The sequence below is a fragment of the Acinetobacter sp. H1(2024) genome (assembly GCF_046557555.1).
Classification (GTDB): domain Bacteria; phylum Pseudomonadota; class Gammaproteobacteria; order Pseudomonadales; family Moraxellaceae; genus Acinetobacter; species Acinetobacter seifertii.
This window is the reverse complement of record NZ_JBKGFO010000011.1, coordinates 1-55,169: the sequence shown is the minus strand read 5'-3', so window position 1 is coordinate 55,169 and position 55,169 is coordinate 1. Positions and strand designations below refer to the sequence as shown.

44 protein-coding genes, 2 tRNA genes, 3 rRNA genes and 2 pseudogenes are annotated in these 55,169 nt (G+C 39.1%); 27 read left to right on the top strand and 24 right to left on the bottom strand.

Annotated features, from left to right (window positions below; translation table 11 throughout):
* Nucleotides 1-8 precede the first annotated feature (8 nt).
* From rrf to ACLCEG_RS18925, 7 genes are all read right to left on the bottom strand, one after another.
* A 5S ribosomal RNA gene (gene rrf / locus ACLCEG_RS18955) occupies nucleotides 9-123 on the bottom strand.
* Between the two features lie 178 nt (nucleotides 124-301).
* Nucleotides 302-3,192 (bottom strand): 23S ribosomal RNA (locus tag ACLCEG_RS18950).
* A gap of 340 nt (nucleotides 3,193-3,532) precedes the next feature.
* A tRNA-Ala gene (locus ACLCEG_RS18945) sits at nucleotides 3,533-3,608 on the bottom strand.
* Between the two features lie 55 nt (nucleotides 3,609-3,663).
* Nucleotides 3,664-3,740 (bottom strand) — tRNA-Ile (locus tag ACLCEG_RS18940).
* 59 nt (nucleotides 3,741-3,799) lie between these two features.
* A 16S ribosomal RNA gene (locus ACLCEG_RS18935) occupies nucleotides 3,800-5,337 on the bottom strand.
* Together the 16S, 23S and 5S rRNA genes with 2 tRNA genes alongside form the textbook arrangement of a ribosomal RNA operon.
* Before the next feature lie 390 nt (nucleotides 5,338-5,727).
* On the bottom strand, nucleotides 5,728-6,285 hold the full coding sequence (locus ACLCEG_RS18930) for a peptidylprolyl isomerase (protein WP_191103202.1): 558 nt from the start codon (nucleotides 6,283-6,285) through the stop codon (nucleotides 5,728-5,730).
* 145 nt (nucleotides 6,286-6,430) lie between these two features.
* Nucleotides 6,431-7,501, bottom strand: coding sequence for an alpha/beta hydrolase (locus ACLCEG_RS18925; protein WP_410568787.1), 1,071 nt, complete (start codon nucleotides 7,499-7,501; stop codon nucleotides 6,431-6,433).
* 210 nt (nucleotides 7,502-7,711) lie between these two features.
* On the opposite strand from ACLCEG_RS18925, the gene ACLCEG_RS18920 reads away from it, so the two are divergent.
* Nucleotides 7,712-8,038 carry a hypothetical protein gene (locus ACLCEG_RS18920; RefSeq protein WP_019456661.1) on the top strand — a complete coding sequence of 109 codons (327 nt, stop codon included), beginning with the start codon at nucleotides 7,712-7,714 and terminating at the stop codon, nucleotides 8,036-8,038.
* A 170-nt stretch (nucleotides 8,039-8,208) separates the two neighbouring features.
* Here the strand turns inward: ACLCEG_RS18920 and ACLCEG_RS18915 are convergent, their stop codons facing one another.
* Nucleotides 8,209-8,439 carry a hypothetical protein gene (locus tag ACLCEG_RS18915; protein ID WP_004706148.1) on the bottom strand — a complete coding sequence of 77 codons (231 nt, stop codon included), beginning with the start codon at nucleotides 8,437-8,439 and terminating at the stop codon, nucleotides 8,209-8,211.
* Nucleotides 8,440-8,830: 391 nt separating this feature from the next.
* Nucleotides 8,831-9,697 (bottom strand): MBL fold metallo-hydrolase, encoded by an 867-nt coding sequence (locus ACLCEG_RS18910; RefSeq protein ID WP_004706149.1) that lies wholly within the window; start codon nucleotides 9,695-9,697, stop codon nucleotides 8,831-8,833.
* A gap of 107 nt (nucleotides 9,698-9,804) precedes the next feature.
* On the opposite strand from ACLCEG_RS18910, the pseudogene ACLCEG_RS18905 reads away from it, so the two are divergent.
* From ACLCEG_RS18905 to ACLCEG_RS18880, 6 genes and pseudogenes are all read left to right on the top strand, one after another.
* Nucleotides 9,805-10,733 (top strand): annotated as a pseudogene (locus ACLCEG_RS18905) (LysR family transcriptional regulator).
* A gap of 128 nt (nucleotides 10,734-10,861) precedes the next feature.
* On the top strand, nucleotides 10,862-11,416 hold the full coding sequence (gene grpE / locus ACLCEG_RS18900) for a nucleotide exchange factor GrpE (protein ID WP_410568785.1): 555 nt from the start codon (nucleotides 10,862-10,864) through the stop codon (nucleotides 11,414-11,416).
* A 153-nt stretch (nucleotides 11,417-11,569) separates the two neighbouring features.
* A complete protein-coding gene (dnaK, locus tag ACLCEG_RS18895) occupies nucleotides 11,570-13,510 on the top strand; it encodes a molecular chaperone DnaK (protein ID WP_019456665.1) in 1,941 nt (646 codons plus the stop codon).
* 331 nt (nucleotides 13,511-13,841) lie between these two features.
* Complete coding sequence (locus tag ACLCEG_RS18890) at nucleotides 13,842-14,759, top strand: matrixin family metalloprotease (RefSeq protein WP_410568783.1); 918 nt, start codon at nucleotides 13,842-13,844, stop codon at nucleotides 14,757-14,759.
* A gap of 82 nt (nucleotides 14,760-14,841) precedes the next feature.
* A pseudogene (locus ACLCEG_RS18885) lies at nucleotides 14,842-15,854 on the top strand (M57 family metalloprotease).
* A gap of 101 nt (nucleotides 15,855-15,955) precedes the next feature.
* Nucleotides 15,956-16,330, top strand: a complete 375-nt coding sequence (locus ACLCEG_RS18880) for a hypothetical protein (RefSeq protein WP_077164428.1) — start codon at nucleotides 15,956-15,958, stop codon at nucleotides 16,328-16,330.
* A 63-nt stretch (nucleotides 16,331-16,393) separates the two neighbouring features.
* On the opposite strand, the gene ACLCEG_RS18875 is transcribed toward ACLCEG_RS18880, so the two are convergent.
* The 4 genes from ACLCEG_RS18875 to ACLCEG_RS18860 all read right to left on the bottom strand — a co-directional run bounded on the left by ACLCEG_RS18875 (nucleotide 16,394) and on the right by ACLCEG_RS18860 (nucleotide 20,568).
* On the bottom strand, nucleotides 16,394-17,692 hold the full coding sequence (locus ACLCEG_RS18875) for a lytic murein transglycosylase (RefSeq protein WP_410568781.1): 1,299 nt from the start codon (nucleotides 17,690-17,692) through the stop codon (nucleotides 16,394-16,396).
* Nucleotides 17,693-18,378: 686 nt separating this feature from the next.
* Nucleotides 18,379-19,500 carry a 5-(carboxyamino)imidazole ribonucleotide synthase gene (locus tag ACLCEG_RS18870; RefSeq protein WP_068934774.1) on the bottom strand — a complete coding sequence of 374 codons (1,122 nt, stop codon included), beginning with the start codon at nucleotides 19,498-19,500 and terminating at the stop codon, nucleotides 18,379-18,381.
* Between the two features lie 9 nt (nucleotides 19,501-19,509).
* Nucleotides 19,510-20,022: a 5-(carboxyamino)imidazole ribonucleotide mutase gene (gene purE / locus ACLCEG_RS18865; RefSeq protein WP_000994663.1), complete on the bottom strand. Its 513-nt coding sequence runs from the start codon at nucleotides 20,020-20,022 to the stop codon at nucleotides 19,510-19,512.
* A 183-nt stretch (nucleotides 20,023-20,205) separates the two neighbouring features.
* The gene (locus ACLCEG_RS18860; RefSeq protein ID WP_004711246.1) at nucleotides 20,206-20,568 is read right to left on the bottom strand and encodes a DMT family protein; all 363 of its coding nucleotides are present in this window, start codon (nucleotides 20,566-20,568) and stop codon (nucleotides 20,206-20,208) included.
* A 241-nt stretch (nucleotides 20,569-20,809) separates the two neighbouring features.
* Between ACLCEG_RS18860 and mpl the strand changes: the two genes are divergently transcribed.
* A complete protein-coding gene (gene mpl, locus ACLCEG_RS18855) occupies nucleotides 20,810-22,183 on the top strand; it encodes a UDP-N-acetylmuramate:L-alanyl-gamma-D-glutamyl-meso-diaminopimelate ligase (protein ID WP_100191594.1) in 1,374 nt (457 codons plus the stop codon).
* 70 nt (nucleotides 22,184-22,253) lie between these two features.
* On the opposite strand, the gene ACLCEG_RS18850 is transcribed toward mpl, so the two are convergent.
* Nucleotides 22,254-23,504: a low temperature requirement protein A gene (locus ACLCEG_RS18850; RefSeq protein ID WP_410568779.1), complete on the bottom strand. Its 1,251-nt coding sequence runs from the start codon at nucleotides 23,502-23,504 to the stop codon at nucleotides 22,254-22,256.
* A 136-nt stretch (nucleotides 23,505-23,640) separates the two neighbouring features.
* On the opposite strand from ACLCEG_RS18850, the gene ACLCEG_RS18845 reads away from it, so the two are divergent.
* From ACLCEG_RS18845 to ACLCEG_RS18810, 8 genes are all read left to right on the top strand, one after another.
* Complete coding sequence (locus tag ACLCEG_RS18845; RefSeq protein ID WP_004706173.1) at nucleotides 23,641-24,237, top strand: undecaprenyl-diphosphatase; 597 nt, start codon at nucleotides 23,641-23,643, stop codon at nucleotides 24,235-24,237.
* A 318-nt stretch (nucleotides 24,238-24,555) separates the two neighbouring features.
* Complete coding sequence (locus tag ACLCEG_RS18840; RefSeq protein ID WP_410568777.1) at nucleotides 24,556-25,512, top strand: TerC family protein; 957 nt, start codon at nucleotides 24,556-24,558, stop codon at nucleotides 25,510-25,512.
* A gap of 188 nt (nucleotides 25,513-25,700) precedes the next feature.
* Nucleotides 25,701-26,066, top strand: a complete 366-nt coding sequence (locus ACLCEG_RS18835; RefSeq protein ID WP_410568775.1) for a hypothetical protein — start codon at nucleotides 25,701-25,703, stop codon at nucleotides 26,064-26,066.
* A 20-nt stretch (nucleotides 26,067-26,086) separates the two neighbouring features.
* On the top strand, nucleotides 26,087-27,247 hold the full coding sequence (locus ACLCEG_RS18830; protein WP_410568773.1) for a glutathionylspermidine synthase family protein: 1,161 nt from the start codon (nucleotides 26,087-26,089) through the stop codon (nucleotides 27,245-27,247).
* 290 nt (nucleotides 27,248-27,537) lie between these two features.
* Nucleotides 27,538-28,593 (top strand): Rieske 2Fe-2S domain-containing protein, encoded by a 1,056-nt coding sequence (locus ACLCEG_RS18825; RefSeq protein ID WP_410568771.1) that lies wholly within the window; start codon nucleotides 27,538-27,540, stop codon nucleotides 28,591-28,593.
* 56 nt (nucleotides 28,594-28,649) lie between these two features.
* Nucleotides 28,650-29,975 carry a guanine deaminase gene (gene guaD, locus ACLCEG_RS18820; protein WP_410568769.1) on the top strand — a complete coding sequence of 442 codons (1,326 nt, stop codon included), beginning with the start codon at nucleotides 28,650-28,652 and terminating at the stop codon, nucleotides 29,973-29,975.
* A gap of 214 nt (nucleotides 29,976-30,189) precedes the next feature.
* Complete coding sequence (hpt, locus tag ACLCEG_RS18815) at nucleotides 30,190-30,717, top strand: hypoxanthine phosphoribosyltransferase (RefSeq protein WP_212512085.1); 528 nt, start codon at nucleotides 30,190-30,192, stop codon at nucleotides 30,715-30,717.
* Between the two features lie 172 nt (nucleotides 30,718-30,889).
* Complete coding sequence (locus tag ACLCEG_RS18810) at nucleotides 30,890-31,141, top strand: GlsB/YeaQ/YmgE family stress response membrane protein (protein ID WP_004706183.1); 252 nt, start codon at nucleotides 30,890-30,892, stop codon at nucleotides 31,139-31,141.
* A 52-nt stretch (nucleotides 31,142-31,193) separates the two neighbouring features.
* Here the strand turns inward: ACLCEG_RS18810 and ACLCEG_RS18805 are convergent, their stop codons facing one another.
* On the bottom strand, nucleotides 31,194-31,892 hold the full coding sequence (locus ACLCEG_RS18805; protein WP_410568767.1) for a DsbC family protein: 699 nt from the start codon (nucleotides 31,890-31,892) through the stop codon (nucleotides 31,194-31,196).
* Between the two features lie 241 nt (nucleotides 31,893-32,133).
* On the opposite strand from ACLCEG_RS18805, the gene ACLCEG_RS18800 reads away from it, so the two are divergent.
* A complete protein-coding gene (locus tag ACLCEG_RS18800) occupies nucleotides 32,134-32,397 on the top strand; it encodes a metal/formaldehyde-sensitive transcriptional repressor (protein ID WP_004706188.1) in 264 nt (87 codons plus the stop codon).
* A 46-nt stretch (nucleotides 32,398-32,443) separates the two neighbouring features.
* Here the strand turns inward: ACLCEG_RS18800 and mnmE are convergent, their stop codons facing one another.
* The 5 genes from mnmE to rpmH all read right to left on the bottom strand — a co-directional run bounded on the left by mnmE (nucleotide 32,444) and on the right by rpmH (nucleotide 36,544).
* Nucleotides 32,444-33,799 (bottom strand): tRNA uridine-5-carboxymethylaminomethyl(34) synthesis GTPase MnmE, encoded by a 1,356-nt coding sequence (gene mnmE, locus ACLCEG_RS18795; RefSeq protein WP_004706190.1) that lies wholly within the window; start codon nucleotides 33,797-33,799, stop codon nucleotides 32,444-32,446.
* 91 nt (nucleotides 33,800-33,890) lie between these two features.
* Nucleotides 33,891-35,651, bottom strand: coding sequence for a membrane protein insertase YidC (gene yidC / locus ACLCEG_RS18790; RefSeq protein ID WP_004706192.1), 1,761 nt, complete (start codon nucleotides 35,649-35,651; stop codon nucleotides 33,891-33,893).
* 5 nt (nucleotides 35,652-35,656) lie between these two features.
* On the bottom strand, nucleotides 35,657-35,977 hold the full coding sequence (gene yidD / locus ACLCEG_RS18785; protein WP_004706194.1) for a membrane protein insertion efficiency factor YidD: 321 nt from the start codon (nucleotides 35,975-35,977) through the stop codon (nucleotides 35,657-35,659).
* Between the two features lie 10 nt (nucleotides 35,978-35,987).
* Nucleotides 35,988-36,380 (bottom strand): ribonuclease P protein component, encoded by a 393-nt coding sequence (gene rnpA / locus ACLCEG_RS18780; protein WP_004706196.1) that lies wholly within the window; start codon nucleotides 36,378-36,380, stop codon nucleotides 35,988-35,990.
* Nucleotides 36,381-36,409: 29 nt separating this feature from the next.
* Nucleotides 36,410-36,544 (bottom strand): 50S ribosomal protein L34, encoded by a 135-nt coding sequence (gene rpmH / locus ACLCEG_RS18775; RefSeq protein WP_000831329.1) that lies wholly within the window; start codon nucleotides 36,542-36,544, stop codon nucleotides 36,410-36,412.
* A 670-nt stretch (nucleotides 36,545-37,214) separates the two neighbouring features.
* Between rpmH and dnaA the strand changes: the two genes are divergently transcribed.
* The 5 genes from dnaA (at nucleotide 37,215) to cybC (ending at nucleotide 43,906) form a co-directional block, all read left to right on the top strand.
* Complete coding sequence (gene dnaA, locus ACLCEG_RS18770) at nucleotides 37,215-38,612, top strand: chromosomal replication initiator protein DnaA (RefSeq protein WP_004698159.1); 1,398 nt, start codon at nucleotides 37,215-37,217, stop codon at nucleotides 38,610-38,612.
* A 97-nt stretch (nucleotides 38,613-38,709) separates the two neighbouring features.
* Nucleotides 38,710-39,858 (top strand): DNA polymerase III subunit beta, encoded by a 1,149-nt coding sequence (gene dnaN / locus ACLCEG_RS18765; protein WP_019456680.1) that lies wholly within the window; start codon nucleotides 38,710-38,712, stop codon nucleotides 39,856-39,858.
* Nucleotides 39,859-39,872: 14 nt separating this feature from the next.
* The gene (gene recF / locus ACLCEG_RS18760) at nucleotides 39,873-40,955 is read left to right on the top strand and encodes a DNA replication/repair protein RecF (protein WP_019456681.1); all 1,083 of its coding nucleotides are present in this window, start codon (nucleotides 39,873-39,875) and stop codon (nucleotides 40,953-40,955) included.
* A 52-nt stretch (nucleotides 40,956-41,007) separates the two neighbouring features.
* Nucleotides 41,008-43,476: a DNA topoisomerase (ATP-hydrolyzing) subunit B gene (gene gyrB, locus ACLCEG_RS18755; protein WP_004698165.1), complete on the top strand. Its 2,469-nt coding sequence runs from the start codon at nucleotides 41,008-41,010 to the stop codon at nucleotides 43,474-43,476.
* 37 nt (nucleotides 43,477-43,513) lie between these two features.
* A complete protein-coding gene (cybC, locus tag ACLCEG_RS18750) occupies nucleotides 43,514-43,906 on the top strand; it encodes a cytochrome b562 (protein WP_004698167.1) in 393 nt (130 codons plus the stop codon).
* Nucleotides 43,907-43,988: 82 nt separating this feature from the next.
* Here the strand turns inward: cybC and ACLCEG_RS18745 are convergent, their stop codons facing one another.
* Nucleotides 43,989-44,546, bottom strand: coding sequence for a VTT domain-containing protein (locus tag ACLCEG_RS18745; protein WP_002051888.1), 558 nt, complete (start codon nucleotides 44,544-44,546; stop codon nucleotides 43,989-43,991).
* A gap of 266 nt (nucleotides 44,547-44,812) precedes the next feature.
* Complete coding sequence (abc-f, locus tag ACLCEG_RS18740) at nucleotides 44,813-46,744, bottom strand: ribosomal protection-like ABC-F family protein (RefSeq protein ID WP_039250100.1); 1,932 nt, start codon at nucleotides 46,742-46,744, stop codon at nucleotides 44,813-44,815.
* Nucleotides 46,745-46,997: 253 nt separating this feature from the next.
* On the opposite strand from abc-f, the gene ACLCEG_RS18735 reads away from it, so the two are divergent.
* From ACLCEG_RS18735 to erpA, 4 genes are all read left to right on the top strand, one after another.
* A complete protein-coding gene (locus tag ACLCEG_RS18735; RefSeq protein ID WP_410568764.1) occupies nucleotides 46,998-48,002 on the top strand; it encodes a putative solute-binding protein in 1,005 nt (334 codons plus the stop codon).
* 255 nt (nucleotides 48,003-48,257) lie between these two features.
* Nucleotides 48,258-49,265, top strand: coding sequence for a putative solute-binding protein (locus ACLCEG_RS18730; RefSeq protein ID WP_004698179.1), 1,008 nt, complete (start codon nucleotides 48,258-48,260; stop codon nucleotides 49,263-49,265).
* A 354-nt stretch (nucleotides 49,266-49,619) separates the two neighbouring features.
* Nucleotides 49,620-50,624: a putative solute-binding protein gene (locus tag ACLCEG_RS18725; RefSeq protein WP_086496723.1), complete on the top strand. Its 1,005-nt coding sequence runs from the start codon at nucleotides 49,620-49,622 to the stop codon at nucleotides 50,622-50,624.
* Nucleotides 50,625-50,748: 124 nt separating this feature from the next.
* Nucleotides 50,749-51,084, top strand: a complete 336-nt coding sequence (gene erpA / locus ACLCEG_RS18720; protein ID WP_002115421.1) for an iron-sulfur cluster insertion protein ErpA — start codon at nucleotides 50,749-50,751, stop codon at nucleotides 51,082-51,084.
* Nucleotides 51,085-51,143: 59 nt separating this feature from the next.
* Here the strand turns inward: erpA and ACLCEG_RS18715 are convergent, their stop codons facing one another.
* Together ACLCEG_RS18715 and ACLCEG_RS18710 are read right to left on the bottom strand one after the other, a co-directional pair.
* Entirely contained in the window at nucleotides 51,144-51,986 is an 843-nt protein-coding gene (locus ACLCEG_RS18715; protein ID WP_410568761.1) for an alpha/beta fold hydrolase, read from the bottom strand.
* 126 nt (nucleotides 51,987-52,112) lie between these two features.
* Nucleotides 52,113-53,240 carry an anhydro-N-acetylmuramic acid kinase gene (locus tag ACLCEG_RS18710; protein WP_001274583.1) on the bottom strand — a complete coding sequence of 376 codons (1,128 nt, stop codon included), beginning with the start codon at nucleotides 53,238-53,240 and terminating at the stop codon, nucleotides 52,113-52,115.
* 61 nt (nucleotides 53,241-53,301) lie between these two features.
* Between ACLCEG_RS18710 and tyrS the strand changes: the two genes are divergently transcribed.
* Complete coding sequence (tyrS, locus tag ACLCEG_RS18705; protein ID WP_200029424.1) at nucleotides 53,302-54,534, top strand: tyrosine--tRNA ligase; 1,233 nt, start codon at nucleotides 53,302-53,304, stop codon at nucleotides 54,532-54,534.
* The last annotated feature ends 635 nt before the right edge of the window (nucleotides 54,535-55,169 follow it).

The following is a 55,169-nucleotide window of genomic DNA, read 5'->3' as shown; positions in this document are numbered from 1 at the left end:
GAATAATGAGCTGGCGATGACTTACTCTCACATGGGTAACCCCACACTACCATCAGCGCTAAGAGGTTTCACTTCTGAGTTCGGGAAGGGATCAGGTGGTTCACTCTTGCTATGGTCGCCAGCACAACTGTTTATGGATACTTGCTTTGGTCTTATTGATTGCCGAAGCGTTTTCCAAATCTTTACAGATTGGGCTGATTGAATCTGACTTGTTCATTTTATCTAGTGAAGTAACTAAATCAAGTTTGTTTGTAGATTTATGAATCGATTGATGCTTTATATACAACTGCTTGGGTGTTGTATAGTCAAGCCTCACGAGCAATTAGTATTGGTCAGCTTCACATATCACTATGCTTCCACATCCAACCTATCAACGTCCTAGTCTCGAACGGCTCTTTAGAGGAATAAATTCCTAGGGAAATCTTATCTTGAGGTAGGCTTCCCGCTTAGATGCTTTCAGCGGTTATCCCTTCCGAACATAGCTACCCGGCGATGCGACTGGCGTCACAACCGGTACACCAGAGGTTCGTCCACTCTGGTCCTCTCGTACTAGGAGCAGATCCTCTCAAATTTCCAGCGCCCACGGTAGATAGGGACCGAACTGTCTCACGACGTTCTAAACCCAGCTCGCGTACCTCTTTAAATGGCGAACAGCCATACCCTTGGGACCTGCTTCAGCCCCAGGATGAGATGAGCCGACATCGAGGTGCCAAACACCGCCGTCGATATGAACTCTTGGGCGGTATCAGCCTGTTATCCCCAGAGTACCTTTTATCCGTTGAGCGATGGCCCTTCCATACAGAACCACCGGATCACTAAGACCTACTTTCGTACCTGCTCGACTTGTGGGTCTCGCAGTTAAGCGCGCTTTTGCCTTTATACTCTACGCGTGATTTCCGACCACGCTGAGCGCACCTTCGTACTCCTCCGTTACTCTTTAGGAGGAGACCGCCCCAGTCAAACTACCCACCAGACACGGTCCTCGTCCCGGATAACGGGACAGAGTTAGAACCTCAACATTACCAGGGTGGTATTTCAAGGACGGCTCCATTGGAACTAGCGTTCCAACTTCAAAGCCTCCCACCTATCCTACACAAGTAAGGTCAAAGTTCAGTGTCAAGCTGCAGTAAAGGTTCACGGGGTCTTTCCGTCTAGCCGCGGGTACACTGCATCTTCACAGCGATTTCGATTTCACTGAGCCTCTGCTGGAGACAGCGCCGCCATCATTATGCCATTCGTGCAGGTCGGAACTTACCCGACAAGGAATTTCGCTACCTTAGGACCGTTATAGTTACGGCCGCCGTTTACTGGGGCTTCGATCAAGAGCTTCGCTTACGCTAACCCCATCAATTAACCTTCCAGCACCGGGCAGGCATCACACCCTATACGTCCACTTTCGTGTTTGCAGAGTGCTATGTTTTTAATAAACAGTTGCAGCGGCCTGGTTTCTGCGGCTGTCATCAGCTCAGGAAGCAAGTTCCATCACCAACAACAGCGTACCTTCTCCCGAAGTTACGGTACCATTTTGCCTAGTTCCTTCAGCAGAGTTCTCTCAAGCGCCTTGGTCTACTCGACCTGACCACCTGTGTCGGTTTCGGGTACGATTCCTGTGTAACTGAAGCTTAGAGACTTTTCCTGGAAGCATGGTATCAGCCACTTCACTGTACAAGTACAGCTTGCTATCGGATCTCAGTATAGAGTACCCCGGATTTGCCTAAGATACATACCTACATCCTTCCACCTGGACAACCAACGCCAGGCTGACTTAACCTTCTCCGTCCTCTCATCGCATTACACAGAAGTATTGGAATATTAACCAATTTCCCATCGACTACGCCTTTCGGCCTCGCCTTAGGGGTCGACTCACCCAGCCCCGATTAACGTTGGACTGGAACCCTTGGTCTTTCGGCGAACGGGTTTTTCACCCGTTTTGTCGTTACTCACGTCAGCATTCGCACTTCTGATACCTCCAGCATACTTCTCAATACACCTTCATCGGCTTACAGAACGCTCCCCTACCACTTGACTAATGTCAAATCCGCAGCTTCGGCACATAGTTTTAGCCCCGTTACATCTTCCGCGCAGGCCGACTCGACTAGTGAGCTATTACGCTTTCTTTAAAGGGTGGCTGCTTCTAAGCCAACCTCCTAGCTGTCTATGCCTTCCCACATCGTTTCCCACTTAACTATGATTTTGGGGCCTTAGCTGGCGGTCTGGATTGTTTTCCTCTTGACTACGGACGTTAGCACCCGCAGTCTGTCTCCCGGATAGTACTCATAGGTATTCGGAGTTTGCATCGGTTTGGTAAGTCGGGATGACCCCCTAGCCGAAACAGTGCTCTACCCCCTATGGTATTCGTCCGAGGCGCTACCTAAATAGCTTTCGGGGAGAACCAGCTATCACCAGGCTTGATTAGCCTTTCACCCCTATCCACAAGTCATCCCCTGGCTTTTCAACGACAGTGGGTTCGGTCCTCCAGTTAGTGTTACCCAACCTTCAACCTGCTCATGGATAGATCGCCTGGTTTCGGGTCTATACCCAGCAACTAAACGCCCTATTAAGACTCGATTTCTCTACGGCTCCCCTATACGGTTAACCTCGCTACTGAATATAAGTCGCTGACCCATTATACAAAAGGTACGCAGTCACCGAACAAGTCGGCTCCCACTGCTTGTATGCATGCGGTTTCAGGATCTATTTCACTCCCCTCACAGGGGTTCTTTTCGCCTTTCCCTCACGGTACTGGTTCACTATCGGTCAGTCAGGAGTATTTAGCCTTGGAGGATGGTCCCCCCATATTCAGACAAGGTTTCACGTGCCTCGCCCTACTCGTCATCATTATGTGTGCCCTTTCGTGTACGGGAATATCACCCTCTACGTTCGCACTTCCCAGAGCGTTCCACTAAAACACACATAACTTAATGGGCTGATCCCCGTTCGCTCGCCGCTACTGAGGGAATCTCAATTGATTTCTTTTCCTAAGGGTACTGAGATGTTTCACTTCCCCTCGTTCGCTTTGCAACACTATGTATTCATGTTGCAATACCTACCTTAAAGTAGGTGGGTTCCCCCATTCAGAAATCTCCGGATCACAGGATATTTGCCGCCTCCCCGGAGCTTTTCGCAGGCTATCACGTCTTTCATCGCCTCTGACTGCCAAGGCATCCACCACATGCACTTAATTACTTGACTATACAACCCCAAACAGTCGATGTTACCTACAAGTTAGTAACTTCAACATTTCAGTTTAGAGTACTGTGTACTTAAACACTGTACAGCTTCAATCTAAATTCATATACCAAAACGCTTGATTCAGTTAATTTGCTAGTTCTCAATTCATCTAGATTAATTACTTAATCTAAACTCTTGAGTGAACAATTTATTTCAGACTCAATTTTGCCAATCTGTTAATGAATAAACACGCCTTCGTCAGGTCATGCTTAATACCGTGATACTTAAATCACAGAAGTTAATAAACCAAGACCGAAATCTCTATTTACTAATTTCTGTAATCCGAACTTCTCTTAAGTTCTGGTGGAGACTAGGAGAGTCGAACTCCTGACCTCCTGCGTGCAAAGCAGGCGCTCTACCAACTAAGCTAAGTCCCCAGCTTACATCATCAGTTATGTATCTTTTATCTATAACTTCAACCAGTCAAAGTCATGGTGGGTCTGACAAGACTTGAACTTGTGACCCCACGCTTATCAAGCGTGTGCTCTAACCAACTGAGCTACAGACCCTCAGATACATCTATGAAGAACAACTTGTTGTGGATTCTTACCAATCGTCAATCTTTCGTTAAGGAGGTGATCCAGCCGCAGGTTCCCCTACGGCTACCTTGTTACGACTTCACCCCAGTCATCGGCCACACCGTGGTAACCGCCCTCTTTGCAGTTAGGCTAGCTACTTCTGGTGCAACAAACTCCCATGGTGTGACGGGCGGTGTGTACAAGGCCCGGGAACGTATTCACCGCGGCATTCTGATCCGCGATTACTAGCGATTCCGACTTCATGGAGTCGAGTTGCAGACTCCAATCCGGACTACGATCGGCTTTTTGAGATTAGCATCACATCGCTGTGTAGCAACCCTTTGTACCGACCATTGTAGCACGTGTGTAGCCCTGGCCGTAAGGGCCATGATGACTTGACGTCGTCCCCGCCTTCCTCCAGTTTGTCACTGGCAGTATCCTTAAAGTTCCCGACATTACTCGCTGGCAAATAAGGAAAAGGGTTGCGCTCGTTGCGGGACTTAACCCAACATCTCACGACACGAGCTGACGACAGCCATGCAGCACCTGTATGTAAGTTCCCGAAGGCACCAATCCATCTCTGGAAAGTTCTTACTATGTCAAGGCCAGGTAAGGTTCTTCGCGTTGCATCGAATTAAACCACATGCTCCACCGCTTGTGCGGGCCCCCGTCAATTCATTTGAGTTTTAGTCTTGCGACCGTACTCCCCAGGCGGTCTACTTATCGCGTTAGCTGCGCCACTAAAGCCTCAAAGGCCCCAACGGCTAGTAGACATCGTTTACGGCATGGACTACCAGGGTATCTAATCCTGTTTGCTCCCCATGCTTTCGCACCTCAGCGTCAGTGTTAGGCCAGATGGCTGCCTTCGCCATCGGTATTCCTCCAGATCTCTACGCATTTCACCGCTACACCTGGAATTCTACCATCCTCTCCCACACTCTAGCTAACCAGTATCGAATGCAATTCCCAAGTTAAGCTCGGGGATTTCACATTTGACTTAATTAGCCGCCTACGCGCGCTTTACGCCCAGTAAATCCGATTAACGCTTGCACCCTCTGTATTACCGCGGCTGCTGGCACAGAGTTAGCCGGTGCTTATTCTGCGAGTAACGTCCACTATCTCTAGGTATTAACTAAAGTAGCCTCCTCCTCGCTTAAAGTGCTTTACAACCATAAGGCCTTCTTCACACACGCGGCATGGCTGGATCAGGGTTCCCCCCATTGTCCAATATTCCCCACTGCTGCCTCCCGTAGGAGTCTGGGCCGTGTCTCAGTCCCAGTGTGGCGGATCATCCTCTCAGACCCGCTACAGATCGTCGCCTTGGTAGGCCTTTACCCCACCAACTAGCTAATCCGACTTAGGCTCATCTATTAGCGCAAGGTCCGAAGATCCCCTGCTTTCTCCCGTAGGACGTATGCGGTATTAGCATCCCTTTCGAGATGTTGTCCCCCACTAATAGGCAGATTCCTAAGCATTACTCACCCGTCCGCCGCTAAGATCAGTAGCAAGCTACCTCTCTCCGCTCGACTTGCATGTGTTAAGCCTGCCGCCAGCGTTCAATCTGAGCCATGATCAAACTCTTCAGTTAAAATCATTTTGTACCTTATTTAAAGACAAGGTACCAATTCTGGCTCATCAATTACTGACTTAAATTTCGCTCAAATAAACTTCGAGTAATTTAAACCAATCAATCAATGAAAATTATTTCGATTAATCAACCAGTAAAAATCCACACAAGTTGTTCTTCAATTCTCTTAATGATTTTTCTGCTCTTCGTCAGAGACAGATTCGACACAATACTAAGCTTTTATCTCAACCCTGCAAGCTAAGATATTCTCGTGTATCGCGTCGGGATGAGTGCATTATAGGGAAAAAAAACCGGTACGCAAGCACTTTTATAAATATCAGTGTTCGACCGGTTCTTTTTCACTCAAATAAAGTTTATAAAACTATTAAACATTTGATTTATATCATTAATTTATTTTTTCGGTGTTTTGATCTTTATATCTACAATTTTTATAGGCTGTTTTGGCACGTTTTGATGCATGCCATAGTTTGATGTAGGAACCTGAACAATACGATCAACTACATCCATTCCTTTTACCACTTTACCAAAAACGGCATACCCAGGATTTCCCGGTGAACGGTTAAGAAATTTATTATCTGCAACATTTATAAAAAACTGGCTAGTAGCTGAATCTGGATCTGATGTACGAGCCATGGCTAAAGTACCACGCGTATTTGCAATACCATTTCCTGCTTCATTCTTAATAGGCGCTCGTGTTGTCTTTTCCTGCATATTTGCAGTCATGCCACCACCTTGTGCCATGAAACCTGGAATCACACGATGAAAGATTGTCTCTTTATAAAAACCAGACTTTATATAGCTTTTAAAGTTATTCACACTAATCGGTGCTTTGTCATCATATAACTCTATTTCGATGTTGCCTAAATTTGTTTGCATCTCAACTAAGCTATTAGCCCATACTGAGTGACTACTTAGACCTAGACAAAACAACATCAATAGCTTTTTCATATTTTCCTACAATAAAATTTATAAAAAGATAATCATTAAATCTAATCGTCTACAGCAAAGAATTCTAGTGAGTATTTATTAAGAATTTTAATTCTATTTTCTAACTAATCCATGTTCCACGTGAAACATGGATTATTGTGTTTGTTTAACTATTTTTATCCCAGAATTTTCTAAAGTTTTTACTAATTTCGATAGTATGGCGTTTCGCTTTTCTAGAAATTGGTGTCAGATTAATAAAACCATGAGTCTGTTCCGGAAATTCTTCGTAATGCATTTTCACGCCATTTTGTCTTAACTTATGACTATATATTTTTGCTTCGTCATGTAAGACATCATGTCCGGCTGTAATCACAAAAGCTGGTGGATTTTTCTTTAGATTGCCATAGGTAGGTGAAATAATTGGATCGTCAAGTTCTACATTATGCTGAGTTGCATAATATTGTGTGACGTAATCAATATCGGTATTTGTTAAAACCAACCCTTCGTTATAAGCATAAAAAGAAGGATGTCTGCTTTTGAAATCCACTGTTGGATAAATAAGTAATTGTGCTTGCGGAGCATAAGCTTTATTTACTGATCTTTGCGCTACAACAGTACTAATATTTCCTCCAGCACTATCCCCTGCGACCGCTATTCTATTTTTTAAAATTTTTAATTGTCTGCGGTTTTGATAAACCCATGCCAATGCATCTTCACATGACTGAATTAAATGTTGTGGTGAAACTTCTGGAGCAAGAGGATAGTCGATACTGAGTACCTGTACTTTTGCATATTTAGCTAATAAACGACAAACCTCATCATGAGTATCTAAACCGCCTACGACAAAACCACCTCCGTGATAAAACACAATTAATGGCAGTTTCTTGTTAGGAGCAGGATGATAATGTCTGGCAAAGATTGTACCGCTTTGTAGTGGTAGGCGAAGATCCTCTACTGAATCAATATAAGTTGGTTTTTGGCGTATGGCCTGCATTTGTGCATCAAACATTCTTCTTGATTGAATGGGGTCAGAGCCAATAAAGCCCTCTTTCCCCTGTTTAATTTGCACAGCCATCATGCATTTAGTAAATGAATCGAGATCTGGATACTGATAAGAATATCCTAAAATTTTCGCAAGAGACTCTTGGGCTAGTCGAGGCAACCTATCGAGTGCTCGAGCGGCAGGGCCTTGCCCTTTATCTAGCAATGTTTGAATTTTTTGATTAAATGCTGTCATGCATGTCTCCTTGAATCCCTCTTATCCTTCATATTTTCTACAGAATTCTTTGTTGTTTGACTATATTCGCATACAACTCATGCAATCAAGATACAAAGGTAAAAACCAATCTACGCTAATCTGATTTATAGCAAATGTCATTAACAAATCTGTCGATTAAAACAGGACTTTTTTGCCAATTATTGTTAACAGACAAAAAGAGGTACCGCTATGTCAGCAAAACTAGTTGTTACTATGTTAGCAACCAGTCTTTTAACTGTAGGCTGTGTTGCTTACCCAGATGATCCTTATTATCGTGGTGGCGGATACGTTTACCATGACCATGATCGCCGCTATGATCGTGATGATCAACGTCGATATAATGATTGGGAAAGGAAGCGTTGGGAAGAGCGTCAACGAGTATATGAACAACAACGTAAAGATATTCGTGAACAAGAAAAAGATCGTCGTGAATGGGATAAAAGACACCGTGACTGGGATAAAAAACGGGTAGAAGATCGAGATCATGATCGCAGAGATTATCGTCATGATGACTAAACTTACTACTATATAAAAAGCCCCAAAGAAATAAGTCTTTTGGGGCTTTTTTGAGGAATATAAATTCTCTCTAATCTATAGAAAAATGAGTAGCAGCTCATTTCATACATGTATTGGCATCTTGAACATATATGTTCTATAAACTCATATCTCTTATTTTTAGCAGCAAATTACTGAGCAGTTGCAGAACCTGAAACTGAACCAGAAGCACCAGCATCTACTTGACCTGGTTGTGCTTGACCAGAAACACCTGCATCAATACCAGCACCTGCTTGTACCCCAGATGGGCTAGCACTTGTTTGAGCAGAACCTGATGCGTTTAAACCAGCTTCAGATGCACAACCAACAGCTGTAAAAGCGACACCAGCAAGCACTACAGAGATAAGACCTAATTTTTTCATAATCACTTTCCTTTCATTACGACAAACGTTTAAATGCAAAGTTCATCTTCGCGCTGCCTATAATTCACAATTTTTTTTTCTGGCGTGCGTATCATTGGTTGTCTTTTCTAGTAATAGAAGTACAAATTCTGCAATTTTTTATTAAATTCAATTTTTTAATCTGACCAATCTATTTTATAAATTAAACCATAGATAACCATTTGTTTAATTTTATCAATTTTTTCTTTTTATTCTGCTGAGCCCTTATATTTAAAATTTTTCCATTTATAGAAACGCTATATAAGGTACGTAGACTGTTACAGAGCTTTTTTACCCTTAAAAGTGGTTTACTCATAAAAAAGCCGCGAATGATCGCGACTTTTTTGAAAGTGAATATGGCTTAAACGTTAAATTATGGCCACTGCATTTCACCTTTTACAACTTTAGCCCCTAACTCTAAGCTATCAACACTTTGAAGAGTTGGATATTGCTTTTGCATAACTTTGCTCAACTCAGCAGAGTTTTTAGTTGCTTTAGCTGCCTTTTCATAACTATTTAAATAGTTAATCGAGAAATTGACCGCATCGAGACCTTGGGGAGCTCCCTCAACCATATGTGCAGGCACAACAATTTTAGGCTGAAGGGCTTTGATACTTTCTAAGGATTGAATAACTTCCGCACGATCTTTAGTTTTAGGAGTATCGGCCATCCATAAATGAATGCCTGAAGACACAGGGATTCCCCCTACTACTGCTTTTGCAGATGGTACCCATAAATAGGTAAGTTCTTTTTTACCTTTAATTTCGATTGATTCATTTTCAAGTTTTAAAGTTTTAGCTGTATAAGCTTGAGGCACAATAATTTGGCTAGGTGCATTTGCACCCATTTGTGGTCCCCAATATTTAACTTTAAGCGCTTGAGTATCCTGAATATGCTTTACTGTTTCTGGAGTGGCAATAATCTGTACATTCGGGAAATACTGTTTAAATACATCTAAACCAAAGTAATAGTCTGGGTCGCCATAGCTTACAAAAATGGTTTTTAACGTTTTACCGCTATCTAGAATATTTGCGGCAATGCGCAATGCTTCAGATTTTGAGAATTGCGCATTAACCAATAGAACTTCTTTATCGCCTTCAATTAAAGTAGACGTCACGCCAAAATGTTCGGGTTTAGCCAGAAAACTCTGGATTTTTAGGTCTTGAGCAAAAGCTGACTGAGCCATAGTTAATGCCGTTGCAGTAGTAAGCGCCGAAGCGGTTAATTTAAATAGTTTCATTAGGTATTCTCCTGTTTCATGAAGAACACTTTAAATTGCAATTTATGTAAGATAAATGCACTAATTTAAGATAAACTGTTGCATATATTGTAATAATAGCTAGACATATGGATACTTTAAAAGCGATTCAGGTCTTTGTTTCTATTGCACAACATGGCAATTTGACCAAAGCCGCAGAACATCTTAATTATTCTCGCGCCATGGTTTCACGTTATCTTGAGCACCTTGAACATACATTCTCAACTCGACTTTTTCAGAGAAATACCCGAAAAATATCCCTCACTCCCGCAGGTGAGAAAGCTCTGCTCTACTGTGAAAATATTTTACAACAACAACAACTTTTACAAGAGCTCGCAGCACCTGAGCAACATAACGGTACAATCCGTTTTACATGCGGTTTATTTTTGTTTGAACTTGGAGTAGCAGAATGTATTCGCCAATTTAAACGTCAACATCCGCATATTAATTTTGATGTTTATTTGACTGAAAACACTATGGATCTTATAGATGCACAAGTGGATTTAGCGTTACGTATTACCCAAAAGGTAGCCGATGGTTTAATTGCACGACCAGTTTGTCAGATCGAGTCCGTTTTCTGTGCTCATCCAGATTATTTAAAACAACACAGTCCCCTGCTCCATCCTCGTCAACTGATTCAGCATGAATGTATTGCTCATCATAGTCAGCACCAATACTGGACACTGTTTGATAATGAACAACAACCTCAGAACTATCCTTTGAATGTGACTTTTAAAAGTAATGATGTAAATGCGCTTTACGATATGTGTTTACATGCACAGGGAGTCGCGATGTTACCGTCATTATTAGTTGAAAAAGATTTAAAAGAAAAACGTCTAACCGCTTTATTTAAAAATTTTATGGCTCCTGAACTAAGCTTGTCGATCGTGTATGCCTCTAGACAACATTTACCTCGAATTACTCAAGAATTTATTGCTTTTATGATCGAAAATTTAGATTTTTACTTAAAACCGCAAAATTAAAAGCTTTAAATTGCCGTGTACGCTTGAATTTTTAGGCAATGCCCATACTTCATCCCTATTAATGAATTACAGCATATGCATGGCAGTTCAGGTTTTACACAGTAAATACTGATGCCAAAAAGGACTGTACATGTTTAAAAACCCATTTAAACGGAGATCATCAATGGCTAATGAGCAAAATGAGCAAGCTCAAGACATTCAAAATGAGCAAGCTGAGCAATCTAACGAGCAAACTCAAGCTGAAGGTGTAGAGCAAGCAAACGACGTTACCGTTGAATCTTTACAAGCGCAAATCACTAAACTAGAAGAAAATCTTAAGCTGGAAAAAGCTCGTACAGCAAATGCAGTTTATGAAGCACAAAAAAGTGTAGAGCGTATTCAACGTGAGTCTGAGAAGCATAAAGAAACTGTGCTTGAAAAATTTGCAAAAGAATTGTTGGACTCTGTCGACAATTTAGAACGTGCAATTCTGGCTGCTGGTGGTGAAGAAACACCAGTACTTGAAGGTGTTAAGTTAACTTTGAAGTCATTGTTAACGACTCTTGAGAAATTTGGCGTTGTAGAAGCTGATACTCAAAATGGTTTCAACGCAGATTTACACCAAGCTGTTGGTATTGATCCAAATGCCAAAGCAAATGAAATCGGCACCGTTTTACAAAAAGGCTATACCTTAAATGGTCGCTTGTTGCGCCCTGCTATGGTTATGGTTGGTCAATAAAATGAGCAAAAGCGAAGCATCGCTTCGCTAAAAGCACAAAATTTGAGAGTTTTTTGATTTTTTTTTCATAAAAATGCTTGAAAAAAACCGATTGACTCTCATATCGAATAACAAGCAAAAACATTGCAACAGAATTTTAGAGGAACACACCAAATGGCGAAAATTATTGGTATTGACTTAGGTACTACCAACTCATGTGTTGCTGTACTTGAAGGCGATAAAGTAAAAGTAATCGAAAACGCTGAAGGCGCACGTACAACTCCATCGATCATTGCTTATAAAGATGGCGAGATCTTGGTTGGTCAAAGCGCTAAGCGTCAAGCAGTAACAAACCCTAAAAATACATTATTCGCAATCAAGCGTTTAATTGGTCGTCGTTATGAAGATCAAGCAGTACAAAAAGACATTGGTCTTGTACCGTATAAAATCATCAAAGCAGACAACGGTGATGCTTGGGTTGAAGTAAACGACAAAAAATTAGCGCCTCAACAAATCTCTGCTGAAATCTTGAAAAAGATGAAAAAAACTGCAGAAGATTATTTAGGTGAAACAGTAACTGAAGCGGTAATTACCGTTCCTGCTTACTTTAACGATGCTCAACGTCAAGCAACTAAAGATGCGGGTAAAATCGCTGGTTTAGATGTTAAACGTATCATTAACGAACCAACTGCTGCGGCTCTTGCGTTCGGTATGGACAAAAAAGAAGGCGACCGTAAAGTTGCAGTTTACGACTTAGGTGGTGGTACTTTTGACGTATCTATCATTGAAATCGCAGACCTTGATGGCGACCAACAAATCGAAGTGTTATCAACTAACGGTGATACTTTCCTTGGTGGTGAAGACTTTGATAACGCATTAATTGAATACTTGGTTGAAGAATTCAAGAAAGAACAAAGTGTGAACTTGAAAAATGATCCACTTGCGTTACAACGTTTGAAAGAAGCTGCTGAAAAAGCAAAAATCGAGCTTTCTTCATCTAATGCAACTGAAATCAACCTTCCATACATCACTGCTGATGCGACTGGTCCTAAACACTTAGTGATCAACGTAACTCGTGCAAAACTTGAAGGTTTAGTTGCTGACTTAGTTGCTCGTACAATTGAACCTTGCCGTATTGCACTTAAAGATGCTGGTCTTTCGACTTCTGACATCTCTGACGTAATTTTGGTTGGTGGTCAGTCTCGTATGCCACTTGTACAACAAAAAGTACAAGAATTCTTCGGTAAAGAGCCACGTAAAGACGTGAACCCTGACGAAGCAGTTGCAATCGGTGCAGCAATTCAAGGTGCTGTATTGTCTGGTGACAAGAATGACGTATTGCTTCTTGATGTAACACCATTAACTTTAGGTATTGAAACAATGGGCGGTGTATTAACACCAATCATTGAGAAAAACACGACGATTCCTGCGAAGAAATCACAAGTGTTCTCTACTGCTGCTGATAACCAACCAGCTGTAGATATTTCAGTTTACCAAGGTGAACGTAAGATGGCTCAACAAAACAAATTGTTGGGTAACTTCCAATTAGGCGATATCCCACCTGCTCCACGTGGTGTGCCGCAAATTGAAGTATCGTTTGACATCAACGCTGACGGTATCTTGAAAGTATCTGCAAAAGATAAGAGCACTGGTAAAGAGCAATCGATTCAGATTAAAGCAAACTCAGGTTTATCTGATGCTGAAATCGAAGCGATGATTAGAGATGCTGAAGCGAATGCTGAAGAAGACCGTAAGTTTGAAGAACTTGCAAAAGCTCGTAACGAAGCTGATGCATTAATTTCAAGCTCGAATAAAGCTGTTAAAGATCTTGGTGACAAAGTGACTGAAGATGAAAAAACAGCGGTAAGCACAGCGGTTTCTGAACTTGAAGCAGCAACTAAAGAAAATGATGTTGAAGCGATCAAAGCAAAAACTGAAGCTTTACAAAACATTTTGATGCCTATCACTCAACGTGCTTATGAACAAGCGCAACAAGCTGGTGGTGCTGAAGGCTTTGATCCAAATGCATTCCAAGGTGGTGAAGCTGGTCAACAAAAAGCTGATGATGGCGTTGTAGATGCTGAATTTACAGAAGTAAAAGACGACAAAAAATAATTTGTCTCTTTAAAAAAAGACCGCGCGAAAGCGCGGTTTTTTTATTGTTTACAAAAAATAACAATTGCAATTTATATATTTTTTGAAATAATTTATTGTCAAAATAGTCACTTATAAAAACTAACTATTTATTATTTATTGTATTTTTTAAAAAATAAAACCACTGTTATTAAATCCATTAATTTTAAAATTAATGCCAAATAAATAGTTTTATTTATTCCGTTTCTTTAGCAAGATCACAAAATGATCGCCTTCTTTGGTCTCCTTTATCACTTTGACGAATCTAAATTACTCACTAACAATAAGAATTTATTAATATTTATATGTTGCCATGAAAAAATTTCTATGGTGGGGAATGAGCTTTTACTTAAGTATGAGCTTACACACAGTTGCTTTTGCTCAAAGCAACTTATCAAGTGTTACTTTTAATCAGCCTTTAAAATATAAGATTGATTTCATAGATCCACGTTTTCATCTTACTAAAGAACAATTTATACAAATTGGTCAAGAAGCTGCTGAAATCTGGCAGAAAGAAACGGGAAAAACTTATTTTATTTATGACTCACAAGCAGAGCTTACAATTAACTTAGTATTTGATGATTATCAAGCTGTTCAGAATGAAAAGAAAAGTAATATAAACAAATTATTAGAACAACAGAAAGAATGGCATAAGAAAAATGAAGCTATTCATTTTTTAAAACAACAAATAGATCAGGAAACTGTACTTCTAAATGAAGAAAAACTTCAGCTTAATAATAAATTTGAACAGTATCAGCAAGATGTAACTCTTTATAATCAAGGAAATTTGGGAAAATTCAATCAAGTTGATTTAATCAAACGTCAAACTCAGTTAAATAAACAATCATTAGAGTTAAAAGCTAAATTTATTCAACATAGCAATAAGATAGAAAATCTTAATTCTCAAATTAAGCAAATAAATCAACAGCAAAACCAACTTAATGAAGCTATTAAACAAATTAATTTAGCCACGACTGTTGGTCCAGAAACTTTTCATAAGGGCTTATTCAGTCATAATCAAATTCAGATTTATGGTTTTAGTTCATTCGATGATTTACGCCTAACCCTTGCTCATGAGTTTGGACATGCATTAGGTCTAAAACATACAACCGACCCAAAGTCTCTAATGTATCCTCGTTTAAAAGAGCAAGATATTCACAACTTCAAATTAACAGATTCCGATCTAAATTTATTAGGCTCATTTTATAAATCAAATAGTGAAAACTATTAAAGCTAACCAGTTAAATAAACTAAATAAAATATAAATTAATCAAATTTTACTAATGAATGATTTTTTCAAAGGGTAAAAAATAATGAGACTAAAGTCTCATTTATTTATTCAAATTGTACATTTTTTGATTGATTTTTCACTTTATATTCTTATAATACGTTTTTTTTTAAATCTCCCCCCCTGACGACTATGCGCTTAACATCTTTGTTATTAGGCTTAGCTTTTGCTTTCTCTAATTTTCAGGCCAATGCTCACTTGGCTACTTCTGCAAATACTCAAGTTCAGCAGAAAAATGCTCAACATTTGACATATAAAATTGCTGAAGTTGATCCTCGTTTTGGTTTAAGTCAAGATCAATTGCTTGAGATTACTCAGCAAGCTGCTGATATTTGGAAAGAAGGAACAGGTAAAAATTACTTTACTTATGACCCAAATGCAAAGTTAGAAATTCGTCTTGTATATGACGACAGCCAAAATCGTTCAGCAGAGCGTCAAAAAATTTCTGCTCAGTTTAAACAAGATCAACAACGTATCATTGATGAGCAACAACAAATTAAACAGTTGAAGCAAAATTTAAGTCAAACTCAATCTGATCTTGAAAACAAAAAACAGATCTTAAATGAGAAGTTGAAAAATTTTGATCAACAAATGATGCAGTTTAATCAAGGTAAATTAGCACCTGAATACACAGCAAAATCGCTTGGTAAAACTCAGAAAGATTTACAGAAACAGACTGTTGCTTTAAAGAAAGATATTGCTGCTTATAATCAACAAGCTGCAGACTTAAATAAAAAGGTTAATCACTTTAACCAAATTAATGATAAGTTCAATCAATCTTTAAATCAGTTTAAGCAAAATGCACAAGCTGATGTATTTAAGAAAGGCATTTATAACGGTAAACAAATCACAATCTATGAATATAGCTCTATCGATGATTTACGTTTAACGATTGCTCATGAGTTAGGCCATGCGCTTGGTTTGAAACATAGCGATCAACCTGGTGCCTTAATGTACTCAGTTCGCAAAGACAGTGATAAAAAAACTAATGTTTTAACTGACGCTGATCGTGATCTACTAAACGCTTTACCTCAATAATTAGATATGAAACATCAATGATGTATCTATTTTATAAGTAGATACATCGAAATTCATGTCAAAGTCATGTTATTGTGGTTGTAAGAGCTGACTAAAATAGAATGGAGATCAAGATGAGTTATTATCATATCCTGATTGAAGTAAATGACCACATTAGTACGATTGAACAAACTCGAGATATCGAACTATTTGATATTATTGAACTTAAACCGTACCTTCATTCTATTTTGTTGCCTTACTTTAACGAGCAAGAAATTGAGCTTGAAGATGAAAATATTGAATATAAAGATATTTTACATCTTGAAGTTAAGCAAACCTTACTCCCTATCGAGCATTTAATCGAAGAAGAACAAAAGCAGTTGCCAAGTGACACTGATGTCACTATTACTGCTTATGAAATCTTTAATGATCGTGATTTAAGCCAAGATGTCACTTCAGTTATTTTGGACATTTTGGAAGCTGTAAAGCTAGATTAATTCATAGTTTAACTGCTAAATAAAAAGGTCTGCATATGCAGACCTTTTTATTTGGTATCGTTATTACTGCATCATTTTTCGAGCTTGCTCTTGGCGAAATGCACGTAAAATCTGTTGCCCTGCCCGTCCATTTGGATTTAAACCTAAACGAGTTTGTTCCTGACGGATAGCAACGCGAGTTTTATCACCAATTAAACCATCCACAGCACCAATATCATAACCACGATTAATCAAAAACTGCTGAATTTCTCGACGTTCTGCTCGTGAAGTACCAGGGTCATCTGTTGGCCAAGAAGCAACGAATGGTTTACCACCTTTTAAACGATCAGATAAATGTGCAATCGCAAGTCCATAACTTTCTGCTGCGTTATAACTATAAATAGCATCAAAATTTTTAAAAACTAAAAAGATTGGGCCATTTGCTCCTGCTGGTGCCATTAAACCAGCAGGCGTATTATCAGACAACGCACCTTGAATTAAAGGTGTACCATCAATTCGGGTTACTCCACGCGCATTCCAGCTACTCAATGATTTTTTAGAGCGACGCCCTTCTCCATCAATTGACATACCTGCTGGGATTTTGACTTCAAAGCCCCATGGCATAGCCGTTTGCCAACCAGCTTTATTCAAGAAATTAGCTGTTGATGCCAATGCATCTGCTGTACTAGAGACTAAATCACGACGACCATCACCATCAAAATCAACAGCTAAGCGTTCATAAGTTGATGGCATAAACTGTGTATGACCGAATGCGCCTGCCCATGAGCCTTTAAGCTGATCTTCGGTTAAATCACCACGTTGTAAAATACGCATAGTGGCAAAAAATTCTGTACGGAAATAACTTTGTCGGCGCCCTTCACAACTTAAAGTTCCAAGTGCTTGCAATAAAGGATATTTTCCAGAAATATCACCAAAATTACTTTCAACGCCCCACACTGCCACAATTGTTTCTGGCGGTACGCCATAAGTTTGAGATGCACGATTTAAAACATCTCGATATTGCGCTAATTTTTGTTTACCAAGCTCAACACGCTCTTCATCTACAAGACCAGATAAATAGTCCCAAATCGGTGTCGAAAATTCTGGCTGATAATTTAACTTATCAATTACTGAGTAGTCTGGCGTTAAATCTTGTGTATAGCGGTCATAAGTGCTACCCGAAACACCTGCAGCAATCGCTTGCGAACGTAAATTTGCCAAACAACTCTGAAAATTATTATTAGGCGTGTAAGTATTGCTATTCGTTACAGGAACTGTTGCATTACTAGATATTGTAGAAGTAGAACCATTAATTATCAGCTCTGCTTGAGCCTGAGTCATTGTCAAAAATATAGACCCAACAATACAAGAAAAACGTCGCATATTATCCTAGTTCAATTTTTAAATTTAAATTTGTCTTTACCATACCATTATGGACTCAAAATTTTCAGAGAGAAATCGTAAATTTGAATTCATAATTAATTCTTTAAATTCATTTCCAAAGTTTTAAATTCAAATTTTACATCTAGTTTTGAATTTAAAACTTCTTACACAAGATTAATTGGTTTTTAAATTCAGAAATCTCTCCTGTAGTTTAAATTCAAAATGCCTCTTTAAATTTAAAACTATAAGCCCAATCCATCTGTGGATAACTTATAAAACCCACACCTAAACCACCTTACACACTATATTCTTTATACTTTTCATCATCCTTACGAACTATAAGGCCTTAGCTACTCATGAATACATGTTTTAAATTTAAAAATCAGGCGCTGTTTTGAATTCAAAACACCACCGAGATAACACGCATCTTTTTAAATTCAAAACAAACATAAGCCGATCTACTAGATTTAAATTCAAACTTTAGGTGCTAGGGATAACTTATTTTAAATTCAAAACCACTAAAACACCTTATTTCATTTTTAAATTCAAAATAAAAGTCCTCATTTAAATTCAAAAAGCTTAATAAAAGTTATCCACAACAGAACAAGATTAGGCTTCTTAAATTTTTTAAATTTAAAAGATAAAAAAAGCGATCCGAAGATCGCTTTTTAGAAATTTTAACTTAATTAAATAGTCATATCAGCTGTCAATGCGAGTGGTTCTGGCAAAATTTTCGCTAATTGACGGCATAAATTCGTCAATTCATTACTATCCACAGGCATTAACGTAATGTGACCCAACTTACGGCCAGCACGTTCTGATTTGTTATAAAGGTGCAGATGAGCGCCATGTAGTGCTAAAACATCTTCAGTTTTAGGATGCTGACCAATAATATTGATCATAACCGTTGGTCGAACAACGTCTGTTGAACCTAATGGTAACCCTGCAACAGCTCGAACATGGTTTTCAAACTGTGAACATACGGCGCCTTCAATTGACCAGTGACCTGAGTTATGTACACGTGGTGCCATCTCATTCGCACATAAGCCTTGTTCTGTCACAAATAGCTCGAGAGTTAGCACACCTACATAGTTGAGATGATTTAACAAACGCGTAATGTAGTCTTGAGCAACAGGTTGTAGAGCTTCACTATTCGGTGCAGGTACGATTGAGTGCGACAAAATACCATTGTGATGGTGGTTTTCAGCCAATGGCCAAGTTTTTACTTCACCATTTTGACCACGTACTGCAATAATCGAAACTTCGCGAGAAAACTTCACAAAACTTTCAGCAACTAAGCTTTTTGCAGGACCAAGCTCTGCCCAAGCAGTATCAATTTGGTCTTCTGAACGAAGTACAAACTGACCTTTGCCGTCGTATCCACCAGTTGCCGTCTTAAGTACAATCGGCAAACCAAGTTCAGCAACAGCTTTTTTCAAGCTTTCTAAGCTATCTACAGCACGATACGGCGCAACAGGAATCGCAAGTTCATCAAACAATGCTTTTTCTGATAAACGATTTTGCGCAGTTGCTAAAGCAATACGGGGAGGGTGCAATGTTTTGGTTTGAGTCAAAACATCTACGTCCGCAACGGGCGTATTTTCAAATTCAAGACTGAAAACATCAGCACTTTCAATAAACTGCTTTAAACCTTGTTCATCTTGGCTAGAAAAAACTTGACCTAAAACACCTGCGGGACAATCTGTATTTGCTTCAAAAAAAGTACATTGAATATTTAATGGTAAAGCTGCTTGCGCCATCATACGGCCCAATTGTCCACCACCAAAAATACCGATAGTTTTATCCATTTCAGCCTCTTAAACTTGTCCCGGAATGTTGTTGCTTGCAACTTTATCAGTTTGTGCAGCACGGAAATCAGCAACATTTTTTGCGATTTCAGGACGAGTTAAACCTAAGATTTGAGCAGCCATAATCGCAGCATTAGTCGCACCAGCCGGACCAATTGCCAAAGTACCCACTGCGATACCTGCTGGCATTTGTACGATTGAAAGTAATGAATCTACACCATTTAAAATTGATGATTTAACTGGTACACCCAACACAGGTAAGTCAGTTTTTGCAGCACACATACCTGGTAAATGCGCAGCACCACCAGCACCAGCAATAATCACTTGAATACCACGATCACGCGCAGTTTCTGCATATTCAAATAAACGGTCTGGCGTACGGTGAGCAGATACCACTTCCGCTTCAAATGGGACACCAAGCTGTTTAAGCATATTGGCAGTATGTTCAAGCGTTGCCCAATCGGACTGGGAACCCATGATAATTCCGACTAAAGGTTGGGTATCTGTTGCGACCGCGTTCATTGGCATTTCCAAAGCGTAAAAATGGTAAAAACTCGACTTGTACCAAGCCAAGCATGAGAGAAAAAGATGAGGCCAATATTATAGCTGTTTTTTCACTCACCCCAAAGCCCAAGTTTATGAGGAAAAAGCATGAATCCGATGGATTTAACAACGATCTGTCTGAAAACCCGATTTCAAATAATTTTACTGGCTTCTAAATACAAAATAGACGCAGCCAAACAGGCATAACATGGCCCAAACATAGTCTAATTTAAACGGCTGCTTAAACAGCAACACCATAAATGGCACAAATACAATAAGCGTAACCACTTCTTGGGTAATTTTCATTTCACCCAAGGTCCAGTTTTGATCACTCAAGATTCGAGTTGCTGGAATCATAAAACTATATTCCAGTAGGGCAATAATCCAACCGAATAAAATCGCTTGCCAGAATGGAGCATGGTGCAAAAACTTAAGATGCCCATACCATGCAAGTGTCATAAAACAGTTCGAAATAATTAATAGCACAAAAGCTAAAACCGTTGGGCTCAAAGGCACATCCTTCATCATTACGATGATATAAGTATTAATATGGATCAAAAATATTATAAAAGATAAAACTGTAATTCAGCTTAAATCTAAAAAATAAAGCTGTCCGTTTATAGGCATCTCAAACACATAGAACAACAACGAATTTTGACTATCTTTTCCAGTTGAGCCTTGCTATCGTTGCTGGCAAATTTATCAATAATGAAACCACAGTAAATCATATTTATACTGTGTACAAAAGCAGTGGAGAAGGCGAGCAATGCATCTGCATATCTTGGGTATTTGTGGCACTTTTATGGGCTCTTTAGCACTTTTAGCTCGTGATTTAGGACATAAGGTAACAGGTTCCGATTCAAACGTTTACCCGCCAATGTCTACCCAGTTAGAAAACGCAGGTATTGAACTCATGCAAGGCTATGACCGTAGCCATTTACAGCCTCATCCAGATTTGGTTATTGTCGGCAACGCCATGAAACGTGGTATTGATGCCGTGGAATATATGCTTAATGAAGGCCTGCCATATATTTCTGGTCCACAGTTCCTTGCAGATCATGTTTTACAAGGTAAACATGTGCTTGGTGTAGCGGGTACGCATGGAAAAACAACCACAACAACTATGCTCGCTTGGGTACTTGATCAGGCTGGTTTAAACCCAGGCTTTTTAATTGGTGGTGTACCACTGGGTTTTAGTGAAAGCGCTCGTTTAGGCGGTGGTAAATACTTCTGCGTTGAAGCCGACGAATATGACTCAGCTTTCTTTGATAAACGTTCTAAGTTTGTTCATTATCATCCAAAAACGGCAATTTTAAATAACCTTGAATTTGACCATGCCGATATTTTTGATGACCTAGCAGCGATTCAAAAACAGTTCCATCATCTTGTTCGTACCATTCCAAGTGAAGGCCGTATTATTGCGCCAATTACTGAAACTCATATTGATGAAGTGCTTGAAATGGGTTGCTGGACGCCAGTGATCCGTACAAGTTTAGAAGCAAATGAAAAAGCTGCATTGTCTGCCGAATTAATTTCAATTGATGGCAGCCATTTTAAAGTCCTCGAAAATGGTAATGCCGTTGGTGAAGTGAAATGGTCTATGACAGGGCAACATAGCGTAGCTAATGCTTTGGCAACCATTGCAGCAGCTCAACATGTGGGTGTTGCACTTGAAACGGCTTGTGAAGCTTTATCTAACTTTGGCGGTGTAAAACGCCGTATGGAGTTACTCGGTACAGTCAATGGTATTGAGGTTTATGATGACTTCGCTCACCATCCAACAGCAATTGACACCACTTTAGATGGCGCACGCAAACGCTTAGGTGAACGCCGTTTATGGGCTATTATTGAACCGCGTTCAAATACCATGCGTATGGGCAGCCATAAGGATGGCTTAGCGCATTCAGCACGCTTAGCAGATGACGTTATCTGGTACCAGCCAGAAGGTTTAGACTGGGATTTACAACCTGTAATTGAAGCTGCTTCAAACCGCGCTCAAGTCAGCCGTTCACTTGATGAAATTATTAACCGTATTGTTAATGAAGCAGGTGAGGGCGATGCTGTTGTGATTATGTCTAATGGCGGCTTTGGTGGCTTACATCAAAAACTTATAAGCGCATTAAAAGCAAAAGCTGCTTAACTTTCTCTCTAGATGATTTAATAAAAAAACGGGTTTCTATATGAAACCCGTTTTTTTAGTTTAATGGTTTTTAAACCTGCTTTGGCTCTATATCTTCTATAAATTTATTCGAGATGAATAAACGTAAAGTATAGACAATACCCATAGCAAATACGCTATATCCCACGTTATTACAAATAAATGGAATACATAAAATAATGAGTGCAGTAATAGGATAAAACCATTTAGAAATTCCGGTTAAACATTCAAACTCGTATAACATCCAGATACAAGTGGTATAAAGCACCACACTCACTGCGACAATTACACCCATATATAAATCAGAAATATGTGCATGATGGGTCGTGACATCCACGGCGGCGGCAAGCGCAGCACCTACCGCAGCAATACTCACAAAAACAAAATAATGACCATAACCCCATACAAATGGACGCACACCTTTAAAATGATGATGCTGTTCACTGCGATCAAAGTAAGCCCACCACATTGCGAACATGAGCATCAATCCTCCAATCATTAAGAAAACGGCAGGAATATTGATAGATTGAGCCGCAAGCGCATCACGTATGGCATTAAAACTACCTACGATTGATTCGCCTAAAACAATAATCGTGAGTAAGGCATAGCGCTCTACAATATGATGAGGATGCCACGGCGTAGGCGAATGTTTTTCTGCATAGATCGGAACAAATAACTCGAGCACAACCAGACATAAAAATAGAGGTATTGAAAGTACATGAGCAAAGTTAGCCACAAGCCAGCCAATTTGTACCAAGACTATACCGATCGCATAGCGGTAAGCCGTAACTCGCCGTTCAGGATCATGTTTTGCTGCTCGGAGCCACTGTGAGACTAAAGCCAAGCGCATAATCACATAGCCCACAATAATGATGTCGAAGTCCTGACTACGGAACACATCAGGAATACCTGCGGCCATCACCAATGAACCTACAATTTGTACAAAGGTAAGGCACCGATACAATGCATCATCATTATCGTAAGCTGAGGCAAACCATGAAAAATTCATCCATGCCCACCACAGCGCAAAAAACACCATTAGGTAGCTTGGCAGTGCATGCCAGAGATGATTTTCAATAATCGCGTGGTGTAACTGCTGACCGGCTGTTGCAATCGCGACCACAAAAATTAAATCGAACAATAATTCGAGGGGAGTTGCTGCTCTATGCGGCTGTTTAGGATCTCTTGGAGATAAAGGCCTCAAACTTAATTTTTTCTGTTTTTCTTGAGTAGTCATAAAATAACGTTCTCGAATAAAGTGCCAACACGTTAACACTTTAATATTAACCACCAGATCACGCATTAAAAATTATTTAGGTCTGCTGTTTAATGTTTAGTCACAAACAAACTATATTTCATTTTTGTGACAATTCTTTATCAAGACAACACGCTTAATTCTTTATCATAGCCCACGTTTTTTGTTCTTGTTTGGAATATGAATGTCTTTAGAAACACTCAACCTTAGCTTATTCCATGTGATTAATGGGGCTCAGGATGCGAGTCAATTTATCATTCGCCTTGCTATCTTTTTTGCTAATGATCTCCTCTATATTCTTTTATTCATCCTTACATTTTTATGGTTCTACGGCGATCAAGATTTAAAAAATAGGGTCATTAAATCTGTCTTTTTAACCTGCATATCACTTTTAGTGGGTTATGTTATTTCTCTGTTTTATCATCATCCAAGACCATTTGTGATGGGTGTGGGCACCACGTTTATTGAACATGCACCAACAGCATCTTTTCCAAGTAATCATATGCTGATTTTCAGCACCATAGCCCTGTCTTATTTGTTTGCTCAGCGCAAAATGATTGGAATCATTCTGTTATTTTTGTCATTTGTGGTAGCGTGGTCACGTATTTATTTAGGTGTGCATTTCCCTTTAGACATGCTGGGGGCTTTTATTGTTGCGCTACTGGTCAATACGGCAGGTTATTACTTCTGGAATGCTTACGGTACAAGTTTGACCGCATTCTTTATTCACCTTTACCAAATTATATGCAAACCGCTTTTAGACCGCGGTTTGATTAAATAATCCGTAGATTTTTTTATATTAAAACCACGACATTAAGTTCAGTTGCGTAATACAAAAAAATCTGCCATTCTATGTGTAATTGGATAGGTTTTATCCAATACAGAATTTAGTTTGACAAGGGGAGTAGCCTCCTCCAAACATAACAGCAATGTTATGTGTCAGATATCGTCAATACACTTTTATTAAAAAGTCGGTATCTGAGCATCGTGAAATTCATGATGTAGGCAAGACCTTGATCATGTTGATACAGATGTTTTAATTCATCTGGCAACTGGTCGAGGTTTTTTTATGCCCAATTGCCGGATGTAGGGAGGATTTATGGAAACAATCGGCAATCTATGGCTGTACATAGCATTCTTTGGCATTGTCATTGTCATGCTTTTAGTGGACTTTTTAGGCTTTAAGCAAAAGCAAGGTCAAGATGTCTCAATTAAGCAAGCTGCGTACTGGAGCGTGGCGTGGGTAAGCGTCGCGGTCTTATTTGGTGGTGGTTTATGGCTTTATCTCCAACAAACAGTTGGGGTGACCCTAGCAAATCAAAAAACCATGGAATACTTCGCAGGTTACTTACTTGAAAAGTCTCTCGCAATTGACAACGTTTTCGTCTGGTTAATGATTTTTGCGGCATTTGCTATTCCAGCTGCGCTACAACGTAAAATTTTGCTCTACGGCGTATTAGGCGCAATCGTACTACGTACCCTTTTTATCTTTATTGGTGCATGGTTCGTACAAGAGTTCTCTTGGGTACTTTATATTTTCGGTGCATTCTTGGTATATACAGGTTTCAAATTCTTAAAAGGCCAAGAAGAACAAACCAATATCGAAGATATCAAAGTTTTAAAATGGCTACGTAAGCACATGCGTATTACGCCGCAGCTTGAAGGTGACAAATTCTTTGTACGTCAAAATGGTTTATTGTGGGCAACGCCGTTATTTCTAGTGTTGATTTTGGTTGAAGCTTCAGATGTCATTTTCGCGGTAGATTCTATTCCTGCTATTTTCGCAGTAACGAGTGATCCATTTATTGTTTTAACGGCGAACTTAATGGCAATTTTAGGTTTACGCGCAATGTTCTTCTTACTTGCTGGCGCTGCTTCTAAACTGCATTACTTACCATATGGTTTAGGCATTATCTTATTGTTCATTGGTGCGAAAATGTTGTTGCTTGATGTATTCCACATGCCAATCTGGATTTCGTTAAGCTTTATCGTAATAGTGTTAGCAATTACTGCTTATCTCTCTTTACGACACAACAAAAAGCAATTGCAGTCTTAACTCATCACAACAAGGCATCTACACGTGAGATGTCTTGTCATTTAAATCTTTAAAATAGGCTGTACTTTAAAAAAGCAGATTAATATCATATGCCAACCTAAAATTTATCTTTCCTAATCAGAAACATAATAGATAACAGCGATTCGGTTTTTTATGCCGAACATACTTATTAAAATGTGTGGAGTCTCATGCGTTCTAAAAAAATTAATCTTGTCGTGGTCCCTTTATTACTCACGGCATGTAGCCATAATGATGGTCCTTTAGTACAAGATGTATATAACAACCAATATGACTGTGCTCGCGACTGGAATAATGAAACATGTAAACAAGAAAATAGCTCAAGTGGACATGGTTCTAGCTATGTCGGTAGCCGCTATTTAGGTCCTGCGTATTATCGAAATAATCGGGAAGTTTCTTTTCGCGGAAATACCTTACATCCTTACAGCAATTTGAGTGTAGATCGTCCCATTATTTCAAGTACGGCGAAAAGCGCATCTTCTTCATCCCCAATTCGTGGGGGTTTTGGTCGTAGCGGTTTTTCTTTCGGCGGCTAAGTCTTAGGCATTCACTGAATATGAAAAGAAAAATATTTACTCCACGACCAGACTGGCAAGTGGAGCATCAAAATATTGGTTTTGATTATTTTAATTTACCTTCTCTCGATGGCTCAATTTACTGGTCTGAAGGGGTTGCGTATGAGTTTACCCTTAAACAGATTGAACAACTTGAAGATGCAGCAAATGAACTGCATCAGATGTGTTTATCGGTAGTAGGAGATCTCATTCAACGGGGCGATTATCCTGCTTATTTTCAAATTCCTGAAGTCGCCATAAACCATATTGAACACTCATGGAAACAAAATGCTCCGATGCTGTATGGCCGCTTTGATTTCGCTTACGATGGGCGAAATATCAAAATGCTGGAATATAACGCCGATACACCGACTGGCTTACTCGAAGCCTCTGTCGCACAGTGGCTGTGGATAGAACAAGTCTCGGGCATTGCAAATCGAGATCAGTTCAATAGCATTCATGAAGATCTGATTAAACGCTGGAAGACAATTTTACCGCGTGGCAGCCATGTGCATTTTGCTGCCAGTCAGGAAGCGGGAAGAGAAGACTGGGGCAATTTAGAGTATTTGATGGATACCGCTTACCAAGCTCATCTACAAGTTTCCGAGCTTTCTATGGAAAACATAGGTTGGAACGGGCAAGATTTTGTCGATCTTCATAATCAGCCTATTCAAAACATATTTAAACTCTATCCATGGGAATGGATCTGGGAAGAAGCATTTTCTCAATATATCCATCCACAAACACAGTGGATTGAACCTTGCTGGAAAATGTTACTTTCAAATAAAGCGATTTTGGTTGAGCTTTGGAAGCGTTATCCAAACCATCCATTATTGGTCGAAACCCATACCTATGACCCGCAACAAGCTTTGTCCGGTAAATGGGTGAAAAAGCCAATTTTGGCAAGGGAAGGGGCGAATATCCGAGTTTTACAAGACGGCCATGACCAAGGCGCGGCTTCTGGTAGCTTTTATTTTGATGACTATGACAAATATGGTTATGTCGTACAGAAATGGGTAGATACCCCATTATTTTCAGGACAACTGCCTACACTCGGTTTATGGATGGTTGGACATCAATGTGCAGGCATGTCTATTCGTGAAGATTGTTATGACATCATTGGTAATGATGCTCACTTTGCAGCACATTATTTTGTCGAGTGATAAGCGCATCGATATATAAAAAAGCACTTTTTAAGTGCTTTTTTATTGGGTCTTGCGTGCAATCAATCAGTGCACTTTAAGTATAAAACGCATAATACACTTTCATTTTCAAATCTAATTTAGAACAAAAATTCAAAAATAAAATTCCATAAAATCATGTATTTTAATAATTTTACTCTTAATTTCTTTATTAAAAATCAATATTGGCAAGCTCTTTGCATCTCCTAAAAAGAAAAAAGCCTAGATTTTAGGGGCTCGAAAGAGCCCTGATTTTTTTAAGGAGAGATGCCATGAATGCGATTCCAACTTTAACGCCACTTGCGATGCCATGTAACAGCAGCTTTGAAGCAAAAGATTGGGAAATTTTATCTACTCACTGGTATCCAGTTGCGCGTATTCAAGATGTCTCCACAGCACCTCAACGAGTTACATTACTAGACGTCAACATGGCTTTATATAAGACAGAAAGTGGTGAAATTCATCTGGTGCGAGACATTTGCCCACATCGTGGCGTTCCTTTAACCAAAGGTTGGGTCGATGGTGAAGAAATTGTGTGTCCTTATCATGGTCTACGCTATAACACTGAAGGGAAATGTACCCAAATACCAGCTCAACCCGAGTTAACCAAAATTTCGGATCGTTTTTCTCTAACCAAATTTCCGGTTGTTGAACGTTATGGCTTGATTTGGACCAGCATTCATAGCCGTGATGTTGCTAAAACTAATATTCCTGTATTAGATACTTGGGACCATGCAGAGCATCAATCAATTTTACCGCCTTTTGTTGATATTGGTGGTTCTAGCGGACGTCAACTTGAAGGGTTTATCGATGTCGCACATTTTGCTTGGGTACATCACAATGCCTTTGCCAGTCGCGATAATCCCATTGTCCCTAAATACCACACTGAACGTACCGAATATGGCTTAAAAACGGTCTATATCAGCAATGTCAGTAATTATCCGCATGAGCTAAAACATCTCGAACCAGAAGGTTTTTTATGGAAGCGTACCTTTGATGTCTATCCGCCTTTTTCAGCCGTGCTTACGGTCGATTTTCCAGAAGGTGGGGTCTTAAAAATCTTAAATGCCTGCTGTCCTATCTCAAGCAACAAAACCCGTTTATTTGTTCCACTCACGCGTAACTTTGACCAAACTGGCGATTTAGAAAAGGTATATGCATTTAATGCGCAAATTTTTGCTGAAGACCAAGACATGGTCGAATCACAAAAGCCGGAAGACCTTCCGCTTGATTTAATGATGGAGGCACATTTTGAAGCAGACCGTTCATCAACGACTTATCGACGGATTTTGGCAGAATGGGGACTAAGTAAACGTTATACCGTTTAAATCTTGGCTAAGTGGGGTACAATCAATCGAAAAAAGTGAAAATATAAAGGCTTTCCATGTCATTGATCGCAAATACCACCGTTGTGCGTGGTCGTTTTTTAGATATTCAACAAACTGTCTCTGAGCCAACTGATATTCCAAATCAAGTGCGTTATTTAGAAGATGGTGTATTGATTAGTGAACATGGAAAAATCAAATGGTTTGGTGCATGGGATGAGGCTCAACAGCATCTTCCAGCTGGAGTTGAAGTTCAACATTACCCACAACAATTGATTGTACCCGGCTTTATTGATACCCATATTCATTTTCCGCAAACTGAAATGATGGGAGCTTACGGCGAGCAACTTTTAAGCTGGCTTAATACCTATACATTTCCAACCGAAATCCAGTTTCAAGACAAAGCATACGCAAGTGAAATTGCCCAGTTCTTTGTTCAGGAACTTTTAAAACACGGTACAACCACGGCCCTCGTTTTCTGTACAGTTCATCCCGAGTCTGTGGATGCCTTATTTGAAGCCGCAGAACGCGTTCAGATGCGTTTAATCGCTGGTAAGGTACTCATGGACCGTAATGCCCCTGAAGCGCTGTGTGACACACCAGAAACGGCTTACAGCGACACTAAAGCACTCATCGAAAAATGGCATGGTAAAGGCCGTGCTCTGTATGCAATTACGCCACGTTTTGCACCAACATCTACACCTGAACAGTTAGAAAGAGCAGGGCAGTTAAAACAAGAATTTCCGGATGTTTATGTCCATACGCATTTAAGTGAAAACAAAGATGAAATTGCTTGGGTGAAATCTTTATTTCCAGAACAAGCGGGCTATTTAGATGTTTATCAACATTATGGCCTAACTGGTAAACGTTCTGTATTTGCGCATTGCGTTCACTTAGAAGATCAAGAATGGCAATGTATGCATGATACGCAGTCAGCTATCGCATTTTGTCCAACCTCAAACCTGTTCTTAGGCAGTGGTTTATTCCCATTGAAAAAGACATGGGAAAAACAAGTGAAAGTAGGTTTAGGGACAGATATCGGTGCGGGTACATCATTTAGTTTGCTACAAACTGTTAACGAGGCTTATAAGGTTCAGCAGTTACAAGGTGATAAACTTTCAGCTTATGAGGCGCTTTATCATGCCACGCTAGGCGGAGCAAAAGCACTTGATCTACAAGATCAGTTAGGCAACTTCAACGTCGGTAAAGAAGCAGACTTTGTGGTACTCAACTTAAAGCCAACAGCACTCCAGCAACTTCGCCAGTCTAAATCTAAGACTGTTGAAGATTCACTGTTTGCATTATTCACTTTAGGTGATGACCGTAATATTGAGGCGACTTATGTTTATGGAAAACGTGCTTATCAAAAAGAAACAGCCCAGTAAAAAAGGCATTGTTAAGTTTTTGTTATTATTTGGAATATGTGCTCTTGTATTAAAGCGTGATCGACATATTCAGCAAAATCATAAAATTTCAGCTCCTTCAAAGGGTGCATGAAACGTCATTTTGCTTTAAAATTTTACCATTAACTCAGTTTTTCGAGGTGTTGCAGGTCAACACCTTTTTTATTTTTTCTTTTATATCTTGTAGGAATCTGCCATGACTGTTGCAATGAGCATCATGATTTCAACCGAAGAAATTCAAGCAAAAGTCAAAGAGCTCGGCGAGCAAATCAATTCTCACTATGCAAATAGTGATAAAGAATTGGTTCTGATTGGTCTACTTCGTGGTTCTGTTATTTTTATGGCAGACTTATGCCGTACCATTACCAAACCACACGAACTCGACTTTATGACAGTGTCTAGCTACGGCGGTGGTACCACTTCAAGCCGAGATGTTAAAATCTTAAAAGATCTTGACGGTGAAATTCGCGGTAAAGATGTACTAGTGGTTGAAGACATCATCGACTCAGGCAACACCTTAAGCAAAGTTGTGGAAATGTTGCAAACTCGCGAGCCAAATTCGATTCAATTGTGCACATTAGTAAGCAAACCGTCGCGTCGTGAAATTGAACTCGAAGTTAAATTTTTAGGTTTTGAAGTTGAAGATAAGTTTATTGTGGGCTATGGCCTAGATTACGATCAAAAATATCGCCATCTGCCTTTTATTGGTGAAATTGGCCTATAAATTTCATAAAAATAGCACCATAAGGTGCTATTTTTTTATATAAGGTTTTATCTTTGAACAAAAAAGACACAAAAAGTCGCAATCTGCTACAGACAAAATAGACAGCTCTGTCGCACGATAGAATATGAAGCAAAATCATTAACTTCATCAAAAAAACAACTGGAGAACAAATATGTGGTCACTTATTGTTGCTATTGTGGTTGGTTTCTTCGCTGGCTTAATCGCTCGTGCTTTGCATCCAGGTGATGACAAGGCAGGCTTTATCGTTACCACTTTAATTGGTATTGCAGGTTCACTTCTAGCCACTTATGGTGGTCGCTTACTTGGCTTTTACGGAGAAAATTCAGCTGCGGGCTTTATCGCTTCCGTAATTGGTGCAGTCATTATTTTGTTTATTTACAATTTGATTGCACGAAAAAGCTAAACTTTAGTTCATTCATAAAAAAAAGCACCCTATGGTGCTTTTTTTAATATCTTTATAGACCTAGCTCTTTCCAGACTTCCTGAATTTCTTCAGCAGACCTTGCACCTACTAATTTAAAACCGTTTGCAAAAATTAGGGTAGGAGTAGCATTAAAACCTAATTTTCTTCCAAGCTCCAAGTTTCGGTCAATTGGGTTTGTGCAGCTCGCAACCGTTGGTTTAACACCTTGTTCAATTAGCTTTTTCCAAGAGTATGATTGGTTTGGTGCACACCAAACTTGTCTGGAAACGACAATAGATTGAGGTTTTAAAGGATAGATAAACGTGTAAATTGTTACGTCTTTAAGCTTATCTAGCTCAGGTTCGAGCTTTTTACAGTAAGGGCAATTTGGGTCAGAAAATACCGCTAAAACATGCTGACCATTACCTTTAACTGTTTTAATAGCATCTTTTAAAGGCAATTGTTTCCAATCAATTGAATTCTGCCCTAAAACTAAGTCTTTGGTTAAATTCTTCTGATCTTTTAAGCGAATCATAGAACCTACCAACATATGCTGACCATCTTCACCAAGGTAAATGATTTGTTGATCCAGATTAGCACTATATAGTCCGGGCATTTCGGTTTTCTGAATATTGCTAATTTTCAAATTAGGATATTGTTTTTTAATATTTTCCTTAACAGTATCCACATTAGCGAAACTCAAACTTGTAGTTAAGCTAAATAATGCCAATATTCCTAATTTTTTAAGCATAAAACCGACTCATAGAGAGGAAAGAATATTATTTTAATCAGTTCATCTTATCAAAACAGAGCTGATTACGAGTTATAACCAAACTCCCACTTAGTTAATCCAATGTTTCACGTGGAACATAAACAGCTTTTAAAAGCTTTCTCAATCTGATTTTGATCATGACGTGATACACTATAGTCGTGCATAACATTTAAACCCAATATACTCCCTACCAGTATATTGAATTATTAAGAGAAAACAGATGAGTCACATTGGTCAGGATAAAAAAATTCTTAATCGTGTAAAACGACTAAAAGGGCAAATCAACAGCATCGAAAATGCGATAGAACAACCAGAATCCTCATGCATCGATATTTTGCAGCAAGTTGCAGCGATCAAAGGTGCAATAAACGGTTTAATGAGTGAATTGATGGAACAACACTTACACCACCATGTACTTCAAGGTGCAGAAGTTGATCAAAATGAGTTAGAGGAATTTTTAAAAGTTTTAAAGAGATACGGCTAAGCAAATTACTGGATGACATAGCACTCTACATCATCCAGTTTTTTTATTATTTTCCAATACAGAAAGAACCAAAAATTTTGCCTAATAGGTCGTCAGCGCTAAAGTCGCCTGTAATTTCACCTAAAGCATTTTGAGCAAGGCGTAATGACTCGGCAACAAGCTCACCAGCGTTAAATACAACAAGTTGCTCACGTGCTTCTGAAAGATAGAGCTGTGTGCGCTTCATTGCGTCTAAATGGCGAGTTCTTGCAATAAACGTATCTTCCTCAGGGTGAAAACCTGCATGCGCTGTAATCGCATCTACGAGGCCTTGTACACCCATCTCTTGTTTTGCAGAAACTGTAATATGACGGAACCCCTGAAAATCAGTGATTTCGGCTAATTGACCGGTTAAGTCGCATTTATTACCAATTAACATTAAACGTCGTGGCTCAATATGTTCAGCAAAATATTCTTGAGCGAGTTGTAATGGGTCATCACCTTGATTCAAGTCGTAAACTAACAACAATAAATCGGCTTGTTCAATTTCCTTGATTGCTCTGCGAATCCCTTCTTTTTCGACCACATCACCCGTTTCACGAAGCCCAGCAGTGTCTGTTAAAGTGATTGGTAAGCCATTTAAGCTAATTTTTTCATGCAAAACATCGCGAGTAGTACCAGCAATATCGGTCACAATCGCTCTCTCTACACCAGCAAGTGCATTTAACAAGCTCGATTTACCCGCATTCGGTTTACCCGCAATCACAACTTGCAAACCTTCACGCAAAAGTTGTCCTTGTCGTGCAGATGTTTGAACTGCATGTACTGACTGCTGAACATCTTCGAGTAAAGCTAAAATTTTGCCATCTGCTAGGAAATCAATTTCCTCTTCAGGAAAATCAATTGCAGCTTCTACATGCAATCGTAAATGGATCAGTTTTTCTAAAACTGTATTAATTTTTGTTGAAAATGCGCCTTGTAAAGAACGGACTGCCGAACGAGCCGCAGCTTGCGAAGTCGCATCAATCAAATCTGCAATCGCTTCAGCTTGTACCAAGTCCATTTTGCCATTTTCAAAAGCTCGCATGGAGAATTCACCAGCTTTTGCAGCAATTGCACCAAGCTCAAATAAACGACCAAGCAAAGCATTTTGAATAACTGGACCGCCGTGACCTTGTAACTCAACAACATCTTCACCAGTAAAGGAGTGCGGATTTGGAAAGCACAACACTATCCCTTCATCCATGATGCTTCCATCTACATCATAAAACTTACGAAAACCAGCCATGCGTGCTTCAGGCAAGTTTTTTTGCGTCAGCTTTTGAGCAATTTCATAGGCCTTAGGTCCAGATAAGCGAATCACGCCCACTCCACCACGCCCTGGTGGCGTTGCAATTGCGGCAATTGTGGTTTGACTTTGCATATTACTCACCTAAAAAACCCAAAATACAGCCAAAGAAAAATCCGCTTAAGATTACCATCTTAAGCGGATTGATTCAGCAAAAGTTCAACGTTTAAGATGCTGATTCAGTCTTGTTTAGACGACTTTTCGCAACACTCTTGTTAATAAACGACTGCTGTAAAATAGTAATACTGTTGTTCACAATCCAGTACAACACCAGACCCGCAGGGAAGAACAACATAAATACCGTGAACATAATCGGCATAATGCGGAATACTTTCGCTTGCATTGGATCAGCAGGTTGCGGGTTCAACATTTGCTGAGCAAACATTGTCGCACCCATAATTAATGGCAAGATGAACCAAGGATCCATTGCTGACAAGTCTTGAATCCAGCCTAACCATGGCGCATGACGCAATTCCACACTTTCCATGAGTACCCAGTACAAAGCAAGGAAAATTGGCATTTGTAGCAATAATGGTAAGCAACCTGACAGTGGGTTAACTTGTTCACGTTTATAAAGTGCCATCATTTCTTGCGAGAAGCGCATACGGTCTTCACCGAACTCTTCTTTCATGCGTTGCATTTCTGGTGCAATCACACGCATTTTCGCCATAGAACGATAACTTTTTGAAGATAAAGGCCACAAAATCATCTTCACCATAATGGTAAGCAAGATGATCGACCATCCCCAGTTGCCTACAATGCTATGGAAAAATTGAAGACCTAAGAACAACAACTTGGCAATTGGCCATAACCAACCATAGTCAACAGTCTGGTTTAAACCTACAGCTAAATCTTTTAATTCAGATTGTACTTTTGGACCTGAATAAAGCTTCGCATCTACTTCCATTGAAGTGCCAGCTGGAACATTAATTACTGGCGACGTAAAGCCAATAATATTCATATGATCCGCAGACTGACGAGATTCAAGCTTCGCAACATAAGGCTGACCATTTGCTTGGGTCAGTTTAAGATTTCCAGGAATCCAAGCACTAACGAAATAATGCTGAACAATCGCAACCCATCCACCTTTAGCTTCAGTATTTACTTTTTCTTCTGAGAAATTAGCAAATTTAAGCTTGTTATAGTGTGAATCAGGCGTACCCCATGCTCCACCTAAGAAAGTTCCTAGTGTGAAAATACCTTGAGAAGACTTACCAGGATCCTCAGAGTTATCGCGCTTTAATTGTCCAAACATCTGACCTTGCCAATTTTGTTGGCTACGGTTAATGACTTGATGGCTTACAACAATCGGATACTGACCTTGAGTAAAGGTGAAAGTTTTAATAATTTCAACGCCTTCTGGTGTTTTAAATACCATAGGAACGTTTAAAACTTTTTCAGCTTGACCCTTTTGATCTTGTACACCTTTAGCATCAGCCAAAGTATATGATGTTTTTTCAACCGCATATAACGGACGACCACCACGACTACTGTCTGGTCCATTCAAACCAATTAAGCCAGATTGAGCAACATATGTACGCTTGGCATCATTTTCAAGCATAACAAAAGGTTGATTACTGTCTTTGCTTTTGTCGTGAGAGAGTAATTCAATACGAACAATATCACCACCTTTTGGATTAATCCAAATATGGTAAAGGTCAGTTTGTACTGAAATAAGCTGTTGATTCACAGGTGCAGTTGCATCTGTGGTTTGTGACTGCGCAATATTTGCTTGTGGCACATCGGAAGCCACTGTTGCAGTTTTGGCATTTGGCAAATCAGCAGATACTTCATGCGAACTTACTGCCGCCGCTTGTTGTTGCGGTGCAGTTGCAGCATTTCCATAATCTTTTTGCCAAGCCAAAATGAGCAAATATGCGGTGACAAACATGGCCCCGAGAATTGCAAACCTGGCCCATTGTTGCATATCTATTACCCCAAATGGTTAGAGAGATTTTGCTTCATTAAACGATCACGAAAGGGTACAGCAACATGATGCGTTTGAGAATCTATTTGATGAAACGAAATAAAACGAATTGCTTTTGGCGGTACCGGATCATATCCGGAGCCTCCCCATGGATGACAACGGCAAATACGTTTAGAAGATAACCAAACGCCTTTAATTGCACCATGAGTTTGTAATGCTTCTATCGCATATTGGGAACAAGTTGGAATATAACGACAACGGGGTCCAAGAAGCGGACTAATCGCAATTTGATACAGACGAATCAACCAACGCAAAATACGAACCATTGGTCATCTCTTAGTTCTGCGAGGTTGGGACAACTTTAGAATGTTTTTTTGCCAAGCGTTGTAATTTTTGCCAAGCAAAATCTAATTGTTGATATAGCTCAGCATTCGTAATCGTTTCAATACCAACTTTAGGCATTACAACAACATCTATGTCTAACCCAAATTTCGGCTGATTAAGACGAAAGCTCTCACGGGCAAGACGCTTTATTCGATTTCTTTCATGCGCACGGCGCACTTTTTTCTTAGCAACGACAATACCCAAACGGCTATTAGGCTGTTCGGTGAATTTTGCAAGAAATAAAAAATGGGGCTGATGCACTTTAAAAAGCGCACCATCAAATACACTTTTATAATCTGCAGCACAGCGTACACGACGATCTGTGCTAAAACTGTAAAGTGCCATCACACCCAAGTCTGGTCAGCTAACAGTAATTAAACAGTTAAGCTATGACGACCTTTTGCACGACGACGAGCTAAAACTTGACGACCAGCTTTAGTTGCCATACGAGCACGGAAACCATGAACGCGCTTACGCTTTAATTCAGATGGTTGGAAAGTACGTTTCATATTGAAACTCCCAAAAATGATCTTTCTATAAAGGTCCGCGATTTTATTGTGCAATGTTTACGCTGTCAATGAAAAACCGAGAAAGTTTTGTATTTAAGTCAAATTTTTACTTTCCTACCTTCTGTTTATATTTAGCTACTTTTTCTTATTTAAGAGTTATGCACAAAGTAATTGTTTATTTTTATTGAGACTTTTAAGATATACACTTCTTATTTACATACTTATCAACAAACCAAGATGTCAAAGTGGTTCTAGTTTGGTATATTTGAATTTAAATTCATATTTTTTAGTTATCCACAATTTGATGCAACCCTATTATATAAATTCAAATTTTAAAATTTAAATTTATTCTTATTAGTGTGGACTTTTTCTGTGGATTTCGTAGTTTTAAATTTAAAAAACATATATTTGAGTTGTTGATAACTCTGTTTTTATTAACTTTATAGATTGTGGATAAGTTTATGTGTTAATTTATCCACAGGATGTGCAAAAAGTTATTCACAATTGGTTTTGAATTTAAATTTATTCACAAGAGTTTTCTTTTTAGACAAAATCAACTGAAATCGTCATGACAGATGTGGATAACTTGGGTAGAATGGCGACCCCTTCTTATCAGGAAGGGTTAATCTTTAAATGATTTGAATTTAAAACGCAGACATAGGGGATACACATGCTTTGGACAGACTGCTTAACTCGCTTGCGACAAGAGCTCTCTGATAACGTCTTTGCGATGTGGATTCGCCCTTTAGTAGCTGAAGAAGTGGAGGGTATACTACGTCTATATGCTCCTAATCCTTATTGGACGCGTTATATTCAAGAGAATCATTTAGAGTTAATTTCTATATTGGCAGAACAATTGTCAGAAGGGCGAGTGCGTCAAGTTGAAATCTTGGTCGATTCCCGTCCTGGTAGTATTTTGTCTTCTAATGAGCAACCTGCAACTACTACAGCAGCTTTACAGACTGCTCCTGTAGCTCAACCTGTTAAGGTTAAAAAGGAAGTAGAAGCTGTTGCTAATAATGTTGTTAATCCTAAAACATCAAAAAAGAAGCTTTTAAATCCACAATTTACATTTTCTTTATTTGTTGAAGGCCGTTCTAACCAGATGGCTGCTGAAACATGTAGGAAGGTTTTAACGCAATTAGGTGCATCTCAACACAATCCTTTGTTTTTATATGGTCCAACGGGCCTTGGTAAAACTCACTTAATGCAAGCAGTTGGTAATGCATTGCTCCAAGCTAAGCCGAATGCGAGAGTCATGTATATGACTTCGGAAAGTTTTGTACAGGATTTTGTGAGTTCCTTACAAAAAGGAAAGGTTGAAGAATTTAAGAAAAATTGTCGTTCTCTAGATTTATTATTAGTTGATGATATTCACCTTTTAGCTGGTAAAGAAGCTAGTCTTGTTGAATTCTTTTATACATTTAATGCCTTACTTGATGAATCTAAACAAATTATTTTAACTTCTGATCGCTATCCTAAAGAATTAACAGAACTTGATCCTCGATTAGTTTCTCGTTTTTCTTGGGGTCTATCAGTAGGTGTTGAACCGCCAGATATTGAAACACGAATCGAAATTTTACTTAAAAAAGCTGAAAATAGTGGCGTTGATTTGCCTAGAAACTGCGCATTATTTATTGCTCAACAAGTGGTAGCGAACGTACGTGAACTTGAAGGTGCGTTGAATAAAGTGGTTGCAATTTCACGTTTCAAAGGTGCTCCGATCGACCTTGATGTTGTTCGTGAGTCTTTAAAAGATGTATTGGCGATTCGTGCACGTACAATTAGTGTAGAAAATATACAACGCGTGGTGAGTGAATATTTCCGTATCCCGTTAAAAGAATTAGTTGGTCCAAAACGAACACGAATTTATGCACGACCACGTCAATTGGCAATGGGTCTTGCTCGTGAATTGACGGGTGATAGTTTTCCGGAAATCGGAATGGCTTTTGGTGGACGAGACCATAGCACCGTAATGCATGCGTGTGAAAAAGTGGTTAGTTTGCGGGGAGAAGATCCTATCTTTGACGAAGATTATAAGAACTTATTACGTCTTCTTCAGAGTTAATGAAATCATAAGACGTTGTTGCAAAGTCTCCATAAGTGCAGCATAGTACACAGCTAAAAAATGAAATGTTTGCTCCAAGTTGCTAGAGGAATGAATCGTGCGTTTGAAAATCGCTAAAGAAAGTTTACTCAATGTTTTATCGCATGTTGTCGGTGCGGTAGAACGTCGTCATACCTTGAATATTCTTTCAAACGTCAAAATTCAGACTAATGGTCAAGCACTTACCATTACAGGTTCGGATTTAGAAGTTGAACTGGTGGCGAGTACTGCTTTATCAGAAGGTGCGTGCCTTGAAGCAGGTGAAACAACTGTTCCTGCGCGTAAGTTGATGGACATTTGTAAATCTTTGCCAACAGCTGCATTAATTGATTTACAAATTACTGAAGATCAACGATGTATTTTAAAGTCTGGTAATAGCCGTTTTGTATTAGGTACTCTGCCAGCTGAAGATTATCCGTTACTCAATACTGAGAATAGCCAAGGTACGCAAGTACAGGTGACTCAACGTGAATTAAAGCGTTTATTTGAAAAAACTGCTTTTGCGATGGCTGTACAAGATGTACGTTTTTATCTAACCGGTACTTTGTTAGAAATTGATGAAAATCAATTGCGTGCAGTAACAACTGATGGCCACCGTCTTGCTCTATGTGAAATTTTGGCTTCTTCTAGTTCATCTCAATTAGTTCAAGCAATTGTGCCGCGTAAAGCTGTTGGTGAATTACAACGTTTACTGAGTATTGAAGATGAGCAACTTACCTTGCTTATTGGTCGTGAATTATTAAATGTGACGATTAATACGCCGAGCCGCGATAAAGAGCAAGGTGATATTACTGTTCGTTTTACGACAAAATTGATTGATGGAAAATTCCCTGACTATCGCCGTGTTATTCCACGTGGTGGTGATAAACATGTTTTGATTGGTCATGATGTATTTAAGCAATCATTACAGCGTGTCGCAATTTTAAGTAATGAAAAGTTACGTGGTGTTTTCTTAAACTTTAATCAAGATTCTTTGCAGCTGCGTGCAAATAACCCTGAACAAGATGAAGCGATTGAAGATTTAGCAATCCAATATCAAAATTCACCATTAGAAATGTCATTTAATGCTCAATATTTACTTGATGTATTAGGTGTATTAGATGGTGATGATGTCAACATGAGCATGACTGAAGCGAACCAATCAGTATTGGTACAAGATCCAGCTCATCCTGATCAGACTTACGTTGTTATGCCGATGCGTGTTTAATTTGGTTTAATTCTATGCATCTTACGCGTTTAAACATAGAACGTGTGCGTAATTTAAAAACGGTTGCACTCCATGGTTTGCAACCGTTTAATGTTTTTTATGGCGCCAACGGTTCAGGAAAAACTTCAATTCTGGAAGCAATTCATTTGCTTGCAACAGGTCGTTCATTTCGTACACATATTCCAAAGAATTATATTCAATATGAAGCTGACGACGCGATTGTATTTGCTCAATCAGTGACTGAAAAAATCGGTATGCAGAAACTTGCTTCTGGTGAGCAGTTGATGAAAGTGAATGGCGATACGGTGGCAACACAAGGTCAGCTTGCCAAATTACTTCCTTTACAGCATATTGACCCCCAAAGTACAGATATTATTGATCATGGCGCTAAGCCAAGACGTCAGCTTCTAGATTGGCTGATGTTCCACGTGGAACCTGAATTTTATTTTGCATGGCAATACTACTCCCGTGCATTAAAACAGCGAAATACCTTACTCAAAACAAGACGCAATCTTTCTTTGGCTGATTTAGAGCCGTGGAACAAAATGTTGAGTGATTATGGTGAAATTTTACACTCTCAGCGTTTAAGCATCGTAGAACAATGGAATGTTTATTTTCAAAATGACTTAAGTCAATTGCTGCCTGATTTAGAGATTGAACTGGAATATAGCCCAGGTTTTCATACTGAGCAGGGACTCATGCAAGACTTGTTAAATCAGCATCAAAAAGACATTGAAAGACGTTATACAGAGTATGGTCCACATCGAGCTGATTTGCGCTTAAAAACACCCTTTGGACACGCAGATGATGTTTTATCAAGAGGTCAGAAAAAACTCCTGATTATTGCTTTAAAACTGTCACAAATTGCAATGTTGCATGCGAGTAATAAGGAAACTGTGGTATTATTAGATGATCTGACAGCAGAATTAGACTTAACCGCACAACAACGTTTAATTGAACGATTAAGCCAACTTGGTAGCCAGGTTTTTATGACAACTTTAGATCATGCTTCGGTAAAAAAACACTTACATGATCTGTCCATTTCATATCAATTATTCAATGTTGAATCCGGTCAAGTTAGTCTTGCTTCACCATAATTTTTTGATGTTACCCATCTTTGAATAAACCTATATTTGCTAGGGAGAAACCATGAGTTCAGAGTCTCAATCAGCCTCTCAAACAGAACAAACCAATGAAAAGGCTTATGATTCCTCTAGTATTAAAGTATTACGTGGATTAGATGCAGTTCGTAAACGTCCGGGCATGTATATTGGGGATACAGACGACGGTACCGGTTTACACCATATGGTATTCGAGGTTGTCGATAACGCAATCGATGAAGCCTTAGCTGGCCACTGTGATGAAATCATTGTTACGATTCACGAAGATGAATCTGTGAGTGTTTCAGACAATGGTCGTGGTATTCCAACTGATATTCACCCTGAAGAAGGTGTATCTGCAGCCGAAGTAATTCTTACTATTTTGCACGCAGGTGGTAAGTTCGATGACAACAGCTATAAAGTTTCAGGCGGTTTACACGGGGTAGGTGTATCAGTAGTTAACGCACTTTCAAGTAAATTGCATTTAATTATTAATCGTGCTGGCCAAGTTCATGAGCAAGAATATCAACACGGCGATCCACAATATCCTTTACGTGTGATTGGTGAAACGGATAGTAGTGGTACAACTGTACGTTTCTGGCCAAGTGAACTAACTTTTAGTCAAACCATTTTTAACGTTGAAATTTTAGCGCGCCGTTTACGTGAGCTTTCTTTCCTAAATGCGGGCGTGCGCATTGTTTTACGTGATGAGCGTATTAATCTTGAGCATGTATATGACTACGAAGGTGGTTTATCTGAGTTTGTAAAATACATTAACGAAGGTAAAACTCATCTCAATGAGATCTTCCATTTCACCGCAGATACCGAAAGTGGTATTGGTGTAGAAGTTGCATTGCAGTGGAATGAAAGTTATCAAGAAAACGTTCGTTGTTTCACAAACAACATTCCGCAAAAAGATGGTGGTACGCACTTAGCAGGTTTCCGTGCTGCTTTAACGCGTGGCTTAAACCAGTATCTTGAAAATGAAAACATTCTCAAGAAAGAGAAAGTCAATGTGACTGGTGATGATGCGCGTGAAGGTTTAACGGCGATTATTTCAGTTAAAGTTCCTGATCCAAAATTCTCGTCTCAAACGAAAGAAAAATTGGTATCAAGTGAAGTAAAACCGGCGGTTGAGCAAGCAATGAACAAAGAGTTCTCTGCTTACTTATTAGAAAACCCACAAGCTGCAAAATCGATTGCTGGAAAGATTATTGACGCTGCACGTGCACGTGATGCTGCGCGTAAGGCACGTGAAATGACACGCCGTAAGAGTGCGTTAGATATCGCTGGTTTACCAGGTAAATTAGCTGACTGTCAGGAAAAAGACCCAGCACTTTCTGAATTATATCTTGTCGAGGGTGACTCTGCGGGTGGTAGTGCCAAGCAAGGTCGTAACCGTAAAATGCAGGCTATTTTACCTTTGAAAGGTAAGATCTTGAACGTTGAACGTGCTCGCTTTGATAAAATGATTTCGAGTCAGGAAGTAGGTACATTAATTACAGCACTTGGCTGTGGTATTGGCCGTGAAGAATATAACCCTGACAAGCTTCGTTATCATAAAATTATCATCATGACCGATGCCGACGTCGATGGTTCTCACATCCGTACATTGTTATTAACGTTCTTCTTCCGTCAAATGCCAGAGTTGGTTGAACGTGGTCATATCTATATTGCACAGCCACCTTTGTATAAGTTGAAAAAAGGTAAGCAAGAGCAATACATCAAAGATAACGATGCATTAGAAACATACTTAATTTCAAATGCGATTGATGAGCTTGCTTTACATATTAGTGCTGAAGCGCCTGCGATTACAGGCGAAGCATTGGCAAAAGTGATTCAGGACTATCAAGTTTCACAAAAGAGCCTACAGCGTTTAACATTGCGTTATCCAGCGAGCTTGCTTGATGCATTACTTGAAATGGAAGCGTTTAAAGCTGACCAGAATCATGATCAAGCTTATGTACAACAATGGGCTGATCAAGTACGTGAAGCTATTCAACGACTACAGCCAAGTTTGCGTCCAGAAATTACACTGGAAACCTTTGAGCGTGAAAATGCTCAGGGTGAGAAAACTGCGCATTATTGGCCACGTGTGACAGTGTATGTTCATAACTTACCACATGCTTACTTACTTGATGCTGGCTTACTAAATTCAGCAGAATATGCTCGTTTATTGAAGAACTCGAAGAGTTGGTTCAAATTGATTGAAGACGGTGCATATTTACAGAAAGGTGATCGTCGTATTCAAGTGGCTAACTTCCATCAAGTATGGCAGCACATTTTGCAAGACTCACGTCGTGGAATGATGATTCAACGCTATAAAGGTCTGGGCGAGATGAATGCTGAACAGCTTTGGGAAACCACAATGGACCCTGAAAACCGTAATATGTTACAGGTGACTATTGATGATGCAATCGAAGCAGATCGTATGTTCTCATGTTTAATGGGTGATGACGTTGAACCACGTCGTGCTTTCATTGAAGAAAATGCATTAAATGCAGATATTGATGCTTAATTGATAGCTAGATTCTAAATCAGTCTAGGGAGAGAAGATGATGAGTCAAAAAATTTTAGCAAGTATGCTGATTTCATGTGCGGCTTTAGTGAGTCATTCTGCATTTGCAGCTGACTTGGAAGCCGACATGAAAACTTTAGCAAAGAGCACAAAAGCCTTTGCTGAAGCGAAAGATCTCAATAACGCAAAACAACAGCTTGTGATTATGCGTCAGGCAGCATTATCTTCAAAAAAATCTTTACCTCATAAGTTGGAGGGTTTACCGCCTGAAAATGTACAGGTAAAGCAATATCAAGCAGGTTTAGATCAGTTAGTTGCTGAGATTGATCGTGTTACAGTTTTGGTAAATAAGGGTCAATTAGACCAAGCAAAAACGGAAGCAATCAATTTAGTTAATATCCGTAATGAAAATCATAAGAAATTTAGATAACTTCATTTTTATCTAAATAAAATAAAGGGAATGATTCAATCATTCCCTTTATTCATTTGAAGGTACTAAATTTAAAAAAAGATTAATTTTCTACTAAGTCTGTAACCTGAATGAGCGCGTGGCCAAATAAATATCCTGCTGTTAAGAGAATACAAATCCACAAAATAGCTCCAGCGACATTATAGATTAAAAATTTTCCATAACTCATATTGCTAGAGCCCGCAGCTAATGGTGCGAAAGAACGTGCAAAAGGAATAAAACGTGCCAGAAGAATAGTTTTGCCACCGTGTTGTAAGAAATAACGGTTGGTTTTATTTAAATACTCTTTCTTGATAAAACGTGATTTTGCTTCAAAAATTCTATTACCAAAATGACGACCGATAGAATAGTTCACAATATAGCCAAGCGTTGCAGCTACAGTCAGCAAAGTAATCATGTAACCTAGATGCATCATTTCAATCACTGAACACAAAGCACCAACGGTTAGAAGTAAACTGTCCCCAGGTAAAAAGAACATAAATACAAAAGCTGTTTCAGAAAAAATAATCAAAAAGAGGATGGCATAGACCCATGCGCCATACTCCTGAATTAAAATAGGTAAAAAATGTTCAAAATTAGTAATAAAATCAATAAAATTCATTCAGTTTGTCTGATCCCGAATTAAATACCTACTAAACAAGGGTAAAAACGAAGTTACAGAATTTAGTTAAATTATCTGTGTATGGCAACCCTTAAGATGTAGCTTAAGTTTTATATGTTATCAAATTTGAATCTATCTCAAAAATTTAACAGCTGAATGAAATATTATTCAAAGTCATTCACATTTTTATATAGTAATGCAAATAAAGCTCTTATTTGAACTAAAAGCCTGTACTGCTATTTAAAAATACCAGTACAGGCAAGAACTTAGTTCTCGAAAGAGGCTTCCATTTCCTCAAGTTCCATCATGAGTTCTAAAAGTTGCTCTTCATATTGCTCAAGTTTAGCTTTGAGTTCAGTTTGTTCATTCATCAGCTTAAGCAAATCATCTTTACGTGCAGCTTCATATAATGAGCTATCCGCTAAAGCTTCTTCAATCTTAGCAAGCTGTGGCTGTAGCTTTTCAATTTGAGATTCAACTTTTTCAATATTTTTACGAATAGGTCGAGTTTGTTCACGACGACGCGCGGCTTCTTTACGCTGTGCTTCTTTATCGATTTTAGCTGGGGCAGAAGTGGTAGAGGACGAGTTATTTTGTGCTACGGCAGTTTGAGCATTAATTTGTTGCTGACGGGCTTCACGTAGCCATTTAGCATAATCCTGTAAATCACCTTCAAACTCGGTACATTTACCGCCGTGTACTAAAAGAAGCTCATCACACACACTGGCAATAAGTTGACGTTCATGGGAAACCAGTACGACAGCACCTTCAAAATCTTGTAAAGCCATGCTCAGCGCATGTCGCATATCAAGATCTAAATGGTTCGTTGGTTCATCGAGAATTAAAACATTTGGACGCTGCCATACAATGAGTGCTAGAGCCAAACGAGCGCGTTCTCCACCAGAAAAGCTTTCACATGGTGTATCCATGCGTTCACCACTGAAGCCGAAACTACCTAAGAAAGAGCGTAGGGTAGCTTCACTAATTTGTTTATCTGCTATACGGGCAAGCTGTAACATTGGGCTAGCGTGACCATCTAAAGCATCCATCTGGTGCTGCGCAAAGTAACCAATGTTAAGCAGCTCGGAAGCTTTGCGTTCACCTGCTAAAAGTGGTAAATCACCCACCAAGCTCTTAATTAATGTTGATTTACCTGCGCCATTCATACCGAGTAAACCAATACGCGAGTTTGGTGTAATTTGAAGTCTAATTTTTTCAGCGATTTGTTTGTCGCCATATCCTATGCTGGCATTGTCTAAGGTCAGCAACGGTGAACTCATTTTTGTCGGTTCACGGAAACTAAAAGTAAACGGCGTATCGACATGAGCGGGTGCGAGTTGTTGCATACGCTCAAGTTGTTTAATACGACTTTGTGCCTGACGAGCTTTAGTGGCTTTTGCTTTGAAACGGTCAATAAATTTTTGTAGGTGAGCACGTGTTTCTTGCTGCTTCTCAAAAGCTTGTTGTTGTTGTGCTAAACGTTCACTTCGAGTTGTTTCAAATGTTGAATAGTTACCCGTATAAAGCGTGAGTTCCTGATTCTCAATATGGAGAATATGATCTGTAATCGCATCTAAAAAGTCGCGGTCATGCGAAATGAGGATGAGGGTACCTTCATAGGCTTTAAGCCAGTCTTCTAACCACAAAATTGCATCTAAGTCTAAGTGGTTGGTTGGTTCGTCTAGTAATAATAAATCGGAACGGCTCATAAGGGTACGTGCCAAGTTTAAGCGCATACGCCATCCACCAGAGAAGCTCTCAACGTTTAAACGCAATTGATTTTCTAGGAAACCTAAGCCCGCCATGAGCTGTGCAGCTTTAGATGGTGCTGAATAACCATGAATTTCATCAAAACGACCATGTAATTTAGCTAACTCAAAGTCACTTAGTTGATCTGGATGAGCAAGCTTATTTTGAATATCCCAAAACTCTTCATCACCTGAAAGAACAAAATCAATTGCTGGCATATCCAAAGCTTTTACTTCTTGTGCCATATGCGCAACAGTCCAGCCTGTAGGACGGGTAAGTGAACCTTCATCTGCGCTTAAACTTCCAAGTAAGGCTGCAAATAAAGTTGATTTACCTGCTCCATTGACCCCAGTCAGACCAATCTTCCAACCTGGGTGTAATTGCATAGACGCTTTTTGAAATAGAACACGTCCACCGCGGCGTAAAGAAACTTGGTCAAATTGAATCATCTTGTTTTATCGAGGTGAGTTAGGGATGCTGTATTTTAAAGAGAACTGACCGTGAAGACAAAGTTTTAGCAGTTTTAGTTTATAAATGCTGGGATTGCATAGCTTAACCTAATCTCTATTTAAGCTATTCGTCTGAAAATATCTAAATTTTTAACGAGATAGACCACTTTTTAAAAAATATGGCTAAAATAAAAACAATTTAAAACTTGGTTGATAAATGAACTTCTAATAAAACTAGACTAAGGAAAGTCAAATGAAAAAAGGATTGGGGATAATTGGTACAGTATTTTGCTGTGCTATGGGAACAGCACATGCTGGGCAAAATGTATGTGTATTCGATTTATTGGGAAAATCAGGTGAATCCTACAAAATGATGGAAGAGTGGGCGCTTGCAGCCAAAAGTTGGCAAGCTGACATTACTTTAATTCCATTTCAAGATGAAGCTTTGGTAGATCGTAGACTGCGAGAGGGAAAATGTGACGCAGCTTATATGACCTCTATGCGAGCAAGAAATTATAATAAATTTGCAGGTTCGATTGATGCGATTGGTGGTGTGACCAGTAATGCAATTGCTCAAAAGGCGATTAGTTACGTTTTAGATCAGCGTAATAGACATCGCATGGTAACTACACAAAATGGAACAAACTACGAGGTTGTGGGTATTGTACAGATTGGTTTGGCTTACTTGTTTGTAAGAGATAAAAACCTGAACTCAATTGAAAAAGTACGTGGTACTAAATTTGCTATTTTACAATATGACGCAGCTCAAAAAATTATGGTGGAAAGTGTAGGTGCACATCCTATTCCGTCAGAAATTACCGATTTTGTGAAAAAGTTTAATAGTGGCCAAGTCGATGCGATTGCTGCACCTGCTTATGCGTATAAACCCTTAGAAATAGGCAAGGGTATTGGAACAAATGGAGCGATGTTTACTTTTCCAGTAGTCAACGTTACAGGGGACTTAATTGCAAGAAGTGATAGATTCCCAGCCAATTTTGGAATGAAGTCTCGTGATTGGTTTATTAAGCAGTTGCCGCAGAATTTTGCAATGGTGAAACAGTTAGAAGCTGGAGTACCACCTAAAATTAAATTAAATTTTTCAGCTGAAGATAAATTGAAATACCAAAAGATATTACGGGAAGGTCGCCTTGGTCTAACAAAGCAAGGTGTATACGATGCGACAATGATGAGTGTGTTGAAGCGTGCCCGATGTACCATTGAACGTACAAATTTTGAATGTACGCTCAATGGAGAGTAGATTGTTTTTTAATCACAAAATCGCTACACATATTTCAAAGCTGAATATGGGTATGAAAATTGTGAATATAAAAAGTAACTTACGGAAAATTAGAGATTTTTACTTCTCATAAATAATTTAAATAGAACAAACAATGATCCAATCAGATAAAAATATTTGAGTAAAAGCTCTATTTTTTTCTAAAAAACATGATTAATATCTGTGTTTGAAAGGAAACTTCAAACAAAAAATCTGTTCCGTGGAAGGATGAAGAAAATGAAAAAAATCGTACTTGCTATGGCTGCCGCTTCTGTTGTTGGTTTTTCTGCTTCAGCGCAAGCAGCGAGTACCGTGTGTGTATTCGACCTCTTAGGAAAAGCAGGCGACTCATATAAAATGATGGAAGAATGGGCTCTAGCTGCAAAAGGCTGGGGTACTGAAATTAACTTGGTTCCTCGTCAGGACGAGGCTGTTGCAGATAATGATTTCAAAGCTGGTAAATGTGATGCTGTAGCAATGACTGCTATGCGTGCACGCCAATATAACAAATTCGCAGGATCAATCGACTCGCTTGGTGGTGTTCCTAATAACCAAATCGCGCAACGTGCTATTACCTATGTATTAGATGCACGTAATGCTGCAAAAATGACAACTAACCTTGGTGGTAAAAAATACGAAGTCGCTGGTATCTCTCCATTAGGTTCAGCATTCATTTTCGTACGTGACAAAAACATCAACTCTGTTGAAAAAGCTGCGGGTAAAAAATTCGCCGTATTAGGCTATGACGATGCACAAAAAATTATGGTGCAACGTGTAGGTGCTCAGGCAGTTCTTTCTGATATTTCAAACTTTGCTGCTAAATTTAACAATGGTCAGGTAGATATGGTAGGTGCACCTGCTTATGCATACAAACCATTAGAATTGAACAAAGGTTTGGGTGCAAACGGTGTAATGTGGAACTTCCCAGTATTACATGTAACTGCTGACCTTGTATTACGTGCAGATAAATTCCCTGCTGGTTTTGGTCAAAAGTCTCGTGACTGGTTTGTAAAACAATTACCTAAAAACTTTGCGATGATTAACCGTTTAGAAGCGCAAATTCCAGGTAAATACAAAATGAACCTAAGTGCTGAAGACAAACTCAAGTACCAAAAAATGTTACGTGATGGTCGTATGGATTTAACTAAACGTGGTATTTACGATGCAGGTATGATGTCTGTATTGAAAAAAGCACGCTGTTCTGTAGACAAAGCTAACTTTGAATGTTCAATGGCTGGTGAATAATTCATATTGATCTTAAAAGCCTAGACTTAGTTCTAGGCTTTTTTGCTTTATATAGGCTGTCAATTCAGCCATTGTGGATAGTTAGAAAGACGTTAAGCTAAATTTAGATAAAAACTTCATAAGGAAACATGAAGGTATAAAAATGGATCAAGGACTTGAGTGATTAAAAATAATTGCTAATAGGTAGCTCAGTCACTATCTATTTTTCATGGAAGTAAAATCATAAAAGCAAATTCGGTCTATAAAAATATTCCAACATGATTTTTATATGAAGCCTATCCGACTCATACCTGATCGGTATGAAATTTCTTGGTATCGAAAAACAAAAACTCCACAAGGAAAGGAACAACGAATATGCAATTTTCCAAAACGCTATTACTTGCTATGGGACTTACCACAGTTTCTTTTGCAGTTCAGGCTAAACAAACGATATGTGTTTTTGACTTCGTTGGAAAAAATGGCGACGTTTATGCACTCATGAAAGATTATCAACTTGCCGCTAAAAACTGGGGAGCTGATATCGAACTAAAAGTAAACCAGAATGAAGCAGTGATTGCTGAAGATTTTAAAGCGGGTAAATGTGACGGCATTAGCGTATCAGGTATGCGCGGGCGTCAATTCAACTCATTTACTGGTTCATTAGATGCTATTGGTGCAATTCCTGACCTCAAGCTTGCTGTTAAAGTCATGCAAGGTTTAGCGAGTCCTACTTTTAGTAAATATATGGTTAATGGCCGCTATGAGGTTGTTGGTGTTATTCCCGTAGGAGATGCTTACCTTTTAGTAAACGACCGCAGCATTAATACAGTAGCGAAAGCTGCAGGTAAAAAAATTGCTGTACTAGATTACGATGAAGCGCAAAAGATTATGGTTCAGCAGGTAGGAGCACAGGCTGTAAGTGCTGATGTGACTAACTTTGGCGCTAAGTTTAATAACCATCAGGTCGATATTATTGGTGCACCAGCAGCAGCGTTTAAACCTTTAGAGCTACAAAAAGGCTTAGGCACGAAAGGAGCAATCGTTAACTATCCAATCTTACAGGTAACTGGAAATATTATTATCCGTCCAGATAAATTCCCAGCTGGATTTGGTCAGAAGTCTAGAGAATGGGTGGCAGGCCAGTTACCACGTGCCTTTACCATCTTAGGAAAAATGAAAGCGGATATTCCACAAAAATACTGGATGGATGTTCCTGCTGCCGATAAACCGGGCTATCAAAAGCTTATGCGTGAATCACGAATTAATCTTACAAAGCGTGGTGTTTATGATAAACGAATGATGAAACTATTATGGCAATTCCGTTGTAAACAAGATGCAAAAAACTTCGAATGCGGCTTACAAGATGAGAATTACAAATAATCTTGATAAAAATACTCAAGATTCGCTTTAAACTTCGAAGACAGACCCTATATTGATTATGCTATACTCAGTATAGGGTCTTTTTTATTTTGAAAGGCACAGCAAAATCCGAGGAACCATCATCATGAATGCCCAAGCTCTAGTTTTGACAGATAATGCTGCCAATAAGGTACGCCAACTCCGTGATAGTGAAGGGAATGACGATCTCATGTTACGTGTATATGTAACAGGTGGTGGATGTTCAGGGTTTTCGTATGGCTTCAATTTTGCTGAAAGCGTAAATGAAGATGACGCAGAATTCGTAAATGGCGATGTAAAAATGCTGGTTGACTCACTTAGCTACCAATACCTTATTGGTTCAGTAGTTGACTATGTAGAAGGTCTTGAAGGTTCGCGTTTTATCGTACAAAACCCGAATGCAACAACAACATGTGGTTGTGGTTCTTCATTCTCGATTTAAAAGAATTTTAAAATTTAAAAAACCTCTCTATTTTGAGAGGTTTTTTATTGCCTATATCCTTACTCTTCACGGATAGATTCTAAAAAATATTGCACGAGTTCTGGTGCATTTTGATATGGAATCCAATGCGATGCATCCATAAAAACTGCGTCATAACTATTTTTAAAATAATGTGAGTTTAGCTCGGCACTTTTTTCTGTAACGGCAATATCATGCTTACCCCAAATAAACAACGTTGGAACATCTATAGCTTTAAGTGAATTCCGAGCTTTATCCCAGAAAAATCCTCGATACCAATTTAACGCCGTTGTTAATCTATTTTCTTTTATAAATTCAGTTTCGAATATTTCAATTTGTTGTTCAGTCATGCCTGATGACTTAAGAAAGTTACGGCCTAATTTAGGCATCTTTTTAAATAAAAGTTCGGGCAGAATCGGGAGCTGAAAAATTGCAAAATAATAAGATTTAAAAAGTTGTCTGCTGCTTAAACAAGCTTTTAAAAATGCAGCTTGATGGGGGACAGAAACTAAAGTGAGGTGTTGAATATACTGTGGATATTTGATGGCTACACTAGACGCAATTACAGAACCCCAATCATGCCCAATTAAATAAACTGGCTGACCAAGCTGCTTAATCAAACTTGCAGCATCTTCGACTAGCTCACTTAAAGCATATTCAAAGCGGCTTTGTGGTCTAGCATTTAAACTATACCCACGTTGATGAATCGCAAGCGTTCTAAACCCACGCTGATGCAATAGTTCAGAGGTTTGCTCCCAACTATGGGCTGTCTCAGGAAAACCATGCAATAAAACAACGAGTGGACCATCTATAGGGCCTGAATCAATCACATCGAATGTCCAAGCCCCACGAGTATATTGATGAATACGGTCGGTTAAATCCATAACAACATGCCTTACTTATTTTTGTTGGCATTTATCATGAGTTTTTATGTACATTTAAATAACAGCATTTCGGGTCAGTAAATGTGCTATGAGGTCGAATCTAGACAAAAGAACTGATAAAAAATCTTATACCGCCGTGATTGTTCCTAAAATTCTAAAATCAGATGCACCAGTTACCGCTGGTAAATTACCACTTAAACCATTTACAAAACGCATAGCTAACCATGCAAATGCGGTAGCCTCGACCCAAGTAGGGGAAAGTCCTAAAACATCTGTGGTTTGAACTGACCAATTGTGCTTACGTAAACGCCAGCGTAATTGTTCTAACAAATAAGAGTTATAAGCTCCACCACCACATACATATACTTCACCTGTTTCCATATCAGAGCGATAAATCGCTTTTTGAATAGCACGTACTGTAAGCTTTAATAAGGTGGCTTGAATATTTTCAGGTGTATCTTCTAACTCATCGTAAGTTAAATCATTGCGCCAATCGATTAACTGATCATCTAACCAGTCAATATTGAAGTCTTCACGTCCTGTGCTCTTAGGCGGTTCTTTAGAAAAATATTCATGAGCATGAAGACGGTCGAGTAATGAACGAATAGGGTGACCATAAGCGGCCCAATCGCCATTTTCATCATATGGATGACCAGTATGGCGATGACACCATGCATCCATCAAAATATTCGCAGGTCCCGTATCAAAACCAAATACGCCGTCAGGATTATTGGCAGGCAACATACTTACATTGGCAATGCCACCTAAATTCAAAATCACACGATGAATGCTTGGATGTTGAAATAATGCCTGATGAAAAGCTGGAACTAATGGAGCACCTTGTCCGCCTGCAGCCATATCTCTACGACGGAAATCAGAAACAACCGGAATCTGAGTAATTTCAGTAATGATGTTTGGATCGCCAATTTGTAACGTAAAGCCATGCTCTGGACGATGACGAATAGTTTGCCCATGTGAACCAATCGCTTTAATTTGGCTACGGTCTAATTGATGCTTTTCAATTAAGCTATTAATCCCATGACCAATCATTTTGGCTAGGGCAACATCGGCTTTACCCATACGGTCAATTTCATTGTCATCGGGTAAAGTTAATGCCATAAGCTCATCACGTAACTCGGGTTCGAATGGAACTGTAAGAGTGGCATGAAGCTGTAGTGGCTCAAATGAAGCCGCAACAATATCTACACCATCCATACTAGTGCCAGTCATTACGCCGATATAGATTGCGCTCATATGCAACTTCCCCTGCAAGACGCTGAAAAAATGTTAGTATATCGCACAAATTGAATAACTGATGTGTTTAGGTTTTGTGATGTCAAATTTCTTGCCCGCCGAAGAACAGCTTGCCCTCATCCAACGAGGCACGCACGAAATTATTTCAGAAGAAGATTTACTGAAAAAGCTTAAAGAGAATCGTCCTCTTAAAATTAAAGCTGGTTTTGACCCTACAGCACCAGATTTACATTTAGGACATACGGTTCTTATTAACAAACTAAAAACGTTCCAAGACTTGGGCCATGAAGTTACCTTCTTAATTGGTGACTATACAGCGATGATCGGTGACCCAACTGGTAAAAGCGCGACGCGTCCGCCGTTGTCACGTGAACAAGTAGAAGCTAACGCTAAAACTTATCAAGAACAAGTTTTTAAAATATTAGATCCAAATAAAACAAAAGTACGTTTTAACTCAGAATGGTTTAATCAAAAGTCTGCTGCTGACCTTATTCAATTAGCAAGCCAGCAAACTGTATCTCGTATGTTAGAACGTGATGACTTTACTAAGCGTTATAGCAACCATCAGCCGATTGCAATTCATGAGTTTTTATATCCTCTAGTTCAAGGTTATGACTCAATTGCACTTGAAGCTGACGTTGAGTTAGGCGGAACAGACCAGACCTTTAACTTACTTATGGGTCGTACCTTACAAAGCCGTTATGGACAAGAATCACAAGTATGTATCACTGTGCCGATTCTAGAAGGTCTAGATGGCGTAAATAAAATGTCTAAATCTTTAGGTAACTATATTGGTGTATTTGATACACCAGGGGCAATGTACCAAAAAGTTTTATCAATGCCAGACTCTTTAATCGAACGCTATTTCGATTTATTAAGTTTTAAATCTCTCGATGAGATCAAAGCTTTATTAGATGAAATTACTGCTGGTCGTAACCCACAAGAAGTAAAACGTATTCTCGCGCTTGAGCTAGTTGAACGCTTCCATGATGCAGAAGCAGCTGCTAATGCTCATAAAAGTGCTGGTAACCGTATTACAGAAGGTGAAGTACCTGAAGATACACCTGAAGTGACTATTTCGCGTGGTGAGTTTGGTGGAGAAATCTTTATTGCCACGATTCTACGTGTAGCTGGATTAAATCCGAATGCTGCAGCTGCAAAAGATGCAGTAGCTCGTGGTGCAGTAAAAGTTGACTGGAATGCTGTTGATGCTGGTTTCTCTGTAAAAGAAAACGGTACTTTCATTATTCAGTCAGGTAAAAAAGCAATTGCACGTGTAACGTTCACTGACTAAGAATGTTCTGTAGTGATAAAAAGCAGGAGTAATCCTGCTTTTTTTATTTCTGGATTATAAAATCAATTAAACGTTCCACGTGGAACCGACTAAACATAATTAATGATAAAAGAAGTAATTTAAAAATAAGAAGAAATATAGGTTGAAATAGAGCATTTGCTCTATTCTTTCTTTGGAATCTAAAATGCTATATATGCTTATAAGCTCTATAAAAAGACATCAAAAAACTAAGGTAAACTGTATTTTTCCAAAATAGAAATTAATAAAAGTGGCAGAAATGCCTAAAAAAAAGCCACATATATCACTTTTTTTGCAAAATGGTAGAAAAAAACAGCACTCAAGTGAAAAAGGGATAAATACCCCTTGCAAAGGGATCTTAATGGTCTATAATGCACATCCATCGGCGGTGATGCAGATAGAAACTTGTTGAAAAACAGTTACTTGTGATTAGATTGGTTGCTTTAAGTGATGAATTTGATGATAAGGTAGTTTAGAAAATAAGTTTTAAAAAATATCGAAATTACCTGTTGACTTTTAAGAGATTAAGAGTAATATAGCCGACCTAGCTTGCTGGTGACGAACCAGGAAGAAGATCATTAAGAGAATTGAAGAACAACTTGTGTGGATTTTTACTG

Bases quoted from the DNA above. Each gene is read 5' to 3' on its own strand.
- yidC (WP_004706192.1), bottom strand. From the start codon at position 35,651: ATGCAACAATGGGCCAGGTTTGCAATTCTCGGGGCCATGTTTGTCACC.
- hpt (WP_212512085.1), top strand. From the start codon at position 30,190: ATGACTGTTGCAATGAGCATCATGATTTCAACCGAAGAAATTCAAGCA.
- ACLCEG_RS18915 (WP_004706148.1), bottom strand. From the start codon at position 8,439: ATGAAAAAATTAGGTCTTATCTCTGTAGTGCTTGCTGGTGTCGCTTTT.
- erpA (WP_002115421.1), top strand. From the start codon at position 50,749: ATGAATGCCCAAGCTCTAGTTTTGACAGATAATGCTGCCAATAAGGTA.
- ACLCEG_RS18890 (WP_410568783.1), top strand. From the start codon at position 13,842: ATGAAAAAATTTCTATGGTGGGGAATGAGCTTTTACTTAAGTATGAGC.
- ACLCEG_RS18910 (WP_004706149.1), bottom strand. From the start codon at position 9,697: ATGAAACTATTTAAATTAACCGCTTCGGCGCTTACTACTGCAACGGCA.
- guaD (WP_410568769.1), top strand. From the start codon at position 28,650: ATGTCATTGATCGCAAATACCACCGTTGTGCGTGGTCGTTTTTTAGAT.
- mpl (WP_100191594.1), top strand. From the start codon at position 20,810: ATGCATCTGCATATCTTGGGTATTTGTGGCACTTTTATGGGCTCTTTA.
- ACLCEG_RS18870 (WP_068934774.1), bottom strand. From the start codon at position 19,500: ATGGATAAAACTATCGGTATTTTTGGTGGTGGACAATTGGGCCGTATG.
- ACLCEG_RS18930 (WP_191103202.1), bottom strand. From the start codon at position 6,285: ATGAAAAAGCTATTGATGTTGTTTTGTCTAGGTCTAAGTAGTCACTCA.
- ACLCEG_RS18880 (WP_077164428.1), top strand. From the start codon at position 15,956: ATGGAGATCAAGATGAGTTATTATCATATCCTGATTGAAGTAAATGAC.
- ACLCEG_RS18920 (WP_019456661.1), top strand. From the start codon at position 7,712: ATGTCAGCAAAACTAGTTGTTACTATGTTAGCAACCAGTCTTTTAACT.
- abc-f (WP_039250100.1), bottom strand. From the start codon at position 46,744: ATGATTCAATTTGACCAAGTTTCTTTACGCCGCGGTGGACGTGTTCTA.
- dnaA (WP_004698159.1), top strand. From the start codon at position 37,215: ATGCTTTGGACAGACTGCTTAACTCGCTTGCGACAAGAGCTCTCTGAT.
- ACLCEG_RS18925 (WP_410568787.1), bottom strand. From the start codon at position 7,501: ATGACAGCATTTAATCAAAAAATTCAAACATTGCTAGATAAAGGGCAA.
- ACLCEG_RS18860 (WP_004711246.1), bottom strand. From the start codon at position 20,568: ATGAAGGATGTGCCTTTGAGCCCAACGGTTTTAGCTTTTGTGCTATTA.
- ACLCEG_RS18875 (WP_410568781.1), bottom strand. From the start codon at position 17,692: ATGCGACGTTTTTCTTGTATTGTTGGGTCTATATTTTTGACAATGACT.
- ACLCEG_RS18730 (WP_004698179.1), top strand. From the start codon at position 48,258: ATGAAAAAAATCGTACTTGCTATGGCTGCCGCTTCTGTTGTTGGTTTT.
- ACLCEG_RS18850 (WP_410568779.1), bottom strand. From the start codon at position 23,504: ATGCGTGATCTGGTGGTTAATATTAAAGTGTTAACGTGTTGGCACTTT.
- mnmE (WP_004706190.1), bottom strand. From the start codon at position 33,799: ATGCAAAGTCAAACCACAATTGCCGCAATTGCAACGCCACCAGGGCGT.
- dnaK (WP_019456665.1), top strand. From the start codon at position 11,570: ATGGCGAAAATTATTGGTATTGACTTAGGTACTACCAACTCATGTGTT.
- ACLCEG_RS18825 (WP_410568771.1), top strand. From the start codon at position 27,538: ATGAATGCGATTCCAACTTTAACGCCACTTGCGATGCCATGTAACAGC.
- tyrS (WP_200029424.1), top strand. From the start codon at position 53,302: ATGTGTTTAGGTTTTGTGATGTCAAATTTCTTGCCCGCCGAAGAACAG.
- cybC (WP_004698167.1), top strand. From the start codon at position 43,514: ATGATGAGTCAAAAAATTTTAGCAAGTATGCTGATTTCATGTGCGGCT.
- ACLCEG_RS18835 (WP_410568775.1), top strand. From the start codon at position 25,701: ATGCGTTCTAAAAAAATTAATCTTGTCGTGGTCCCTTTATTACTCACG.
- rpmH (WP_000831329.1), bottom strand. From the start codon at position 36,544: ATGAAACGTACTTTCCAACCATCTGAATTAAAGCGTAAGCGCGTTCAT.
- recF (WP_019456681.1), top strand. From the start codon at position 39,873: ATGCATCTTACGCGTTTAAACATAGAACGTGTGCGTAATTTAAAAACG.
- yidD (WP_004706194.1), bottom strand. From the start codon at position 35,977: ATGGTTCGTATTTTGCGTTGGTTGATTCGTCTGTATCAAATTGCGATT.
- ACLCEG_RS18715 (WP_410568761.1), bottom strand. From the start codon at position 51,986: ATGGATTTAACCGACCGTATTCATCAATATACTCGTGGGGCTTGGACA.
- gyrB (WP_004698165.1), top strand. From the start codon at position 41,008: ATGAGTTCAGAGTCTCAATCAGCCTCTCAAACAGAACAAACCAATGAA.
- grpE (WP_410568785.1), top strand. From the start codon at position 10,862: ATGGCTAATGAGCAAAATGAGCAAGCTCAAGACATTCAAAATGAGCAA.
- ACLCEG_RS18830 (WP_410568773.1), top strand. From the start codon at position 26,087: ATGAAAAGAAAAATATTTACTCCACGACCAGACTGGCAAGTGGAGCAT.
- ACLCEG_RS18845 (WP_004706173.1), top strand. From the start codon at position 23,641: ATGTCTTTAGAAACACTCAACCTTAGCTTATTCCATGTGATTAATGGG.
- ACLCEG_RS18725 (WP_086496723.1), top strand. From the start codon at position 49,620: ATGCAATTTTCCAAAACGCTATTACTTGCTATGGGACTTACCACAGTT.
- ACLCEG_RS18710 (WP_001274583.1), bottom strand. From the start codon at position 53,240: ATGAGCGCAATCTATATCGGCGTAATGACTGGCACTAGTATGGATGGT.
- ACLCEG_RS18800 (WP_004706188.1), top strand. From the start codon at position 32,134: ATGAGTCACATTGGTCAGGATAAAAAAATTCTTAATCGTGTAAAACGA.
- rnpA (WP_004706196.1), bottom strand. From the start codon at position 36,380: ATGGCACTTTACAGTTTTAGCACAGATCGTCGTGTACGCTGTGCTGCA.
- purE (WP_000994663.1), bottom strand. From the start codon at position 20,022: ATGAACGCGGTCGCAACAGATACCCAACCTTTAGTCGGAATTATCATG.
- ACLCEG_RS18805 (WP_410568767.1), bottom strand. From the start codon at position 31,892: ATGCTTAAAAAATTAGGAATATTGGCATTATTTAGCTTAACTACAAGT.
- ACLCEG_RS18745 (WP_002051888.1), bottom strand. From the start codon at position 44,546: ATGAATTTTATTGATTTTATTACTAATTTTGAACATTTTTTACCTATT.
- ACLCEG_RS18840 (WP_410568777.1), top strand. From the start codon at position 24,556: ATGGAAACAATCGGCAATCTATGGCTGTACATAGCATTCTTTGGCATT.
- ACLCEG_RS18735 (WP_410568764.1), top strand. From the start codon at position 46,998: ATGAAAAAAGGATTGGGGATAATTGGTACAGTATTTTGCTGTGCTATG.
- ACLCEG_RS18810 (WP_004706183.1), top strand. From the start codon at position 30,890: ATGTGGTCACTTATTGTTGCTATTGTGGTTGGTTTCTTCGCTGGCTTA.